At 41.9% G+C, this 57,671-nt stretch carries 47 protein-coding genes and 1 pseudogene (1 of these 48 running past the window's edge); 19 read left to right on the top strand and 29 right to left on the bottom strand.

The window, feature by feature from the left end; genetic code table 11:
• The 6 genes from FTV04_RS11745 to FTV04_RS11720 form a co-directional block, all read left to right on the top strand.
• Window positions 1-91, top strand: partial view of an alpha/beta fold hydrolase gene (locus FTV04_RS11745; protein WP_180007045.1) — the final stretch only. Its footprint begins 785 nt before the window's first position; only the last 91 of its 876 coding nucleotides appear in the window; its start codon lies off the left edge, out of view; it ends in the stop codon at window positions 89-91.
• 96 nt (window positions 92-187) lie between these two features.
• The gene (locus FTV04_RS11740; RefSeq protein ID WP_180007047.1) at window positions 188-1,555 is read left to right on the top strand and encodes a Na+/H+ antiporter family protein; all 1,368 of its coding nucleotides are present in this window, start codon (window positions 188-190) and stop codon (window positions 1,553-1,555) included.
• A 307-nt stretch (window positions 1,556-1,862) separates the two neighbouring features.
• Complete coding sequence (locus tag FTV04_RS11735; RefSeq protein WP_111885838.1) at window positions 1,863-2,474, top strand: OmpW family protein; 612 nt, start codon at window positions 1,863-1,865, stop codon at window positions 2,472-2,474.
• Between the two features lie 156 nt (window positions 2,475-2,630).
• Window positions 2,631-2,978, top strand: coding sequence for a lysozyme inhibitor LprI family protein (locus FTV04_RS11730; RefSeq protein ID WP_078189819.1), 348 nt, complete (start codon window positions 2,631-2,633; stop codon window positions 2,976-2,978).
• A gap of 117 nt (window positions 2,979-3,095) precedes the next feature.
• Window positions 3,096-5,015 (top strand): molecular chaperone HtpG, encoded by a 1,920-nt coding sequence (gene htpG, locus FTV04_RS11725; RefSeq protein ID WP_180089639.1) that lies wholly within the window; start codon window positions 3,096-3,098, stop codon window positions 5,013-5,015.
• Window positions 5,016-5,168: 153 nt separating this feature from the next.
• Complete coding sequence (locus FTV04_RS11720; protein ID WP_180089637.1) at window positions 5,169-5,444, top strand: hypothetical protein; 276 nt, start codon at window positions 5,169-5,171, stop codon at window positions 5,442-5,444.
• Between the two features lie 68 nt (window positions 5,445-5,512).
• Here the strand turns inward: FTV04_RS11720 and FTV04_RS11715 are convergent, their stop codons facing one another.
• The 5 genes from FTV04_RS11715 to FTV04_RS11695 form a co-directional block, all read right to left on the bottom strand.
• Window positions 5,513-6,673 (bottom strand): hypothetical protein, encoded by a 1,161-nt coding sequence (locus FTV04_RS11715; RefSeq protein ID WP_180089635.1) that lies wholly within the window; start codon window positions 6,671-6,673, stop codon window positions 5,513-5,515.
• A 98-nt stretch (window positions 6,674-6,771) separates the two neighbouring features.
• Window positions 6,772-8,220, bottom strand: a complete 1,449-nt coding sequence (locus FTV04_RS11710) for a hypothetical protein (protein ID WP_180089633.1) — start codon at window positions 8,218-8,220, stop codon at window positions 6,772-6,774.
• Window positions 8,221-8,231: 11 nt separating this feature from the next.
• Window positions 8,232-8,411 carry a hypothetical protein gene (locus FTV04_RS11705; protein WP_078189814.1) on the bottom strand — a complete coding sequence of 60 codons (180 nt, stop codon included), beginning with the start codon at window positions 8,409-8,411 and terminating at the stop codon, window positions 8,232-8,234.
• A 351-nt stretch (window positions 8,412-8,762) separates the two neighbouring features.
• Window positions 8,763-8,960 (bottom strand): hypothetical protein, encoded by a 198-nt coding sequence (locus tag FTV04_RS11700; RefSeq protein WP_180089631.1) that lies wholly within the window; start codon window positions 8,958-8,960, stop codon window positions 8,763-8,765.
• Window positions 8,961-9,194: 234 nt separating this feature from the next.
• Entirely contained in the window at window positions 9,195-9,443 is a 249-nt protein-coding gene (locus FTV04_RS11695; RefSeq protein ID WP_218946142.1) for a glycine zipper domain-containing protein, read from the bottom strand.
• 237 nt (window positions 9,444-9,680) lie between these two features.
• Here FTV04_RS11695 and FTV04_RS11690 point away from each other — a divergent pair, with 237 nt between their 5' ends.
• A complete protein-coding gene (locus tag FTV04_RS11690) occupies window positions 9,681-9,881 on the top strand; it encodes a dodecin family protein (protein WP_067761311.1) in 201 nt (66 codons plus the stop codon).
• A gap of 76 nt (window positions 9,882-9,957) precedes the next feature.
• Here FTV04_RS11690 and FTV04_RS11685 read toward each other — a convergent pair whose 3' ends face one another.
• The 5 genes from FTV04_RS11685 to ompR form a co-directional block, all read right to left on the bottom strand.
• Window positions 9,958-10,644, bottom strand: a complete 687-nt coding sequence (locus tag FTV04_RS11685) for a DsbA family protein (protein WP_111885832.1) — start codon at window positions 10,642-10,644, stop codon at window positions 9,958-9,960.
• Window positions 10,645-10,792: 148 nt separating this feature from the next.
• Window positions 10,793-11,212, bottom strand: coding sequence for a GNAT family acetyltransferase (locus FTV04_RS11680; RefSeq protein ID WP_180007058.1), 420 nt, complete (start codon window positions 11,210-11,212; stop codon window positions 10,793-10,795).
• 129 nt (window positions 11,213-11,341) lie between these two features.
• Window positions 11,342-12,859, bottom strand: coding sequence for an acetyl-CoA hydrolase/transferase family protein (locus FTV04_RS11675; RefSeq protein ID WP_180007250.1), 1,518 nt, complete (start codon window positions 12,857-12,859; stop codon window positions 11,342-11,344).
• 206 nt (window positions 12,860-13,065) lie between these two features.
• Window positions 13,066-14,526: an ATP-binding protein gene (locus FTV04_RS11670; RefSeq protein ID WP_111885830.1), complete on the bottom strand. Its 1,461-nt coding sequence runs from the start codon at window positions 14,524-14,526 to the stop codon at window positions 13,066-13,068.
• Window positions 14,527-14,811: 285 nt separating this feature from the next.
• Window positions 14,812-15,576 carry a two-component system response regulator OmpR gene (gene ompR, locus FTV04_RS11665; protein ID WP_078189809.1) on the bottom strand — a complete coding sequence of 255 codons (765 nt, stop codon included), beginning with the start codon at window positions 15,574-15,576 and terminating at the stop codon, window positions 14,812-14,814.
• A 335-nt stretch (window positions 15,577-15,911) separates the two neighbouring features.
• On the opposite strand from ompR, the gene FTV04_RS11660 reads away from it, so the two are divergent.
• The 3 genes from FTV04_RS11660 (at window position 15,912) to FTV04_RS11650 (ending at window position 22,742) form a co-directional block, all read left to right on the top strand.
• Window positions 15,912-18,272 carry a Tex family protein gene (locus tag FTV04_RS11660; protein WP_180089629.1) on the top strand — a complete coding sequence of 787 codons (2,361 nt, stop codon included), beginning with the start codon at window positions 15,912-15,914 and terminating at the stop codon, window positions 18,270-18,272.
• Window positions 18,273-18,361: 89 nt separating this feature from the next.
• On the top strand, window positions 18,362-20,329 hold the full coding sequence (locus FTV04_RS11655; protein ID WP_180007251.1) for a DUF2075 domain-containing protein: 1,968 nt from the start codon (window positions 18,362-18,364) through the stop codon (window positions 20,327-20,329).
• 232 nt (window positions 20,330-20,561) lie between these two features.
• Entirely contained in the window at window positions 20,562-22,742 is a 2,181-nt protein-coding gene (locus FTV04_RS11650; RefSeq protein WP_180089648.1) for a SulP family inorganic anion transporter, read from the top strand.
• Between the two features lie 70 nt (window positions 22,743-22,812).
• Here FTV04_RS11650 and FTV04_RS11645 read toward each other — a convergent pair whose 3' ends face one another.
• The 7 genes from FTV04_RS11645 to FTV04_RS11615 form a co-directional block, all read right to left on the bottom strand.
• The gene (locus tag FTV04_RS11645; RefSeq protein WP_078189807.1) at window positions 22,813-23,127 is read right to left on the bottom strand and encodes a hypothetical protein; all 315 of its coding nucleotides are present in this window, start codon (window positions 23,125-23,127) and stop codon (window positions 22,813-22,815) included.
• 72 nt (window positions 23,128-23,199) lie between these two features.
• Window positions 23,200-24,279 carry a patatin-like phospholipase family protein gene (locus FTV04_RS11640; protein ID WP_180048786.1) on the bottom strand — a complete coding sequence of 360 codons (1,080 nt, stop codon included), beginning with the start codon at window positions 24,277-24,279 and terminating at the stop codon, window positions 23,200-23,202.
• Window positions 24,280-24,385: 106 nt separating this feature from the next.
• Entirely contained in the window at window positions 24,386-24,793 is a 408-nt protein-coding gene (locus FTV04_RS11635; protein WP_180010239.1) for a hypothetical protein, read from the bottom strand.
• A 111-nt stretch (window positions 24,794-24,904) separates the two neighbouring features.
• Complete coding sequence (locus FTV04_RS11630; RefSeq protein WP_180007065.1) at window positions 24,905-26,524, bottom strand: AarF/ABC1/UbiB kinase family protein; 1,620 nt, start codon at window positions 26,522-26,524, stop codon at window positions 24,905-24,907.
• An 18-nt stretch (window positions 26,525-26,542) separates the two neighbouring features.
• A complete protein-coding gene (locus FTV04_RS11625; RefSeq protein ID WP_180002881.1) occupies window positions 26,543-27,211 on the bottom strand; it encodes an SCP2 domain-containing protein in 669 nt (222 codons plus the stop codon).
• A gap of 16 nt (window positions 27,212-27,227) precedes the next feature.
• Window positions 27,228-28,172, bottom strand: coding sequence for a bifunctional demethylmenaquinone methyltransferase/2-methoxy-6-polyprenyl-1,4-benzoquinol methylase UbiE (gene ubiE / locus FTV04_RS11620; RefSeq protein ID WP_078189802.1), 945 nt, complete (start codon window positions 28,170-28,172; stop codon window positions 27,228-27,230).
• 225 nt (window positions 28,173-28,397) lie between these two features.
• Entirely contained in the window at window positions 28,398-29,111 is a 714-nt protein-coding gene (locus FTV04_RS11615; RefSeq protein ID WP_180010241.1) for a hypothetical protein, read from the bottom strand.
• A 205-nt stretch (window positions 29,112-29,316) separates the two neighbouring features.
• Between FTV04_RS11615 and FTV04_RS11610 the strand changes: the two genes are divergently transcribed.
• Window positions 29,317-30,735, top strand: a complete 1,419-nt coding sequence (locus FTV04_RS11610; RefSeq protein WP_180089627.1) for a phosphate--AMP phosphotransferase — start codon at window positions 29,317-29,319, stop codon at window positions 30,733-30,735.
• A gap of 163 nt (window positions 30,736-30,898) precedes the next feature.
• Here FTV04_RS11610 and FTV04_RS11605 read toward each other — a convergent pair whose 3' ends face one another.
• Window positions 30,899-31,420: a hypothetical protein gene (locus FTV04_RS11605; protein WP_180024754.1), complete on the bottom strand. Its 522-nt coding sequence runs from the start codon at window positions 31,418-31,420 to the stop codon at window positions 30,899-30,901.
• Window positions 31,421-31,599: 179 nt separating this feature from the next.
• On the opposite strand from FTV04_RS11605, the gene FTV04_RS11600 reads away from it, so the two are divergent.
• From FTV04_RS11600 to FTV04_RS11575, 6 genes are all read left to right on the top strand, one after another.
• A complete protein-coding gene (locus tag FTV04_RS11600; RefSeq protein ID WP_180089625.1) occupies window positions 31,600-35,385 on the top strand; it encodes an exodeoxyribonuclease V subunit gamma in 3,786 nt (1,261 codons plus the stop codon).
• Window positions 35,382-39,152, top strand: a complete 3,771-nt coding sequence (locus FTV04_RS11595; protein ID WP_257221039.1) for a UvrD-helicase domain-containing protein — start codon at window positions 35,382-35,384, stop codon at window positions 39,150-39,152. Before FTV04_RS11600 ends, FTV04_RS11595 begins: the two co-directional genes overlap by 4 nt.
• Before the next feature lie 140 nt (window positions 39,153-39,292).
• Window positions 39,293-41,074 (top strand): exodeoxyribonuclease V subunit alpha, encoded by a 1,782-nt coding sequence (recD, locus tag FTV04_RS11590; RefSeq protein ID WP_180089643.1) that lies wholly within the window; start codon window positions 39,293-39,295, stop codon window positions 41,072-41,074.
• Between the two features lie 868 nt (window positions 41,075-41,942).
• Entirely contained in the window at window positions 41,943-42,212 is a 270-nt protein-coding gene (gene rpsO / locus FTV04_RS11585) for a 30S ribosomal protein S15 (protein WP_005007057.1), read from the top strand.
• A gap of 273 nt (window positions 42,213-42,485) precedes the next feature.
• Window positions 42,486-44,573 carry a polyribonucleotide nucleotidyltransferase gene (gene pnp, locus FTV04_RS11580; RefSeq protein WP_171262611.1) on the top strand — a complete coding sequence of 696 codons (2,088 nt, stop codon included), beginning with the start codon at window positions 42,486-42,488 and terminating at the stop codon, window positions 44,571-44,573.
• Window positions 44,574-44,710: 137 nt separating this feature from the next.
• Window positions 44,711-45,979, top strand: coding sequence for a magnesium transporter CorA family protein (locus FTV04_RS11575; protein ID WP_180089623.1), 1,269 nt, complete (start codon window positions 44,711-44,713; stop codon window positions 45,977-45,979).
• A gap of 35 nt (window positions 45,980-46,014) precedes the next feature.
• On the opposite strand, the gene FTV04_RS11570 is transcribed toward FTV04_RS11575, so the two are convergent.
• The 10 genes from FTV04_RS11570 to FTV04_RS11525 form a co-directional block, all read right to left on the bottom strand.
• Window positions 46,015-46,377 (bottom strand): DUF2147 domain-containing protein, encoded by a 363-nt coding sequence (locus FTV04_RS11570; RefSeq protein WP_180089621.1) that lies wholly within the window; start codon window positions 46,375-46,377, stop codon window positions 46,015-46,017.
• 256 nt (window positions 46,378-46,633) lie between these two features.
• Window positions 46,634-46,897 (bottom strand): YdcH family protein, encoded by a 264-nt coding sequence (locus FTV04_RS11565; protein ID WP_180002890.1) that lies wholly within the window; start codon window positions 46,895-46,897, stop codon window positions 46,634-46,636.
• A 69-nt stretch (window positions 46,898-46,966) separates the two neighbouring features.
• Window positions 46,967-47,305, bottom strand: coding sequence for a chaperone modulator CbpM (locus FTV04_RS11560; protein ID WP_078189792.1), 339 nt, complete (start codon window positions 47,303-47,305; stop codon window positions 46,967-46,969).
• Between the two features lie 10 nt (window positions 47,306-47,315).
• On the bottom strand, window positions 47,316-48,278 hold the full coding sequence (locus FTV04_RS11555) for a DnaJ C-terminal domain-containing protein (protein ID WP_180089641.1): 963 nt from the start codon (window positions 48,276-48,278) through the stop codon (window positions 47,316-47,318).
• 141 nt (window positions 48,279-48,419) lie between these two features.
• On the bottom strand, window positions 48,420-48,884 hold the full coding sequence (locus FTV04_RS11550) for a DUF2147 domain-containing protein (RefSeq protein WP_078192815.1): 465 nt from the start codon (window positions 48,882-48,884) through the stop codon (window positions 48,420-48,422).
• Window positions 48,885-49,072: 188 nt separating this feature from the next.
• Window positions 49,073-49,537 carry a DUF2147 domain-containing protein gene (locus tag FTV04_RS11545; RefSeq protein WP_180063769.1) on the bottom strand — a complete coding sequence of 155 codons (465 nt, stop codon included), beginning with the start codon at window positions 49,535-49,537 and terminating at the stop codon, window positions 49,073-49,075.
• Window positions 49,538-49,821: 284 nt separating this feature from the next.
• Window positions 49,822-50,274 carry a DUF2147 domain-containing protein gene (locus FTV04_RS11540; RefSeq protein WP_180007084.1) on the bottom strand — a complete coding sequence of 151 codons (453 nt, stop codon included), beginning with the start codon at window positions 50,272-50,274 and terminating at the stop codon, window positions 49,822-49,824.
• 247 nt (window positions 50,275-50,521) lie between these two features.
• The gene (gene hslO / locus FTV04_RS11535) at window positions 50,522-51,397 is read right to left on the bottom strand and encodes an Hsp33 family molecular chaperone HslO (protein ID WP_078189788.1); all 876 of its coding nucleotides are present in this window, start codon (window positions 51,395-51,397) and stop codon (window positions 50,522-50,524) included.
• A gap of 50 nt (window positions 51,398-51,447) precedes the next feature.
• Window positions 51,448-53,289 (bottom strand): monovalent cation:proton antiporter-2 (CPA2) family protein, encoded by a 1,842-nt coding sequence (locus FTV04_RS11530; protein ID WP_180089619.1) that lies wholly within the window; start codon window positions 53,287-53,289, stop codon window positions 51,448-51,450.
• Between the two features lie 78 nt (window positions 53,290-53,367).
• Window positions 53,368-55,590, bottom strand: coding sequence for a primosomal protein N' (locus tag FTV04_RS11525; protein WP_180089617.1), 2,223 nt, complete (start codon window positions 55,588-55,590; stop codon window positions 53,368-53,370).
• Between the two features lie 150 nt (window positions 55,591-55,740).
• Here FTV04_RS11525 and gspF point away from each other — a divergent pair, with 150 nt between their 5' ends.
• Both gspF and gspG read left to right on the top strand, forming a co-directional pair.
• Window positions 55,741-56,946: a type II secretion system inner membrane protein GspF gene (gspF, locus tag FTV04_RS11520; protein WP_180089615.1), complete on the top strand. Its 1,206-nt coding sequence runs from the start codon at window positions 55,741-55,743 to the stop codon at window positions 56,944-56,946.
• A 57-nt stretch (window positions 56,947-57,003) separates the two neighbouring features.
• Window positions 57,004-57,420 carry a type II secretion system major pseudopilin GspG gene (gspG, locus tag FTV04_RS11515; protein WP_373683025.1) on the top strand — a complete coding sequence of 139 codons (417 nt, stop codon included), beginning with the start codon at window positions 57,004-57,006 and terminating at the stop codon, window positions 57,418-57,420.
• 142 nt (window positions 57,421-57,562) lie between these two features.
• Here the strand turns inward: gspG and FTV04_RS11510 are convergent.
• Window positions 57,563-57,671: pseudogene (locus FTV04_RS11510) on the bottom strand (IS5/IS1182 family transposase); the annotation flags it as partial.

Raw genomic sequence — 57,671 nt, 5'->3', positions numbered from 1 at the left:
TGAAGTCAATGCAAATCATTGGGCCGTGCTGAGCCAACCCGAAAAAATTGCAAGTTACATCGCTCAATTTGCGCAATCACAGCAGCTTTAAGTAAATCGTTCAACAGTGGCAGTTTCATCGATAGGGGGCTAAATAGCGAGCAAATTCTGATAAAATACGGTTTTTTGTCAGACTCCCTTTTTTCTTATGTTTGCTATTCTTGCCGCAATTACAGTCATGTTTGGACTGTCGCTGGCACGCGTGCCTGTTGTATTTGCGCTGATCATTGGTGCAGTAACAGGTGGCTTGTTAGCTGGTCTTGGTATTCATGGCACCATCGAAGCGTTTAATAGTGGCTTAGGCAACGGTGCTCAAATCGCACTTGCTTATGGCGTGTTGGGGGCATTTGCTTTGGCACTTGCGCGTTCAGGTTTGCCAGATTTACTGGCTTATCAACTCATTACTAAACTCAAAGGTAACAGTAATGTGAAAGCCCAGAATCGCGTGAAATACGTAATTTTCGCTACTATCGCTTTAGCCGCCGTATGTTCACAAAACGTGATTCCAGTGCACATTGCGTTTATTCCAGTATTAATTCCACCATTACTCAGCGTATTTAATCATTTAAAACTTGACCGTCGTTTGATTGCTTGTGTTCTGACTTTTGGTCTTGTGGCGACTTATATGCTGGTACCTTTTGGTTTTGGTGCTATTTTCCTTAATGATATTTTAGGTCAAAACATCAATACCTTTGGTAAGCCATACGGTTTCAACATCAGCTATGATCAAATTCCAACTGCTATGGCAATTCCAGTATTTGGGATGTTTGTTGGCTTATTAATTGCTGTTTTTTATAGCTACCGTAAACCACGAGAGTATGCTGACGTTCAGGTTAAGGAATCACAGCACACCATCTCATCTGATGTAAAAGCAGATGAAAATGGTAAACCACAAGTCGCTAAATTTACTTTGATTATGGCTGCGGTTGCAGTGGTTGCTACGCTTTCTGTTCAAGTCATATCTGAGTCGATGATTTTGGCGGGTCTGGTTGGTGTTGCGATCTTAAGCTGTGCAGGTATTTTTAAGTGGAAAGAAGCCGATGATGTCATTATCAGTGGTATGCGCATGATGGCACTGGTTGGTTTCATTATGATTTCTGCGCAGGGCTTTGCATCTGTGATTGAGGCTACGAATCAAGTACCAATACTGGTACAAGCTTCGGTTGAATGGATTGGAAACAGCCGAGGTTTAGCTGCATTTTGGATGCTATTGATAGGGCTATTAATTACCTTAGGTATTGGTTCTTCATTCTCAACAATCCCAATTTTGGCCATTATTTATGTACCACTTTGTATTCAATTTGGTTTTAGCCCAGCGGCAACGATTGCCATTATTGGTACAGCAGCAGCTTTAGGAGATGCAGGTTCTCCGGCATCAGACTCAACTTTAGGCCCAACATCAGGCCTTAATATGGATGGTCAGCATGACCACATGAAAGACAGTGTGGTCCCGACCTTCATTCACTACAATATTCCATTAATGATCTTTGGTTGGATTGCCGCAATGGTACTCTAAAAAATTTTCAAAGATAAATAAAAAAGGCGATTATATAATCGCCTTTTTTGTTATTTAATCCTGAGGATTTTGGTTGGATTAAAATAATTCATTTTATTAATTCTGATTAAAAAGGTTGGTATATTATGAATAATAAATTAATTATAACGGTGAAAATATAAAACCAAGCATTGCACTATGATTAAAATAAATATATATAATTAATAATGACTTATATAATAATGTAAAAATTTATAAAATAATAATGTTGCATAATTTTAATACTAATGTTTAATATTAATTATTCATTCTAGAAGGTTGCTTTAAAATGTTAAAACAAGCTGCTCTTATTGCATTATTGGGTATGTCTGCTTCAGCGATGGCTGGTCAATGGCAGGTTAAAGTTGGTGCTTCTGTAATTGCTCCAACTGCAGATACTGATATTGCTAATGGTGCTTTAAATGTAAAAGCAGATCATGAGTTTGCATTTACACCGTCTGTAGAATATTTCTTTAATGACAACATTTCAGCTGAATTACTATTAGCTACACCAATTAGTCATGATGTGGATGTAACAGCTGCGGGTTCAAAAGTTGCTGGTGTTAAATTGAAACATCTTCCACCAACAATTACTGCGAAATATAACTTTAAAAATTCAACTGGCTTTACACCTTACATTGGTGTGGGTGGTACAGCATTTGTTGCTTGGGATGAAGATGGTTCAGGTGTGCTAGAAGGCACAAAGGTTAAAGTGAAAGAGTCTTATGGTTTTGCTGGCCAAGTTGGTTTTAACTACCAACCAGCTGATGCTAAAAACTGGGGCGTATTCTTTGATGCACGTTATGCTCAAATCCAGCCTGAAGTTCAAACAGTTGTCGAAACTTTTGATTTAGATATCGATCCTATGGTGTATACAATTGGTTATAGCTACAAATTCTAAGCTGTAGCTGATCTTAAAACCCTGCCTAATGGCAGGGTTTTTTATGCAGCATACTCCATTCATCAGTTGATCGAATTGAACAAATAGGCAATAGAAAATTTAGGTGGAACTGTTAGAGTCGAAATAAATCAGCAAGTTGGATGAAGAGAAAAGACGATGAAAAAAATTATTCAGGGAATGCTGGTCTTGGGCAGTGCTTATTTTATTTCGACAAGTTATGCCGCAAGTTTTGATTGTAAAAAGGCGAAAACCATTACCGAACATGCGGTTTGTGATAACCGTAGTATTAATGATGCTGATGTCAAAATGGCCACGACCTATACGATTATTCGTCATTTGGTTCCCATGGGGACACGTGGTGCAATTCAAGATCAACAAATAAAATGGTTACAACTACGCGATCAGTGCCGTGACAATGTCAGTTGTTTAAGCGATGTATATAAAATGCGACAGCAAAAACTAGATCTTTACATGGACCGTGTGTATAAGCAGGGGCCATTTTAAACATTAAAAATGAGTGCGATGCTGTGAAAATTTTTCCACTCAGCCTATTGAAAAATAGTGAAGTCCCTCCATTCATATAGCATTCAATCGTAATACATAATATGAACGGAGAGACGGATGAGCGAACAAAATTCTCAAAAACATAGCTTCCAAGCAGAAGTAGCTCAGTTACTACATTTGGTAACGCATTCTTTATATTCCAATCCAGAAATTTTCTTACGTGAGTTAGTGTCCAATGCTTCGGATGCATGTGACAAACTCCGTTTTGAAGGGATTAATCATCCTGAATATTATGAAAATGATCCAGATTTACATGTGCGTATTCATTTAAATAAAGAGCAGAAGACAATTACCATTTCGGATAATGGTATTGGTATGACACAACAAGAAGCGATTGATCATTTGGGTACGATTGCTAAGTCTGGCACTAAAGATTTTATGTCGAAGCTTACGGGTGATCAAAAGTCAGATGCACAATTGATTGGTCAATTTGGTGTGGGCTTCTATTCAGGTTTTATTGTTGCTGAAAAAATTACAGTGGAATCACGTCGTGCTGGGGTAAATGCCGCTGAAGGGGTACGTTGGGTTAGTAATGGTACAGGTGAGTTTGATGTAGAGCCAATTGATAAGGCTTCACGTGGAACCGACATCATTTTGCATTTACGCGAGGATGCTTTAGATTATTTAGATCGTTACAAAGTTAAGCAGATTATTAATAAATACTCTGATCATATTAGTTTGCCAATTGAGATGCAGAAAGAAGTTTGGCAACAAGAGGAAGCTGCCGAAGGCGAAGAAGCAAAACCTGGTCAATATGTACTGACGGATGAATGGGAAGCGATTAACTCAGCAAGTGCATTATGGACGCGTAATAAAAATGAGATCAGTGAAGAACAATATACTGAGTTTTATAAAAACCTGAGCCATGATTTTGAAGCCCCGCTTGCGTGGACACACAACCGTGTAGAGGGAAGTACTGAATATACACAGTTACTTTATATTCCATCTCGCGCACCAAGCAATATTTTCACACGTGAAGCTAAAGCAGGAATTAAGCTCTATGTGAAACGTGTATTTATCATGGATGATGCGGATAATTTGATTCCAAATTATTTACGTTTTGTTCAAGGTGTGGTGGATAGCGCAGACTTGCCGCTGAATGTGAGCCGTGAATTATTGCAAGAAAGCCGCGACGTGAAAACGATTCGCGAAGGTAACGCCCGTCGTATTTTGACCGTACTTGATGCTTTGGCAAAATCTGAAGATGCTGCAGATCAAGAAAAATTTAAAACCTTCTATGCAGAATTTGGTTCAGTCTTGAAAGAAGGACTGGGCGAAGATATGGCAAACCGAGAGCGTATTTTAAAATTATTACGTTTTGCTACTGCCAGCAACGATGACGTCGTGACGTCATTGGCGGACTATAAAGCCAATATGAAAGAAGGCCAAAAAGCCATTTATTATGTTACGGCTGATAGTTTGAATGCAGCGAAAAACTCTCCGCAACTTGAATTGTTCAAGAAAAAAGGCATCGATGTGTTGCTCATGACTGAACGTGTAGATGAGTGGGCGATGGAATTTGTATTTGAATTTGATGGCACACCATTGCAAAACGTCGCTAAAGGTGCGGTTGATTTAGGTGACTTGCAAGATGCTGAAGAGAAAAAAGCACTTGAAGCCGCAGCGGAACAATTTAAACCGGTGGTTGAAAAATTGTCAGCATCGCTCAAAGATAAAACTTCAGAGGTTCGCGTAACCACACGCTTAGTTGATTCTCCTGCATGTTTGGTGGTGGCTGAAGGTGAGTTATCACCTCAGTTGGTTCGCATGCTAAAACAAGCAGGACAAGCGGTTCCAGAGTCAAAACCAGTCTTGGAAATCAATCCATCCCATCCTTTGGTGCAAAAATTAGAAAGCTCGGCGCAGTTTGATGATTTGGCGAATGTTATTTTTGATCAGGCGTTGATTGCTGAAGGTGGTTTACCCGAAGATCCAGCCCAATATATCAAACGGATTAACAGCTTATTGCTGAAGTAACCGTGATATGAAATGAACCTCCTTCGGGAGGTTTTTTTATTTGGTTTTTCGATAGAGGGCATAAATAAAAACGTCCATGTTTTAATCTTTAAAATAAATTAAAAATAAATAATTAATCTATAATAGCGATCATTGAATAATGGGAATTGTAAGATGAAAACTTTAGTGATCGCTGTAATGGGTTCGCTGCTCTCTATGGGCCTCATGCAATCTGCTCAGGCAGATAGCGCTACGCAAAAAATGGTGCGTAATGACCGAGTGCAGGTTTCAAAGCAGATCGCACAATACGATATCAACCCTTTTGTCGATAGCCGCCGTGTGATACGAAATGATCGTGCTCAGTACAGCTTTCCTAAAGTGAAAAAAGTCGCTGAAAAGCAGTCGCGTATTGCACGTAATGATCGTGTGAGTGTGATTAAGAAAAACTGAACCTGAGTTATTTAAAAAAGCCCATCCTGTTGAGATGGGCTTTTTTATATGCTGTGTTTAAAGAGGTTTTAAAACAGGGCTTCAAGACGCACTAAAGCGCCCAAAAAGTGGCTTTTATCATCACGATGGTTATTGTGGTAATTGAGATCGCCTTGGATATAAAACCATTCGCGCAGGAAGGGTTGGCGCCATGACACAGATGGCCCCCAACTGTTTAAACGCAGTTGATCGTTATTGTAAAAACCACCTGTATATAGGCCATAGCTGAAGCGGTTGCCTTTAAAAAATTGGTGTTGGCGAAAACTGAAGTTATCCCATTTCAAATCATCATCCTGCGTATCGGCATAGGTCAGGTTGAATTGGTTCGAGATAAAGGATTGGCCTGGGCGGGCATGGGTTAATTCTAAATTGGTTCTTAGATAATTTTCACTGTCGATGCCATAGCGATAAATCTGTTCTGCTAAAAAACGAAAGTCATTGTCGAGTTGCCATTTTTTAGCTGCTTTTAAGCGGACATATAGGTCATCACCAGAACGTAAACCGAGATCAACGTCAGTTTCGAAGGGCAGTCGATCTGAAATTTCTGACCAACGTAAAGCCAGTGAACTGTTATCTTCACGGGTTTGCTTATTGTCATAATTTTTATCACTACGCCCCGCAGGGTTTTCATTGGTAATTGCAGCATTATTTTCTAATTCATTATCAAGTGAGTCATCACCAAAGACCACACTCAATTTTTTTTCTAAAGTGGGAAGCTTAATTTTACCGCGAATACGTGGCTTAATTTCGTATTCATCGTGCTTATTCCAACTGTTGTCTAAAATCACCCTAAGGGTAGCATTGGCTGGTTTATCAGGCTCACTTTGCCCAAACCAATTATCCATGCGAACGGCCGTTCGATCTGCCCAATTTCGGACTTTCTTCTGTTGTCGATCGGTCCAGCTATTATTTTCCGTTTGTTCTGTTGTCGGAACAATGGGGTGATCTGATTGTTCAGGTAAGAAGGTCGGTGTTGCATCAATCCAACGTGGAATTTGATCTAAAAAATCATAGGTCTTTGGCGTGATATACGATGAATTTTGGTCAGTTTCAGGCACATCCTGCGAATGTTCACCCTCAGTTTCATTGACGACAGCATCAGTTTCATTGGCCCAAGCAACTTGATACATCAAGCTCATTGATGCGGAAAAAAGCAAAGTCCGAATAAAGTACTGTTGTTTTTTATGCATATGTTTTGGCTCTATTTAATTATCATCTGAGTATCCTGCATCTGTAGTTTTGTTATTTTTGTCGGATAAATGCAAGCCAAACTACAAAATAAATGCAATTAATCTTCGGTCATTTGCTTAAGTGCTTGATAAAGCGAAATCACATCAATGGGTTGAGCCAATTGTTGGATCACATTTTGGATGCTTTGCCAATTTAAACCTTGCTGTCGATGGAGGATCAAATAGGGAAGGGCTTGTTCAGTACGCAAGAGTGCCATGCGTTTTTGACCGTGGATTAAACGTATTTTTTGACGTTCTTGTAATAATAACAGCGGGGTATGTAGCGTCGGTTCAGGTTCATCAAAATGAATGAATTTTTGCGTATGAACTAACTGTACCGGGATAAATGGATAATAGTCGTTTTGCGACCAAATCATTTCAGCATGCTGAGACTGTTGATAGAGCTGATCAGGTGCAGCACAGAGTTGCTCTAGACTGTCCCATGATATGACTTTAATCGCGGCAAGTTCATGTTGATGTTGTTGGCAAAACAGCTGAGAGAGTCGAATGGCTTCCATCTGCGTTTGCGCACCAAACAACAAGAGATATTTGATGAAGCGACCTTCGGTATTGATTTGCTCTGCTAAATACAGTGGCTGGTTTTTCCAATCTGTACCATCTGTTGTATGTAATAGAACATCAAGTTGCGTTGTGAGTTCAGGCTGATCTATAAACTGCAATTCATACAAGGCCAATTGCGCATCGATGTTTTGCAGCGTTTGAACGCGAGCGGTATATTGAGCGATTTGAACCTGTTCAGGAAATTCAACGCCTGCCATTGTCGAGTTGAGATGTTCCTCCGATGGCGCATGTGTTGGCTGCTCAATTAGAACAAGAGGAACGGTATCAGGTGCAGAAAGCTCCGGTTTATTTGTATTTGAGTTATCAAGCAACGTATCCGCTTTATTGATTTGCTTATCGCAATGATCTAGATCAACAGATCCGTCTTTATTTATCGCTTCAATTGGCAGTAGGTTGTCCACACTTGCTGCAACACAGCTTGGCGCTGAGATGATTTCATCCTTTAGGCGTAAGGCATGTAGACGTAGATCGGTATCACTGATTAAACATTTATATAGCTGTTGTTGTTCAATTAACCAATCATAGCATTCGCTAAAATTGCCCCATTCACTGAGTAAAGCCGTGCGCTGTTTGGCTGGAATCATCCACACTTGCCAACCTAATTCATGGTCATGCAGCAAGGCCCAACCCATCTCTGGATATTGATATAAAGCATTTTCAAGTGCAGCATCATGGTTAAAATAGCCACGAAATAACCATGAATATGGCGTTTGTTTGGAAAATTCAGTTGCAGCCATTTGTGGCTTAGTTAATGCGCGATAACTTAATATTTGCTTTTGAAAAATTGGTTCATCGCATAAGGCAAAAATTTCATGAATCCGACGTTTAGAAAGCGCCGTTTCATAAAAACTTAAAGCACGATGTTCAAGTTGATGGGTCAGTACATGGATTTCTTTTATTAATTGTACTTTCTCTTGTAAATTCATTTGTCCGCTTCCTAAAGGACTTTTTGTGCTTTTTCTAAATATTTAGCCAATACAATATTGGTTGCAAGTTCTACTAATTTATATTCAGCCGAATTCGGGTTTCGATATGTATTGGCCAATTCAATCAGGCGTTCAATATCGATGACCTGCGGTGAAATTTTTCCTTGTATCAGTGCCTGAAGTTCTTGCATAGGACAATGTAAATTTAAAAATAAAGAAGTCGATTAGTTCATTTGATTATAGAGATTTCATTAAAAAAAACATGGAAATAAATGTCAGCTTCTACAAATTAAGTGTTGAATATGACAATTAATGCGCATTTTGTTTAAAAATAATACCAAATCATCAGCTTAAAGATACGCTTTGCAAATTTTATCGCGGCATAGTTGGATCAATTTTTTTGAAGTCATCATCAGCGATTGAGCGCTTTTAGATGTTCATTTTTAATGTTAAGTAAAGAATAAAGCCCAAAGTAAAGGCACATAAAATAAAAAACCGATGGTGGGAGCCATCGGTTTTTTTATGGAAAAATCAGCTAAAAATTAAGCTTTTTTTTCTGTGTTTGTGATAACTTCAGTTGTATCAGCAGCTGGAGCTTGGCTCTCTGCATTGGCAGTTTCAGCAGTTTCAGCAGTTACAGCTTTTTTTACTGGAAAATCTGGTACGTAAACGATTTGTGCAGAAACAGTTGCAGAAAGCGCCATCACAGCAACAGCCATAGCATATTTGATTGCGTTCATTTGTGTATTCCTATCAATCATTAGTAACTCAAAAATTGAGTCAGGGAGAAAATTAATCACTTGAATTTATGTGAAAATAATATCAAAAAATAATCAATTAAAAATGATCGATTCGGCAACACAAGATAAATGGTAGGATTTAATATTCATATAAAACAGTCTATTAGAGTTATTGCTCTAGAGTTTTTAGTGGCTGAGTGACAGCGGCGTATCACTCAGATATAGATGAAAAATCTATGAATGTTTGGCACATTTCTTTTCATAGACTTTGCCTGCGATACCACCAATAATGGCACCACTAATCGTACCAAAAACAGGTAATATACTGCCTGCAACAGCTCCGATCGCAGCACCTTTGACGGTCGGAGAAAAACGTGAGAGAAAGCTATTCTTCCCTGTTTGGGACTCGTTGGTGGTTGTTTGAGGGGTTGTATTGGTAGATAGTTCGGTTTCAGCAGAAGTTGCTTGAGGTTCAATAGTCATGACATTACTCCCGAGCATGATCGTTTGAAGAATGAAGCTTTTAGCCTAATCGGTAGTGGCCTTGGCTTAAACAGAAAGCATGTAATAAATGATGGTCAGTTTGTAATCCCTCGAAGTGGAATTCACTCCTGTGTAAGACATGTAATATTTTGCTGTTTTGATGTTTAAAAAATAACCAAAATAAGTGACTTAATCATATGATGAAGATTCAAAATCATAACAATGAGGATAAATACAATGTCTGTTGCTAAAGTCGTTGAAGTAAATGCAAGTAGCACAAAAAGTTTTGAAGATGCCATCCAAACGGGAATTAATAAAGTCACTGAAACCGTAAAGAACGTTCAGGGTGCATGGATTAATGAACAAAAAGTTGTGGTGAAAGACAATAAAATTGCGGAATATCGAGTGAACTTAAAAATCAGCTTCTTGGTGGAATAAGTTTCATTTTATTGATGTTAAAAACTGATCATAAAAAATCCCCGAAGTTCGGGGATTTTTGATTGAACGCGCTGAATTATTTTTCAGGTGTTTCACAGCTTTCATCATTACAGACAGGTGTAGGAGCAAGCTCAGGGAGTTCCGCAGCTTTGTCCATCACTTTTTTAAATACATCTTTCGGTTGAGCGCCTGCTAAAGCAATGCGTTGCTCAAATACAAAGAACGGTACACCCGTAACTTTAAGTTGATCGCGTGCTACTTCTTCGTCGTATTTGACGAAATCAGCAAATTCATCTGAGTCTAATAAGTCATCGACTTCAACAGGGTTTAGACCAATACGAGATGCAACATCTTCTAAGGTTTCACGTTCACCAATGGCCAAGCCTTGCGTCATATAGCTATAGAAGAAAGCTTCTTTGGCTTCACTGCCGAGACCTTTGCTTTGTGCAAGATGAATCAAGCGGTGCGCGTTGAAAGTATTGCCTGAATTGGCTTTTTGCCAGTTAAATTCAATACCTTCAGCTTTTGCCATTTCGGCAATATTGCGCTGCATTTCCTCTACTTCTTCAATACTGCGGCCATATTTTTGAGCTAGACGTTCAGTATTAGAAATTTCTAGGCGAGCGGGCGCATCTGCATCAAGTTGATAGCTATGCCAAAACACTTCAAGTTCTACACCCGATTCTTCGGCAGCAGCTTCAAGGCGTTTTTTCGCAATATAACAAAATGGGCAAACCACGTCTGACCAGATATCTACACGCATGGGAAATCTCTTTTCTATGTTCTGGGAAAATGATGGGGGCAAATCCTAAAATTTAAAGCCAAGCAATGCAATCCATTTTTGTTTCGATGGTGCAATGTCGAATTTTTTTTATGTTGCTTCAAGGATTGACCGAAGATTTGTCGGACTATTAATCCGTGATTAAACGTTTACCCAAACAAATCACTTCAACCTCTTCATAGCCCAATTGTTCATAAAAATTTTGTACGTCAATGTTGTCTTGGCGAATCAGTAATTGAAGTTTTGGGCAACCTAAAGCAATTAAGCGTTTTTCTAATTGTTGAATGAGGGCGGTGGCAACGCCATTACGCTGAAAATGTGGATGTACAGCAAGATAATTGACCCAGCCTCGATGTCCATCATAGCCCCCCATCACAGTTGCGATCAATTGATCATCTTTGATAGCCAATAAAAATAATTGATCACGTTGCGCTAGTTTTCGAAAAATATCAATTTCAGGGTTATTCCATGGACGGGTCAGATCACACAGTTCCCAAAGTGCAATTACATCATCTAAATCAGATTCGAGATAGGGGCGGATAATAAACATAATTTTTGTTTTAGCATGTATTTTGACCAATTTAGATTAGTCGAGTTTTGCAGACTTGATAAGTCATATTGAAAAATAAAAGCCATAAAAAAAAACGCTCCGAAGAGCGTTTTCTTATTTCACTGTCAATTAAGCAGTTTTAACTTCTGGTTGAGCAGCTAACATGTGGCCGTTCTCTTCGAAGTTGATGTGCCAAGACAATGCTTCACGTAGAAGGTGAGGTGTTTGACCACCTTTCGCACATGCACGGTCGAAGTAATCATTTAGCGCATCACGGTACATAGGGTGAGCACAGTTGTCGATTACTGCACGAGCACGTTCACGTGGAGCAAGACCACGTAAGTCAGCAAGACCTTGTTCAGTAACTAAGATGTCAACGTCGTGTTCAGCATGGTCAATGTGAGAAGCAAATGGAACAACAGAAGAAATGTCGCCGCCTTTTGCAATTGATTTAGTCACGAAGATCGCCAAGTGTGCATTACGTGCGAAGTCACCTGAACCACCGATACCGTTCATCATTTTTGTACCGCAAACGTGAGTTGAGTTCACGTTACCGTAGATATCAAACTCAAGCGCAGTGTTGATACCGATGATACCTAAACGACGTACAAGTTCTGGATGGTTCGAAATTTCTTGTGGACGTAATACAAGTTTGTCTTTGTATTGTTCAAGGTTATTAAATACTTTTTCGCCATATTTAGCAGAAAGCGTAATAGAAGAACCTGAAGCAAATTTCATTTTGCCTGCGTCGATCAATTCAAATGTACAGTCTTGAAGTACTTCAGAGTACATGATCAAGTCTTCAAAGTTTGAATCTTTAAGACCAGTCAATACTGCGTTTGCAATTGAACCGATACCTGCTTGTAATGGACCAAGGTTTTTCGGTAAACGACCTTCTTCTACTTCTTTTTCAAAGAAAGCGATCAGGTGGTTTGCAATACCTTGAGTTTCATCATCAGGTGCAGTCACTGTAGATGGAGAGTCATGCAATTCGTTGTTAAATACGATACCTACGATTTTTGAAGGATCGATGTTGATTGCATGTGTACCAATACGTTCGTCAACTTGAGTCAATGGAATCGCTTGACGTGTTGGACGATACGTTGGGATATAAATATCGTGTAAGCCTTCGAATGCTGGGCTTAAGTTGGTGTTGATTTCAACAATCACTTTTTCAGCAAAAATTGCGAAGCTTGCAGAGTTACCTACAGAAGTTGTAGGGATGATGCCACCATCTTCAGTGATCGCAACAGCTTCAATAATTGCCACATCAGGCTTTTTAAGCTGAAGGTTACGCATTTGTTCAACTGTTTCAGACAAATGCTGATCGATGAACATCACTTCGCCTTTGTTGATGGCTTTACGTAATGTATTGTCTACTTGGAACGGTAAACGACGAGCAAGAACACCTGCTTCAGTCAATTTTTTGTCCAAATCGTTACCCAAGCTCGCGCCAGTAATTAGGGTAATTTTAAGAGGATTAGCATGAGCCTGTTGAACCAACGCTAAAGGTACAGCTTTCGCTTCACCTGCGCGTGTGAAACCACTCATACCTACCGTCATACCATCCTGAATGAATTCAGCAGCTTTTTCTGCGCTGATAACTTTGTCGTGAAGGGCAGCTAAACGGATGCGATCTAAAGACATCATATACTCTCGTGAAATTCTCAAAACTGATACGGATTGTACCGATCAAAAAAGCCATTTTGCATACCTGTTAGGCTAAGGTCTAATTTTTTGAAAAAATGTGGGTATAAGATTTTATTATGTTTTTTAAACTACTGAATAATAAAGTTAAAAATATCAATGGTTAAAGCTTAAACAAAACTGTTCGTTGCTTTTTTGAACGCTTGTTAAAAGCGTTCAGTTAAACTTTGCTTAATTTTTTCCAATGGGCTGTTGTTTAATATTTCATCATTTTCGAGTTTTTGCAGTGGTAAAGAAATGATCGCTTCGAGTCCACCTTCTGCTCGATTGTGAATTGAAAGTTGACCTTCGTGAATATCCACAATACGTTTTACAATGGCTAAACCGAGTCCACTGCCTTGAATGGTACGTGCATCATTACCACGTACAAAAGGTTGCATCAGGTCTTCAATTTGGTCTTCAGGAATCCCTTCGCCATTATCGGCAACGCGAATTTGAATATGGTCACCTTCATATTCGGTAGACAGTTCAATCGGCTCGGCACCATAGCGTTTTGAGTTATTGATTAAGTTCCCTATTAATCGTTTTAAGGACAGGCTACGTGCTTGAATAATCGGTAAGTCTTGAGGTTCAAAGCGAATATCTAAAGGTTTAAATTGAATCACTAATTCCTGCAATAGCGCATTTAAATCAGTATCTTGCGGAACCTCATCAGAGCCATCTCGCATATACGAAATGAACTGATTCAGAATTGCATCCATATCTTCAACATCGTAAATCAGACCTTCTTTTAGGAAGTCATCATCAGGCATCATTTCTGCGCTGAGTCGAATACGGGTCAGCGGAGTACGCAAATCGTGGGAAATACCGGCCAACATGATGCGGCGATCACGTTCAGTTTGTTCCAGCGTGTAGACCATGTGGTTAAAGGCTTGGTTTACTTCACGGATTTCTTGTGGCCCATGGTTGGTTTCTAAATAAGGTGCAGTGCCGTGTTTACTATAGTTGTTTGCCGCATCTTGTAAACGTTTTAGTGGACGGTTGAGCTGACGAACCAAGGTTAAGATAATGATGCCAGCAATCAGCGGAATACCCAATAACCAGCCTAAAATCAGCTCTGCGCTATAGTTGGCATAGGTTTTTAAAGGCTCGCGAACCCAGTTGCCATTCATTTCTGGAGTTTGAATCCAGATGCGTGGGTCAGGTTTAAATTGGAAATACACGGTCGCATTATCAATGCGCATTTCTTTGGCCAGTTTCTTTTCAATTTGATTGGTAAAGAACTCTGCAATGACTTTGTCTTTGACATTGGGGAATTCTTTCGGATCGGTCACATATTCGATCCCGACACGGTTGCGCATCCAGTCGTCGACATCCACTTCGGCATTGTTATGAAAAATCCGTAAATCAGGATTGTTAATGATTTCAAGCTCGACCGCGAGGTAACGAGCATGTTGTTGAATTTCGGGTAAATAGAGTGTGCGCCAAAAGAACCATAAGGACATAAACAGGCTAAAAAACACCACAAATAAGACCAATACGGTGGTCCGCATGGCTGCAGAGCGGGGTTTGATTTTATCGAGGAAGCGTTCCCAAGGTGTCCGTTTTTTTTCGGAGTAGGTAACGTAGTCGGTAAATTCCTGTGGGTCGATGGGTTCGAGTTTCACGCTATATCCCTAGAGTAAATTTTAGAGTGTGAGATCAATTAACCCTGTTGGATACGCGTTCAGGTCATACGCAACTGTTCGAGGCAGGAAGCATGGAATAGATTATGTTTCTGCGATGATTCTGATATGAAGCAGAAATGAGACGAGTTTTGCGTATGACAATGGTTTTGCTTACTTTTGCCGAAACAAAAGTAAGGCGAACCGCAGGTTATTGGATAAATTTAATGTTCAATGAAAAGACTCCGCCTAATGAACGGCGGAATTTTTTATTACTATTTATTTGGATTATTCAGCACCATCTGGAACAAAGACATAACCCACGCCCCAAACGGTTTGGATATAGCGTGCACGTGCTGGGTTTTCTTCAACCAAACGACGCAGGCGAGAAACCTGAACGTCAATTGAACGCTCCATAGCACCCCATTCACGACCACGAGCAAGATTCATTAACTTGTCGCGTGTCAGTGGTTCACGAGGATGTTGAACTAATGCTTTAAGTACGGCAAATTCACCCGTTGTTAATGTGACGACTTGACCTTCACGGGTTAATGTACGAGTAGACAGGTCGAGTGACCACGGACCAAAAGACACCACTTCCATTTGTTGGCTTGGTGCGCCCGGAACTTCACGCACTTGACGACGTAATACGGCACGAATACGTGCCAAAAGCTCATTCGGGTTGAATGGTTTTGGTAAATAGTCATCTGCACCGGCTTCAAGTCCAGCAATACGGTCTGAATCACTACCACGAGCGGTCAGCATAATGATTGGGGTATCGATGCTAGATTGGCGCAGACGGCGACAAATACTCAAGCCATCTTCAACAGGTAACATAAAGTCGAGCACAATCAGGGAAAAGAGTTCCCGCTGCAACAGACGATCCATCTGAGTCGCATCATGTGCGGTTTTGACCACAAAACCTTTATCTTCTAGGAAGCGTTGTAAGAGGGTGCGTAGACGCACATCATCATCGACAACCAGAATGCGTTCGACTCGGTCGGTTTCGGCTTGTACGGCATCTGTTTTTTCAGCAGGTACAACTAAACTCATGACGTGCTCCTTATTCTTTATTGTCATCGTAAACAAAAAGTCGATTTCACTTGAGTATACGATTCATTTATATAAATTTACTATGCTCTAAAGCAACAAATATTGCAGTTAAAATCAAGACATAGATACCAAATGTATACATGTTGTTCGAATCAGTTTGCTTGTCTAAGTCTCGCTAATTTGCTGTTTCATAGTCAGTTTCGTAAAAAAATGTGTATTTGAGATGAATTGGCATTAAAAACCACGAATAAATTTATAAAAACAATTGTGGATTTTATGGTCTTGGTCTTTATAATCATGGCTTTTAGAACTTATCCTTGCAGGGATCTAATACGATGACTGACTTAGTTCAGCAGTTGGCAAAAGAAATTGCCGTACGTCCAAATCAAATTGAAGCTGCCATCAAGCTCATTGATGAAGGTGCCAGTGTTCCATTTATCGCACGTTACCGTAAAGAAGTGACGCAAGGTCTGGACGATACTCAATTACGTCAGCTCGATACACGTCTGACTTACCTGCGTGATTTATTTGAGCGCCGTGAAAAGGTAATCGAATCTCTAAAAGAACAAAACAAGTTATCTGATGACTTACTTGCTCGCGTGAATGCAGCAGAAACTAAAAATGCTTTAGAAGAGATTTACGCGCCGTATCGTCCAAAACGTACCAGTAAATCATTTAAAGCAAAAGAAGCGGGTTTAGGCCCAATCGCTGAAAAAATCTTTAATGAAGCGGTAGACCCAACCGAAGCTTTAGTTGGTTTTAGTCATGAAGATTATGCTGATGTTGAAAGCCAATTAGATGCGATTCAACACATTTTAATTGATGACTGGGCACAAAATATTGCATTAACTACTGAGCTAAAAGCGACATTTGCGAAAACTGCAGTGTTGAAAAGTTTAGTTGCAAGCGATGAGAAAAAAGAAGTCGGTAAAAAATTCCGTGATTACTTTGATTTCTCTGAAAGCTTAAATAAAGTCCCTTCACACCGTTTATTGGCGATGCTCCGTGGCCGTCAAGAAAATGTCTTGGGCTTAAAAGTCGATGGTGAAGATGATGCACCATTGGCTCGTATTGATACTGAATACAATTTAGAAACAGCACAACCACAAGCACGTGCAGATTTCTTAAAACAAACTGCAAAATTATTCTGGCTCGGTAAAGTTCGTCCTGCGATTGAACATTCATTATTGACTGAAAAACGTTTGGCTGCTGAAGCTGAAGCGATGGATGTCTTTGCTGAAAACCTACGTCATTTATTACTTTCTGCTCCTGCAGGCGCACGTTGCACATTGGGTGTAGACCCTGGCATCCGTACGGGTGTGAAATTGGCTGTTGTGAATGCATCAGGTGATGTTCTTGCACATAGCACGATTTACCCATTTGCTCCGAAAGAAGACAAAGCTGGTTCAGTGGCTGAACTTGCCCGTCTATGCCGTGAGTTTAATGTTGAACTGATTGCCATTGGTAACGGTACTGCAAGCCGTGAAACTGAAGCTGTTGTGGCTGAAATGATGGCAGCAAATACAGACTTGAACTTGATTCGTGTGTCAGTATCTGAGGCAGGCGCGTCGGTTTACTCAGCATCTGAATTGGCGTCAAATGAATTGCCAGATTTAGATGTATCGATCCGCGGTGCTGTATCGATTGCACGTCGTTTACAAGATCCATTGGCTGAACTTGTGAAGATTGATCCTAAATCGATTGGTGTGGGTCAATACCAACATGATGTGAACCAAACCGGTTTGGCAAAAACGCTAGAAGCGGTTGTGGAAGACTGTGTGAACTCAGTAGGTGTTGATGTCAACACAGCATCATCTGCTATTTTGGGTTATATCGCGGGTCTAAATAAATCGATTGCACAGCAAATCGTTGAATTCCGCAAAGAAAATGGTCGTTTTGATAACCGTCAAAGTTTGAAGAAAGTACCTCGTTTAGGCGAACGTACCTTTGAACAAGCAGCAGGTTTCTTACGTATTCAAGATGGTTCTGAACCATTGGATGCATCTGCAGTTCACCCAGAGTCATATGACTTGGTGGCAAAAATTGTGGAAGCTAAAGCGACGACTGTAAAAGATATTATTGGTAATACTGAAATTATCCGTCAGGTCGATGCAGCAGCATTTGTAAATGACCAATTTGGTTTGCCAACGATTCAGGACGTTTTATCTGAACTTGAAAAACCAGGTCGTGACCCGCGTCCAGAGTTCCGTACGGCAAAATTCCGTGAAGACATCACTGAAGTGGCTCAGTTGACTGAAGGTTTACAGCTTGAAGGTGTGGTTACAAATGTGACGAACTTCGGTGCATTCGTGGATGTGGGTGTACACCAAGACGGTTTAGTGCATATTTCTGAACTTGCAAATGAATTTGTTGCAGATCCGCACAAAGTCGTGAAACCAGGTCAAATTGTTCAAGTTCGTGTCTTGAATGTCGATGTTGAGCGTAACCGTGTTAACTTGTCTATGCGTGCAGAAGGTGCTGCTGCAGCGAAATCACAACGTCAACCACGTCGTGACAATGTACAGCAAGAACAACGAGGTGAGCGTAAGCCACATGCGAAACGTCCACAGCATGCTCGTCCGCAAGGTGACCGCCCACAAGGTCATAAAAAACCTCAAGCAGCGAAACCACAAGAAAATAAAATTGGTGGTTTAGGTGCGTTGTTATTACAAGCAGGGATTAAAGGTTCGAAGTAATCTTTAACTGTTAAAAAAACCTCCCATTTGGGAGGTTTTTTTATATAAGATTAAAACAATCAAAGCTTAAATAAACTTAGAAGACCATAATGTTACGTAGTTATTATCAGGGTTCAGTGCAACAATTCATACATACAAATGAACAAGAAATTATGGGGGCTTTGGCACTACAGCATGAATTTGCATTGGAAGATTTACAAAAGAACGCTTGGTTAAAACAAATTGAGATTTTAAAACAACAGTTGGATTTTTTAGATGAGGGAGAAATCTTTTTTGAATTCTCTATTCCACGGATGGGTAAGCGCGTAGATAACATTCTTTTGATACGTAATTTAATTTTTGTTATTGAATTTAAAGTAGGTGAAAAGAGTTACCCACAATATGCTAAGACTCAGGTCATAGATTATTGTTTGGATTTGTTGAATTTTCATGAAGGTAGTCATCAGCAAAAGGTCATACCACTTTTAATTTCAACCCAAGCTCAAAGTTGTGAACAGTCATGGTCAGCGGTATCCACTTATCAAGATACTTTATGCTGTAACACCCATAATTTACGGATTGTAATCGAACAAGCGCTTTATCAATTTGCAGGTCTTACGCAACTTAATATCAAACAGTGGGTTGAGTCTCGATATAAACCAACACCCACAATTATTGAAGCAGCTCAGGCGTTATATCAAGGTCATACAGTGGATGAAATTTCTAGAAGTGATGCCGGTGCAAAAAATTTAGCGATCACTTCGAAAAAAATCGAACAAATTATTGAAGATGCAAAATTAACAAATAAAAAAACGATTTGTTTTTTAACGGGTGTACCTGGTGCAGGAAAGACATTGGCCGGTCTTAATATTGCGAACCAGCGTTTAAAAACAAATGAACAAGAACATTCTGTATTTTTATCTGGGAATGGTCCTTTAGTTGATGTTTTACGTGAAGCATTGGTTCGAAATACCGTGGAACTTGCTAAGCAACAAACAGAAAAAAAGACGCGATCTGAGGCAGAACGTGAAGCCAAAGCCTTTATACAAAATATTCATCATTTTAGAGATCATTATTTGAAGTCAAATGAGGTGCCAATCGAAAAAGTCGTTATTTTTGATGAAGCTCAAAGGGCCTGGCAAAAGGATCAGGTTTCAAACTTTATGAAACAGAAAAAAGGTATTGATAATTTTTCGATGTCTGAACCAGAGTTTCTCATTAGTGTTATGGATCGCCACGCTGATTGGTGTGTCGTTGTTTGCCTGATTGGTGGTGGGCAGGAGATTAACACTGGAGAAGCAGGTGTTTCTGAATGGCTATCAGCATTAGAACATAAATACCCGAAATGGAAGATCTACTTTTCTAACAAAATTTTGCAGGATAAAGTCTATTTAACTGATCCTAAACAACAATTCTGGGTTCAAAAAAATGGAAAAAATGAGGAAGATTTACATCTTGCTGTTTCTGTCCGGTCATTTCGCAGCGAACAAGTTTCACATTTGATTCAACATGTATTAGATGGTGATGCAAAGTCCGCGAAAGAAACTTACCATATGATGTCCCAAGATTATCCTATTCTGCTTTGTCGTGATTTTAATGTTGCTAAACAGTGGTTAAAAAGAAAGGCTAAGGGTTCAGAGCGCTTTGGGGTTATTGCTAGTTCGGGTGCCAGACGTTTAAAAGCCGAAGGTATTGATGTAAAGAATAAAATAACACCTGCAGATTGGTTTTTGAATTCAAATACAGATGTACGTTCTGCGTATTATTTGGAAGATATTGCAACTGAGTTTGATGTGCAAGGCTTGGAAATAGATTACAGTTGCGTGGCATGGGATATTAATTTTTATTTTGATCAAGATTGGCAATTTCAAGCCTTTAAAGGTAGTCGATGGCAAAATATAAGGCAAACTGAAAAGCAGAAATACCTGTTAAATGCATATCGAGTGCTACTGACTCGGGCGCGACAAGGTATGGTGTTGTATATACCATCTGTAGATGACAGTGACTGGACTCGTCCCAAGAAATATTATGATTCGACGTATAATTTTTTGAAGCAATGTGGTTTCAATACGCTATAAAAAACCTCCCATTTGGGAGGTTTTTTTATTTCTTTTAAGGCCTATCAAAGATAAATGAGCTGAATCTTAAACTTCGCAATAAAGTGTAAAAATCACACAAATCACGTATCAAAACACACTATAGAATCGTTCGATTGTCAGACAATATAAGTCACGCCATAAAGTGGTCACAAACTTTAGGTTTTACATACTTACATCTAATTATTTGATATTTATTATAAACGGTAAAATGATGACATCTAAAATTGAACGACATCGATTTCATATTCACGACTTTTTATCTGGAACAGTGGTATTTCTCGTGGCTTTACCGCTATGCCTAGGCATTGCATTGGCTTCTGGCGCACCGATTCTCTCTGGCATTATTGCCGGCATTGTCGGTGGTATTTTAGTCGGAGCATTGAGTGGCTCACATATCAGTGTTGCAGGGCCAGCAGCAGGTTTAACAGCAGTCATTTTGGTACAGCTTGAACTACTCGGCGGCAACTATGCCGCCTTTTTATTGTGTATTGTTTTTGCCGGTATCTTACAGATTGGATTTGGCATATTTCGGCTCGGTTTCTTTGCCAACTTTATTCCAAACAATGTCATATTAGGTTTATTAGCAGCCATCGGACTGATCTTGATTGGGAGTCAAATACCTTATCTATTTGGCTTGAACCAATTTTCATGGTCTGTGCTGTGGCAGTCACAGCCGCTCGAATTGCAATGGGATATCGGTGCTGTTTTGATCGGTATCGGTAGCCTTGTGCTGATGTTGCTTTGGGAGCAGAGCCCATGCAAAAAGTGGGTTCTGCCTTCAGCCTTGGTTGCTGTCGTTCTTGCTGCACTGTGCAATGCCGTGTTGGTGCTTAGTGGTTCGCCTTTGGCAGTTCATTCATCGAACCTCATCCAACTTCCAAATCTTTGGGATCAGCCACAAAATGTGATGATCTTTCCAGATTGGACCGCTTTAAATAATCCACTGATTTACACGGGTGCTATTACTTTGGCGGTTGTGGCGTCATTAGAAACCTTATTAAATTTAGAAGCAGCAGATAAATTAGATCCGCATAAACGCTCTTCACCACCTAACCGAGAGTTATGGGCGCAAGGCATCGGCAATGTCGTTTCGGGTGCTATAGGCGGAATGCCGCTGACGTCAGTAATTGTTCGTAGTTCGGTCAATGCCAGTGCTGGAGCTAAAAGTAAATGTTCTGCAATCTTTCATGGCGTGTTGCTCTTGTTTGCTGTGCTGTGTTTAGTGCCTTTGATGAACATAATTCCGCTTTCAGCATTAGCTGCAATTTTAATCCTGACAGGTTTTAAACTGACACATCCCAAATTGTTTAAACAGCTGTATTTAAAAGGGTGGAAACAATTTATTCCTTTTATCATTACCTTATTGGCGATTTTATTCACAGACTTATTGCTCGGAATCTTGATTGGTTTAGCCAGTAGTGCGGCCTTTATTTTATACGCCAATTTTAATAAAGGGCTGAAGGTGTATAAGGAGCATCATCTACATGGGGTGATTACACGGATTGAATTGCCTTCACAAGTTAGTTTTCTCAACCGTTCGGCATTAATATCTGCATTGGAACATATCCATCGCGGCGAACAAGTGGTGATTGATGCTACACATGTGAGTGATATGGATGCTGATATTTTCCAGCTTATTCAAGAGTACCAGCAGGAAAAGGCAGCACAGCGTAAAGTGCAAGTGCAGTTGATTGGTTTCAAGACACACTATGCCGATGCGCAGGAGGCGGCATTAGATATAGATATTAGTACCGCAGCTTTACAGCAACGTTTGAACCCAGAGGACGTGCTCGCTTTGCTTAAAGCAGGCAATAAACGTTTTGTACAAAATGAGCGTTTGCAACGAGATATCTATCGGCAACTGCGGGTGACCGCTGAAGAAGGGCAGCATCCGATTGCGGCAGTGTTAGGTTGTATGGATTCTCGTGCGCCGACTGAAATGATCTTTGATGTTGGAATTGGCGATTTATTTAGTTTACGCATTGCGGGGAATGTCGCGGGACAAAAAGTTTTGGGATCATTGGAATTTGCCTGCGAAGCCAAAGGTGCCAAAGTGATCGTGGTGCTTGGTCATACGGACTGTGGTGCGGTTAGCAGTGCTTGTCAGTTGCATTTAGCTGGTCAATCGATTCAGAGCCTGACGCGTATGCCACATATTCAATATGTGCTGGGGCCACTCAATGAGTCTGTATCGCGTGTTGCCGAATTGATGCAACCACAAACGCTGAGTCCGGCATTTTTAGAGCAAGTGACGCAAATGAATGTGCATTACAACATCCGCTATATTTTGCAAAATAGTGAAGTGCTACAGCAGTTGGTGCAAGAAGGTAAAGTGGCGATTGTTGGTGCAGTGTATGATGTAAAAACTGGACGGGTTAATTTCTTCGGATAAATAAAATCCGATGACATAAAAAAGGATCATCATGAACACATGATGATCCTTTTTATTGAACTAAAATACATTAGCGAATCATCGGTACGATCCAACTGGTAATGATCAGCAAAATACCGAAGTGTCCCAATTTACGGGTGACATATACCAATTTAGACGGTTTTTGTTCCAATTGTTTCGCATAGTCTTCGATACTAATGCCTTGTTTTGCATTACTAGTAAATAAAAATACCGCCAAATCGATACAAATTAAAATGGTACCGACATCTGCCACTACTTCCATTAAATCGTATTGGCCGCTGATCAAGGCGGTTGACACTTGATAAACAAGGAAAAGTGCAAAAGCGATGCAGGCATACTGCAAAACAGTTAAAAATATCCGCATAAATCTATACTAAATAAGCTCAAAATTCTGAAACAGGATTATAGCGTCCCTCGCAAGAGATTACTGTAACGCTTAGAGTGCTTGCATGACTGCTGGGAAATGTTGCTTCTCAACCATTTCCAAAAACTCATCGCCCATACGCTGACTTTCAGCCACGCATTGGTTCCACATTTTAATCCGTTGTTGGTTGTCTAAACCTTTGAGGGTAAAATCTTTGCGGTCAGGCAGTCGGCCAAGCGGCAAGCTTGCAAGGTATTCTTGTGAAGGTGATAGTAACAAGGTACGCGCTTGATTGTCTGGATTAGCCTGACGTTTAAATAATTTATCAAACCAACCGGGGGTGATGCTATCTGTGAAATGTGGATATAGTACGATGCCTTGACTTTGGAAGGGCAGGTCAATGTGATAGTCGATTAGGCCGCCATCGCGGTAACTGCCTTGTGGTGCATCAGGGATATCACGGATCGCGGCCATAACACCAGGAATAGATGCAGATGCCATAAGCCACGGCATAACACTATTTTGAGTCAATGCATGGTAATGCGTGGTAAAGCCATCATCCGCCACGGTAAATTGATGACCTGACACAGGCTGACTAATTACACGCTGCATGAAATAACGACTGTGTTTACGTGCGAGCGCTGTCGTGCCCACGATTCCTGCGACAGAGGCTAATAGCGGCAGAGCTTTATCACTTTGGAAAATATGCTGAGCTTTGACTGAAAGCACAGTGAGGTGATAATCCGGGTGATTAACCAGTGCCGCTTCTTGACCTTGAATCAAATCGATCAGCATGCCACGACACACATCGCTGACTTCTTGACGGCTCATCTTTTTATGAAAGCTCAGATTGGTATACAGCTCAGAAAGGCGTTTCGTCCCTTCAATGGCTCCCCAAGCAGCAATACTGGCAAAGCGCCAACTGCCAATCGATGAACCAATTAAAGTACGCTTTTGTTGCGCGCGTGGCAAAAAGTCAGCAAAAATCGCCTGATCTAAACCTTGAATACCAATGCCTTTCGGACCACCCGCAGCACCGGGCAGGATATCCACTTGAGCAGCGTTTAAACCCTCTTGTTCAATCAGTTGGCGGGCTAAATGGCCAGCACGGATATTGAGCGCAGGCGGTCTTTTTTGCAAAATTTGAGTCATGGTAGTCGCTTAAAATACAGTCGTAGAATTATTCTAATGCGTTTTTGCACAGACCCAATGGCTGAAACTTCCGACAAATGACTTCTCAGTCATATCAGGGCGTCTCTCAGGAATGCTGTAATAGTTGTTCGTTATGCCGATGCAATTGAAACAAACTGAGGCAGACGATTGCCCATGTCGCCATTGGAAAGACCGCCCAAGCAAATAGGTTAATGATAAAAATCACGGCCCCAGCTAATAACCAATAATTTAACCCCGCCATCAGCTTTTGCTGTGGCAAACAAAGTAGGAATAAACAGGGAAGTGCATTAAAGAGAATGATCCACCAAAATGTAGCGCTATGCTGCATCCGATACAGGGTGGTGTTGGCTGGCGGTTGCCAGTTTAGAAAAGGCATGTGCATATTTAATTGAACCAACACATCGAGCAGGGTCGAAAAACTATACAGCAAGGCCGTTGCACATGCTCGGAGAGGGTTTCGACCATACAGTACCCCTAAATAACTGTATGACATGGCGTTCAGCCTTATTTAAATTTTTGAATTTTTTGTTTTTATGGCTTTAAGCCTTTTATTGTCAAAAGGCTTAAAGGAGCTATGGATACATCAAGATCATTTAAACACAGATTATTTAAACACACGCCAAATGGCAAGTAAGCTTGAAAGTGCAATTAATACGATGGAAACATACCATGGCGCAATTATCGCGATGGAGAGGAAGATGGCCATAATACTGCCAAAAACCCAACTACGTTTTTGCTGATGTTCCATTTGCAGGCGCATGCTTTGCAGTTCATTCAGTTGTTTGGCATGCCAAGCCGACTGATTTTTTAAACCATTCAGGCTGTCGATCATCAGCGTTGGTAAATCTTGCGCACCTAAAAGTAAGTCTGGAATTTTTTGCCCGAGTTCTTTTAAGTTTTTCTGCGGATTCATTTGCGCTTTAATCCAATCGGTGAGGATTGGTTTTGCCAAACTCCAAATATCCAATTCAGGATAGAGATCAGTTCCTAAACCTTCAACATGGACCAAGGTCTTGAGCAGCAACATCAGTTGTGGCGGAATCTCTAAATGGAAACGACGCGCAATATCCATCACTTGAATCAGGATGCCGGCGAAGTCCAATTCATGCATTGGTTTAGAGACCATTGGGCCAACGGTACGACGCATTTCACGTGCTAAGGCATCTTGATCTGTACCCGGTGGAATCCAACCCGCTTGATGCACGATTTGAATCAGTTGCATAAAGTCGCTGTTCATAACCGCAAGCAGCATGCGTGCTACGGTCATTTGGTCGTGCTTTGAAAGCTCACCCATAATCGCGCAGTCCAAGGCAATAAAGCGTGGATTGCTTGGATTAATGGTTTCGACGAAGACATTCCCCGGATGCATGTCTGCATGGAAGAAGTTGTCGCGGAACACTTGGGTAAAGAAAATGGTGAGCCCTTTTTCGGCTAAATCTTTACGATCCATGCCCAAGCGATCAAAGGTCGCAATATCTGAAATTGGTACACCCGTAATACGCTCTTCGACCATGACATCACGGCTGTCCATATAGACTTCAGGCACGTACATCATGCTTGAACCGGTGAAGTAATGACGCATACGACGCGTGTTATCCGCTTCTAAAGTCAAATCCAATTCATTGAGAATAATTTGACGGTAGTCTTGAATAATTTCAGATAGATGCAGGGCACGAGCGGCTTCTAGGCGTTTTTCAAGGAACTGACCAAGCCACTCTAATATTTCAAAATCATGCAGAATTTGATTGCGAATATTCGGGCGAGCCACTTTCACTACGACTTCGCGACCATCATGCAGTGCAGCAGTATGCACTTGTGCGATAGATGCTGCGGCTAAAGGTTGCTCGTCAAAGCGTGCAAATAAGGTATTAACATCGGCTTTGAGTGATTCCTGAATGCGCATTTTGGCAACGTCATTTGAAAAAGGTTTTACACGGTCTTGTAAAAGCACCAATTGCTGTAAAACTTCAGGTGGAATCAAGTCACGACGGGTAGACAGTAATTGACCGAGTTTAATGGCCAAAGGTCCCATATCTTCTAAAGCTTGTTTTAGCTTCAGTGGATTTTTACGTTCTTTGCTTAAACGTGCTGCAGGATGTATACGAATGAGGGAAATAATATGACGGGCTTTTTCCGGTAATTCTTCCGCAGGAAACAACGTGTCGAGTCTATAGTGCGCAGCAATGCGCCAAAGGTCGAGTAAACGTGAAACGTGCGGAATCATATATGCAATTACCTAGTCTTAAGTGTTGTCTTGTAATGAGTCAATTTGGCTGTGCAGCTGCTGAATTTTTGCTTCTGCACGGTCCAGATTTTGATTCAAAATTCGGGTGTCTTGATTCAGGTCATCCATTTGCCAGCGTGGGGCAAGCAAGCCTGAATCTTCTTTTAACGCGTCTTCAGCAAAGAACAAATGGCTTTGTAAAGTACGTTTGAGATGTTTGGGTGCAAGTTGTAACTTACCAATTTCATGCGCAAGGCTTGGACCAATCCAAGGGCTTAGATGCGAAGCTAAATCAGGCTCAGCTTGCTGCATAATGCGCTGGATATCCTGCAATAAGTGATAATCACCTTGCAATGGAATATTGCCGACATCTTCAGCCAACAGCAGTTTGAGGAGCTCGACGACCGTTTTGACATGTAAGGTCGCCGTTGCTTCAGTTATGTTTGACTGCTGCTCGAAAGGGCGTTGCTCAAAGATGGATGCGGTTTCAGTATGTCCTGTTGGCGTCGGTTCTAAGCGAACTTTCTGATCGTCAAAAAACACATCCACCGACAACTGTGGTGAGTCGATCACCACACGAAGCATTTTGCCTTGCAATTCATTCAGTTGGATGCGGGTAATCGCATCCAAATCAATGACATGATGAATTAAGCGTTCAACTGCACCAAGTGCGAGAATCGACCACATAGTTCAGCCTGCAGTATTAAAGTTTGAAACCACGGTGTACAGCCACGATACCACCCGTTAAGTTGTGGTAATCACAGTTTTGGAAGCCCGCATTTTCCATCATACCTTTAAGAGTACGTTGGTCTGGGTGCATACGAATTGATTCTGCAAGGTATTTATAACTTTCAGAGTCATTCGCTACGATTTTACCCATGATCGGTAATGCAGTGAATGAGTACAAGTCATACAGTTTTGAGAATGGTTCAAATACCGGTTTAGAGAATTCTAAAATCAGTAAACGACCACCTGGCTTAAGAACGCGGTACATTGCAGCTAGTGCAGCATCTTTGTCAGTCACGTTGCGTAGACCAAATGAAATGGTCAATAGGTCAAAACTGTTGTCTGCAAAAGGTTCTAAAGTTTCAGCATTGGCCAAAACGAAATCGACATTGGTACAACCAGCATCAATGAGGCGGTCACGACCGACATTGAGCATCGATTCATTAATGTCTGAAAGCACCACATGACCTGTCGGGCCAACTTCACGGCTAAATACTTTGGCAAGGTCACCAGTACCGCCTGCAATATCTAGGACGTGCTGACCGCGACGTACACCAGACATGTTAATGGCAAAACGTTTCCATAGACGGTGAATACCAAATGACATTAAATCATTCATGATGTCGTATTTTGCAGCCACTGAGTGGAAGACTTCCGCTACTTTTTGCGCTTTATCTTCGCTGCTCACGGTTTGATAACCAAAGTGCGTGGTTGCTCCAACGTTACCAGTATTCGCGCCACGTGGCAGATTATATTTGGGTACTGAACCTGTCACAGGTGTGTCGGTCAGACGTTGTTCTAAAGATTGTTGCTGACCTTGCGCTGTCCCTTGTGGTAAAGGCTCAGTTAAGAATGGACTCACTTTGTCTGTATTTTGTGCCGACTCAGGTGTAGGGGCAGGCGTTTGATTCTCGTTAGACATTAGAGTCACTCCTAACTTATAAATAGGGTTAATGTTGCTTTGCAAGCATGATGACAGATTCTCTGTTGTTATACAGCAGTCATTTGCATTTGTTGTGAATAATATACAGAAAAAATAAGGGTCTGCTGTAATTGCTTTGCAAATCCCCTATAAAAAATCTGAATTCAGTCTTGCAAGCCCAGTTTGTTTTATATCAAACATGGGCTTTGTGGGATGTGAGTTTTGTTAAGCCGCAGGCTGAAACGGGTTCGGGTCACCGGCATGTACACGGTCAATGATTTGGCGTTCTACAGCGGTAAATTCGCGGACAAATTTTTCTGCTGACTTGAGCGGTTTCATCGCCAAGAAGCCATCTTGCATAAAGTCGTACATCACTTCGAAGTTGTATTTGTTTGCTGCGCCCTTACACATTTTAAAGGCGGTATAGACCATAAACGAGCGCATATATTTATCTAAATTACGACCTAAATCGTCTAACAGTTGCAGCTGCAACATGCGGTCTTTACCTTGATCGAGCTTGAGATAGGTCTGACGCATCATTTCATCGGTCAGGGTTGGATTATTTGGATAATCTTGCAGTAATTGCATGGCTACTTGTTCATCGAGCTGTACGGCCAATATCGCAAGTTGTACGCCCGAAGTGCCAGTCTTAATGGCATTATCTGGAATTAGTTTTTCTGCTTTATGCGCATAGCGGGTGAGACGTGCAATTTGTGCAGCTAATGCATCAAAATCAGGACCGCCATATAAACGGTTAATAAAATATTCAGACATCAGTACATTGTGTTTTTCAGCAAATTGCACAGCATGCGTACGTTGCATGCGCTGTTTTTGCCACTGTTGGACATCTTGTAAACGCTGTAAAATTTCTGGCTTTTTGTGGTAATTCAACTGGTAATACAGTTCAAGTAAATCATCTAATACCGCAAGTTTGGACATTGAGTGTCTCAATTATTTTTTAGATGTTTGAATCTTAGTGGGTGTTGGAGCTTAGGGCTATGACAAAGTGACGAAATTACAGGTCAATCTGAGTCAGTTTGTTGCAGAAACGGTCATATTTTGCATTTCAGCACATACATGAAAGCATTGTTGTGTGATGAACGGCATGGTTATACTCAAAACAGAATAAAACCAAGGGTCCGCCATGAGCTTAAAAGAAACAGAATTTCAATTGATGGATGAAGAACAACTCTCGGTTGAGCTGATTGAAGCGCAGTATCAACTGAAAAATACCAGCCGTCAGCCCAATGCCAAAAGCATGTTGATTTTAGTGAGTGGAATCGAGCTTGCGGGTAAGGGGGAGGCCGTCAAACAGCTCCGTGAATGGGTCGATCCACGTTACTTAAGGGTGAAAGCGGATGCCCCGATCATATTTAATCCAAAACAAACCTTTTGGCAGTCTTATGCACGGTTTATTCCTGCCGAAGGGCAAATTATGGTGATGTTTGGAAACTGGTATAGTGATTTGCTCAGTACCGCCATGCATGTGTCGAAGCCTTTGGATGAAACCTTATTTGATGAATATGTCGAGAACATGCGGGCTTATGAACGAGACCTAAAAAATAATCATGTCGATGTGATTAAGGTCTGGTTCGATTTATCTTGGAAATCTTTACAAAAACGTTTGGATGAAATGGACCCGAGTGAAGCGCGTTGGCATAAATTGCATGGTTTAGATTGGCGCAATAAAAAACAATATGACAACTTGCAACGTTTACGTCAGCGTTTTAGTCATGACTGGATCATTATCGACTGTGAAGATGAGCAAGTCCGTGATCAGCAATTTGCACAGTATATTTTACGCACTTTAAAACATTGTCCAACACATGAAACTAAAGCGGTAGGGCGTTGGAAACAAGCCAAAACACCACAGGCGTTATTGGAACCCAGCACTGCCGTCGCTGATGAAGCCGATTATAAAAAAGAATTAAAAAAATTAAGCCGTAAGGTGGCTGAAGCTTTACGTTTTGATTCATGCAACGTGGTGATCGTGTTTGAAGGGATGGATGCCGCAGGGAAAGGCGGAGCAATTAAACGTATTGTTAAAAAGTTAGACCCACGCGAATATGAAATTCATACCATAGCAGCACCTGAAAAATATGAACTACGCCGTCCTTACTTATGGCGCTTTTGGAATAAAATTGTCCCTGAAGAGAAAATCACGATTTTTGATCGCAGTTGGTATGGTCGTGTTTTGGTTGAGCGGATTGAAGGATTTGCTAATACCGTTGAATGGCAGAGGGCATACGATGAAATTAATCGCTTTGAAAAGGATCTATATAACAGTCAAACGGTTGTCATCAAGTTCTGGTTAGCCATTGGAAAGGATGAGCAAGCTGCAAGGTTTAAAGCTCGAGAAGAAACCGCACATAAGCGTTTTAAAATTACTCCAGATGACTGGCGGAATCGTGACCGTTGGGATGATTATCTCAAAGCTGCCGCAGATATGTTGCAACGCACGGATACAGAATATGCGCCGTGGCATGTGATTGCGACCAATGATAAGCATAGTGCTCGTTTACAAGTGCTAAAAACGATTTTAGCGCAGTTGAAAGCAGATTGATTTTATGATGAAAGCAGATTGATTTTATGAAAAAAGCCACGCAATTCGTGGCTTTTTTCTTCATTTTCAAAACTCGCTCATTTTCAGATTTACTTCATCTTTAGATCTATGGTTTAAATCACTTTGATTCTTAAATCTTGTTGATGCGCTATACATCGTTTCGTTAACCATTGTTAGGCGTTGGGACAGGTTGGTTCGGAAATTTCTGTTGAATACGCTTCGCCAATTGGTAGCTTTCTTCTACATGGGTTTCAGCGACTTTTTTCATCACAATATAACCCAAACTGGCTGCCACCAATTGTCCACCTAATGGAATAAATTTAGTGACTTGTTTGGTAATATATTTTGCTGCAATGTTATTCAGCGATTTTTTCATGGCGGTTCGTGCAACCACTAAACCAGAAAATTCGACACCACGTTTACGCAGTTCCGTCCAATGAATTTGTTTGGTTTTTGGATCATACACACTAATTTGATCTGGCGCTAAACCAAAACGCGCATTAATTTCTGGAATGAGCTGTGACAAAATTCCGACGTCAATCACCACATCCAAAAATGGCACAGGAATAATAGCTGCACCTGCTGAAAAATAAGCACGTTTTTTGACGAGCTCTAAGCATTCAGCGCGAATAATGTCCAGATTTAAGTTAGGGTCGATGGAATCAGGAATGTTATCAATTTTCATAAGCAGATACCCTTGATACTGGATTGGTTTTTTTCTCATAAAGTATCATTAAGATACTTGTTTAAAAGCATTTTTTGCAATCTATTCTCTTGTCAAAGTCGCATAGACAGCCCAAGATGTATAGTAAATAATCATTGTTGTTTTGTAGTAGTTGGTCACGCAGGCTGTAAAGGTAATCCATGGCAATACATGTAATTCAAAGTCAACGAATCGAAGTTTTGGTGGATTGTCTAATCGAAAAATTGAAATCGAATCAATCGACCAATGCTTTGTCCGTCTTGCAAGAACGACATATCGTGGTGCCCGATCAAGCCATTGCTGCATGGTTAGAAAAACAAATTGCTGAAAAAATCAGTATTAGTGCCAATATTAAGCATCATCGTAAAATTTTAGGGTTGCAGTGGAAAGCCTACGATTGGGCCTTGCCGAATAAACAAGACCGAGAGCGGATTAAAGGTATCAATATGCCGCCGTTGATTATGCAATGGCGTATTTATAATGCTTTAGCGGTTTTTATTGCAGCTGATCAGTTTGATGCAGCACAGATTCCGACAGATGTTCAGCCCTTAGTTCAGCGTATTTTTGACAGCACAGCACAGCTCTCAGATCGAAAAAAACGTGAGCAAAAGCGGCAAGAAATGTTGTACTGGATCGCTGCTCAAGTCACTCGGCTTTTTACCAACTACATGGCCTTTCGTGGCAGTTGTATTCATACCCCAGATGAAGGTGTTGAGCACTGGGTTTGTCCACATTGCGATACTGACTGGCTAAAAGCGTGGAGTTATAACCAGCCGTTAAATATTATGCAACTTACAGGTCTGAAACCTGAACAAGCCGATGAATATCTACCGACTCAGGCTCGACAACTGGAGCATTGGCAGCGTTGGCTGTGGCATCAAGTATTCCAAAAAGACTTTAATGACCGTCAGGAAATAGACAATAAATTTTGGTTTGCCTTGGCGCATGCTGAGCAAAATCGGCAGCAGCAATTTGATTTGGATGCTGAGGATGATGAGCGCGATGATGATGAGCGTCACCAAACCTATAACGGTTTGCCTGAACAGATTTTCGTCTTTACGACCTTAGAATTACCCCCTGCACAACTGAAATTTTTATATCGCTTGGCAGCGTATACCGAAGTGCATCTGTTGTATTTCAACCCATCGCGTGAGTATTGGGCAGACATGGTCGATCCCGTATGGAAAGATCGTTATAACTTGAAATTACAACAGCGTTATATTGAGCGAAATCCCAATGTCGGCACGGCACAAATTCAGGCCTATCTGAGTACGACCAATGCGGAATTTCGTGAATCTCAGCATTCATTACTGACGCGTTTAGGTAAACGTGCGCGGGATAACTTTGCATTATTGGTGAATATGTCTGGTGGCGAAGGCTGGGAAGATATTTTTCCAGACACCGAGCCGACAACACTGCTCGCTCAAATTCAATATGACATCATGACCTTAGAAGAACCCGAGCAGCATCAATATGCACTCGCGGGGGCAGATGAATCGATTCAATTTCATGTCTGTCATTCTAGCCTGCGTCAGTTAGAGGTTTTACGTGAACAGTTGGTGCATTGGTTGGCCGATGGCACGGAACAAGAGCCACGCCATCCGAGTGATATCTTGGTCTTGGTGCCAAACTTAAAAGAACTGGAACCGCATATTCGGACGGTCTTTTCGACGACTCGAGGCATGGGTCGCAGTGCTGTGGATTTACCTTATATCCCAGTCAAAATTGCAGGGGTGGTCAGTCAAGATATTCAAAATGCATGGCAAGCCTTTGTTGGACGCATTGAAATTAGTCAAGGTCGTTTTACCGCAGAAGATTTTCATGATTGGCTGAATTTGAATGCGGTGCAAGAACTGTATCAGCTCGACCATGTGCAAATGGAACGTATGATGGAACTGCTGATTCAAGCCGGTTTCCGTCGTGGTTTAGACGAACAGCACATGTTGGCTTATTTGTCCGAGCAAGACCGAGATTATCGTTATACCTTTAAATTTGCATTAGACCGTTTGGCTTTAGGGATTGCGATTCCACAACATGCCGTATTTGAGGACACCTTAAGTTTTGCAGGGGTGTTGAGTAGTGATTTTGAGTTGGTGCAAACTTTAATTCAGATCTACCGAGATATCAGTGCGCGTCGAGATTGGCTCAATCCAAATCTCAGCGCACAGACGGTCAAAGCATGGTTGCAACAATTAGACGCAGATTTGAAGCCTTTTGTGGAGGCCAGTGGTCGTGCATTTGAAACCATTCGCAGTGTGATGCGTGCGATGACGCAACGTCTGCACAATGCTCAAAGTGATAAAGTTGAGTCGCTCCCCAATAGCTTTAATTTGCCATTATCTTTGCTGCTCAAAGAAATACAACAAGGCATCGATAGCTCTGCCGATCAGATCGAACCGACAGGATCCGTGACCTTTGCGGACATGGGGAAAATCCGCCAAGTCCCATTTTCATTGGTGGTGTTGATGAACATGGATAGTGGTAAGTTTCCACGTCGTGATCAGCAAGTGCCTTTTGATTTGATGGATGTGTTTAAACCGGTTTTGGGTGATCGCTCTCGTTTGGAAGATGATAAAGGTGCATTTCTAGATGCCTTGTTATTTGCCCGACAGTCCTTGTGGATTTTCTATAATGGCTTTGATGTCAATGATGGTGAAAGTCGGGAGCCATCCTCTGTGATATATGAATTTAGCCAGTTCCTCGCACGGATGATTCAGCCGCAGCAATTGAACCAACCCCATGATGCCATGCTGGATTTGGATGGCTTACGCATTCCACAGCAGCTCGAGCCGCTATACCATATTTATCCTTTGCAGCCTTTTGACCCGATGGGTTTTCAGCAGTCGAAAAACTTACGATATAAAGATCAATGGTTTGCTGTGGCGGAACATATTTTAGATCAGTCTGGTCAACGCCAATCGTGGATTAACCGTGATTATCCTGTGCATGATGAACAAGAAGTACGGGTTTTGGATGGTCAGGAATGGATTAAAGATGTGGTGTTTCCAGCTCGTGCATATTTGAAAACGCTTGGCGTGGCCAGTGTCTATACCGGTGACCAATTACCACAGCAAGAGCCTTTATTGCTCGACCGTTTACAGCAATATCATGTCCGTGACTTATTGCAAAAGCATTATGTGCAACCTGCCTCTCGTGTCCACCAAGCTGAGGATCAGAACTCTACGACTCCAACTGAACCGGATATGGCCTTGTTCCAAGATGTACTGCCTGTGGGACATAGTCAAATAGCGACTTGGAAGCTCAGTTTGCAAGAGCAGGCACAGTTATTAGAGCGTTTGGATGGACGCCGTGTAACCGCGACCACCTTACAAAACTTACAGCTTGAACCGCATTTGATACTGAGTATCACCGTGCCTGAAGACTCTCAGAGTATGCATTGGTTAAGCTGTATGGCGTCTGGGGCAAAGCCTAAGCGTCAGACGCAAACCTGGCTCGAATATCTATTGTGGTTGAGCTATTTAGACTTAGGCGATGAGGGCGCGACGTATCGTCGTGAAGTGATTTGTAATGATAAAAGCATAGTCTGTTGTGGATTAAGCTCTGCACAAGCCAAGCTGCAGCTCAGTGAATGGGTGGCGATGTGGAAACATGCACAAAAACGTCCTGTGGTGCTGCCTGCTGCCTTAATTCGCCAAGAAAAATGCACTTGGGTGGAAAATGAAACAGGCCAACTCATGCCTGATAATTTTGCAAAGCTTCAAGAGGAATGGCTGAAAAATCATAGTTTTGGTGGAGTGGAGTTGGAGTCGAATGAAGCCAATAGCCACCATCGTGATTGGAGCTTTATTTTACAGCAACAAGCGGCAGATGAACTTCTGGCATTGTCCTGTCGTTATTATGCAGAACGTTTATATCATGTGATGGATACCGAGGCGGATGACGGCCTAAAAAAACTCAATGTCATCAAGCCTGAGGTGAAAAAATGAATATGCCACAGCAAACGATGAATATGTCCACCAACCCGATTGCAGACATGAGCTTTACAGGACTCCATTGGATAGAGGCTTCTGCGGGTACAGGGAAAACCTATACGCTATCCAGTCTGATGGTGCGGATTTTTCTCGATCGTTATATGCCGAATCAGGTCATTGCCACTACCTTTACACGTAAGGCTACAGCGGAACTCAAAGCGCGGGTACGACTGCGGATTGAAGAAACCCGTGACTTTATTTATAGCCTGTTGGCGGCACCTCAAGATGAGTTGGCCGAACTTCAGCAGAGTTTGAATGACCCTTTGTATCAGCAGGTGTTGAAAGATCATGGGCATCATTTAGATTATGCCTACAATCGGCTGAACGTGGTCTTACAACAATATGAAGAACTCTTTGTCGGAACTTTAGACAGCTTTAGTCAAAAGTTATTACGTGAATTTGCCTTTGAAAGTGGTCGTATCGAACAGGTGCAAATCAGTGAAGATGAAGATCTACATATTGAACGTATTATTCATGATTTATTAAGAGATTGGATTCAGCAGCAGCCTGCGCATTTGATTGAATATTTGCTGTTGAATCATCAGTTGAAAGGCCCTGAATATTATCTGGGCGTGGTAAAGGAAAGTCTAAACTTCCCATCGGTGGATTTACGTGTCCCTGAATTACCCGAAAATGCTTTGGCACATTTTGAGGCGATGTGTCATCAGCTTGCGCAAATGCTGCCTGCTGCTCGAGTAGAACTTGCAGCGTGTTTTGATGCCGCAAGTCATTATAAAAACTTGGTGGACGCTCGACGTTTTAATAAAGGGGCATTCTTTGTCACCTTTAACACACGCATTCCCGAGTTTTTACAGCACTTTGAAGCTGCGGGTAGCCAAGGGGTATTGACTCAGTCCGACGTGTTACAACCGACAATGAAAGCCATTCGTTCATTGTTTTATGATCCGAATAAAACTGAATTCAAGCCACGTGTATTTAAAGACAAAGTCGTTGAAGAGCAGCCAGATGTCTCAAAAGAATTTTATCAACATGCTTTTGTGCAACAACTCCGAGCGGTGCTCAATGCTTATGAACATATCAATCAAGCAGAACAATTTCTAAACTTTTATTTGGCACAGGAAGTCAAAAAGCGTTTACCTCAAGTGTTGTCCCACGCTGGCGAAACCACCTTTTCACAACAAATTAGGACCTTATCGGAAGCCTTACAGCAAAGCTCAGCAGCAGGGAAAGACAGTTTTGCCGCTCATGTTTTGGCACGATATCCGCTGATTTTAGTCGATGAATTTCAAGACACCAACCAAGATCAAGATGACATGCTATCCAGTATTTGGCGGGTCAAGGAGCGCTTACATCAGGGCTGTATGATTATGGTCGGCGACCCGAAACAGGCGATTTATGGATTCCGTGGCGGTGACATGCTGACCTATCGTAAAGCGCGTCATGATATTCAAAGCAAGGGTGGACGTTGTTATACCTTGAACAAAAACCATCGTTCAGTCAAAAACTTGGTTGAAGTGGTGGATGCCTTGTTTCATCGGCAAATGGACTTTGGTGAGCAAGTTGAATACACCCCGATTCAAGCAGGTGAGCGTGAGCATCCGCCGTTGATTGATCATGATCAAGTCAATCCACAACCTCTGCGTTGGTTGGCTTTGGATGAAACGCTGAATGAAGCTGAGCAAGTGGCTTGGCAGATTCAGTCATTGCTCAACCAAGCTCAGCAAGGACATTTATATTTTCAAGACAACAATACCCAGCGAGCACTGACAGCAAACGATATTGCGGTCTTGGGGCAAAACCATTTCGACTTAGAGCAAGTGCAACAATGTTTATTGCAGCTCGGCGTTCCTTGTTATAAAGCATCTCGGGACAGTGTCTATAAAAGTTCCGTCGCACAAGATGTAGCCGCTTTGCTGACCGCGATTTTGAATCCCTATCAAGAAGCCAAGGTGAAACGTGCGCTGCTGAGCCGTTTATTGGGTTTTGATCTGAAACAATTGGTCGCACTCGAACAGCAAGCGGATGGACTCAGCGACATCATCGAAAAACTCGAACAGATTCGACAAATTTGGAATGAGCAAGGATTCCGCAGCGCGTGGAATAGCTGCATGACGGTCTTTCAGGTGTGGACGCGTTTGGTGGCTGGGCAAAGTCGAGATAATGAACGCACAGTGGTGAATTTACGCCATATCGCAGAATTATTAAGTCAGCAAAGTGAACACTACACCGGTGCGCATAAGCTCTATCAATGGTTTATTCGCCAAATCAATTTAGGCATCAATAATGAAAGCACCCAAGAGCGAAAATTGACTGGGCAATTGGGGGTGCAACTGATGACGATTCATGCATCCAAAGGCTTAGAGTTTGGTTGTGTATTTTTATTGGGAGCAAATGCAGGCTTAAGTGAAAAAGGCAATTTGAATTTTTCCCTTAAAGACAATCAGCAAAAAAGCCTTGGGTTAGAACGTGTGATTGCCGTGAAGTCTTCGGACTTACCCGAAGATGATATTCAACAAAATGATGCGCGCAATGAAGCAGAGCATCATCGCTTGTGGTACGTGGCGTTGACCCGTGCCAGTTATCGTGTCTATGCCGTGCTACGTCATCATGAAGTAGAAAAGAAACAAATGGCAGAAGCGCGTTCAGGACTGACTTTTTGGCGTGGAAGCGAACCTGATCTGTTCCAACATGCAGAAAGTGTGGATGCTGATGTTTTGCGTGCAGCACCACCAATTTTGACTCAGACTCAGGTTGAAACTGTTGTATTAGACGCGGAAGAAATTCCCAACAGCCATTTTTATCCACGGGAAACCACCAGTTTTACCGCGCTCACGCGTACGGCACATAAGACACATATACAACGTGACCAACTGGCAGCGGCAATGAACGAACAGGAAGACAGTGCTGCCGATGAAGTTGAACAGCTTGAAATCGTTGAAGCAGAAACGGCAGAGAAAATAAGCTGGATTAAACGGCATTTTCCAAAGGGAACCAAGCCCGGAAGTTTCTTGCATAAATTGATGGAAAAAGTTCGATTTAGCACCCCAGAAGAGAAGTTGGCCAAAGCCATCGCATCACGTTTTCATAGTGATGTTGAGTTTGATTCGCCGCAAATGTTGCAAAACTTAATGAAACAGTTCGGGCAAACGGCAAACCCTGAGCAAGATGAAGCTGAACTGATTGAAGAAATGCGGGAATGGTACAGTCAAATTATTCATACACCATTGCATGATGGTTTTAGCTTGCATCAGTTAAACGATGGCGAATATCGTTCGGAAATGGATTTTCATTTGAGTATGGCAGATCGTGCATTGGCGATACGTAAAATACGCATGCTATTTGAAAGCCTAAAAGAGCCAGATTTACAAATACAAGATTTGAATGATGTGTTTACAGCACGCTATCTGACGGGGTCGATTGACTTGGTGTATTTTGATGGTCAGCGCTATCACATTGCCGATTATAAAAGTAATTTCTTAGGCGATCAGACCGCACATTATGATCATGCCTATATTCGAGAAAGTATGAGTCATTCCAGTTACTGGTTGCAGGCTGCATTATATTTGGTGGCCCTGCATCGTTATTTGAAAGCCGTGATGAAAGACTATGATATGACGCAGCATTTGGGTGGGGCGAGTTATCTGTATCTTCGTGGTATGGATGGACAGTCCGATCGTGGGGTATATCACTGGAAGCCGGCGGATACATTCATTCAAAACCTCGATGCAATATTGAGCGAAAAGGTTGTGGCTAAAACGTGAAAAAGCACGAAAAAGATAAAAATATTCACGCTGAAACAATAAGTTGCTTTGTGGATAAGTTTGAGGATAACTGTGTGGAAAATGATCAAAAAGCCTTGTCAGCACAGCCTTTGCACGCGGGACAAGAAAACACTGTAGAAATGCAGGTTTTAGTTACCCAAAATCCCCAAGAAACTGCTGATTTAGATGCGGTTTTGCCGGATTGGATTGACTATTTAATCCAACATTATTTACCCAATCAGGCCAGTCATCCTGCTGCAAATCAGTTAATTCAACAATTGATGCAAGCCGTGGAAAAAGGCGACAGTTGTATTTTGGCCGAAGATGTACAGATTCAATGTTTGGCTCAGATGGTTCAGCTTGAGCAAGCTGAAAAAACGCCGGTTGCGCCTTTTGTATTTGATTCACAGCGACTGTATCTCTATCGCTATTGGGCATTAGAAAATGCTTTGGCGAAGCAAGTCGCACGTTTAAAGCAGCAAACTGAGCAAGATCTTAATCAAACGCAGACGCTTAATATTGAAAAAGATTTACTGACCGATCCCCATCAGATCCAAGCACTGCACATGGTGTGTCAGCACAATTTTAATATCATTACCGGTGGGCCTGGGACAGGTAAAACTTATACCTTGGCTCGGATTATTGCCGTGTTGAATGAGCAAAATCCAAATTTAAGAATTGCGATGGCAGCGCCGACAGGAAAAGCGGCGCAGCGAATGGAAGAAGCCTTACAAGCAGCGTTTAAAGATCCTGCATTGCAGCATTATTCGATTATTCACAAACATTTGAAACCCGTAACTTTGCATCGTCTATTGGGTTTAGGGACGCGCGCTATCCCGCGGTTTAATGAGCGCCAACGCTTACCCTATGACGTCATTGTGGTCGATGAAGCCTCCATGTTGGATTTAAGTTTGGCGCAGATGCTATTCGCGGCAATCCCTCAACACAGCAAGCTGATTCTCTTAGGGGATGCAGAACAGTTGGCTTCGGTCGATGTTGGCGCTGTTTTGGCCAACCTTCAGGATGTTGATGCCTTACAAGCCCACCGTACCCATTTACAGACCAGCCGCCGTTTTGTACAGGGTGCAGCCATTGGTGAGTTTGCTCGTTTTATTCAACAACAAGAACAACAGCAAACAACCACAGAAGTTCTGGCGAAATTCGAACATCAGGTGGTATCTGCATCCGAACTTCAGCCGATTCAGCTGACACCGAATATGAGCGATGTGATTCAGTTGCAATATCTCCCCGAAGCCACGAACAGTGCGGCACATTGGGCAAAATATTATGATCAACTGATGTATGGTTTTCAGCCCTATGTGGCATGGTTAAAACAATGGCCAGAGCAACCCGCTGAATATGCAAATTGGTCAGCCCAATTGATTCGCTATTTTGATGATTATCGGATTCTATCGGCCATTCGACATGGAAAATTAGGCTTACACGAACTCAACCAGCAGATTGAACTTCGGGTCTTAAATACCTTGGGTGTGTTGAAACAAGGGGATTGGTATGTCGGTCGTCCAGTCATGATGACCTATAACGATTATCAACTTGGACTATCAAATGGTGATATCGGGATTTGCTTAAAACGACCGATGACGGAAAAGTCGCAGTTTGAGGTTTATTTTCCAAGTTTGGATAAATGGGTGGTGGCAACACGGTTACCTAAAAGTATAGAAACCGCCTATGCCTTGACCATACATAAGTCTCAAGGTTCTGAATTTACCCATACGGCGGTAGTTTTGGAAAATCATGCTACCGAAATGATGAGTAAAGAGCTGATTTATACCGCCATCACTCGTGCCAAAAAAGTGGTGAGTTTGCTTGTTGCAAAAGATGCATTGGCAAAAGCGCTTATAAAAAGAACAGCGCGAGTTAGTGGTCTGTTAGAAAAAATTAACAATCACCTACCTTTGTAAAGCCTAGGCAAAATGTACCGTATTTTGTAAGAAATGGCTTACATCGATTCAGGAGATTTGCGCATAGAGCTTTTTAGAGCTTTTTGAGAAGATGACTTCACAGAAAAAGAACTCAACACGGATGGTTGAGTAAAATCGCAAAAGTATAAGAATAACGTCAAAAGACAGCGAACTTACAGTGAAGTAAGGAAATAGGAAACTTACAGCCGCTAAGCCTTGTAGTTTTGGGAGAGACTACAGGGCTTTTTTATGTCTGGAAAATAAGAAATGCCTATACGCTGTAACAGAAAAGAAATAGAGCTTAACTGATGTACGAAAAAGCTTACATATAGATACGAAAAATACGACTTTTATCTAATAGCCGTTGTGGCAAAATCTACCACATAAGGAAGTGCAAGTTAAAACATGGAATGTTTGACATAAGGACGCGGAAAAGCGCCACATAAAACAATAAATAATAAAACAATAACTAAAAAAGAAGAAACTACAGCGCAAAAAAGCCCGAGCCTAGCTCGGGCTTTTTTTTAATCATTCCACTTTGAGTTTTGCATGCTAAACATCGAGTGGCAAAATATATCAAAAAATCAGTTTAAAATTCATTCAATGACATCGCATTCAACATGTTAGAAATATGCGGTTTTGTGTCGCATAAAGTATCGAAACATATAAAAAATTTATAATGGAATCGATGTGAAAAAAAAGGCGCTATTATCGTCATGAAAACCTGACGAAGTCGGCCATCTCTTTTTGCAATTGGGACGATTTTCCCTTAATATAATGCACTTGCTGTAGTGATGCACGGCAGTCAGCTGATTTATCAGTTGATTCGTATCAAAAGTTAACTTTATAAGCATCTCGGAGAAATCGAATGGCTTTAACAAACGCAGATCGCGCAGAGATCGTTGCAAAATTCGCTCGCGCTGAAAACGACACTGGTTCACCAGAAGTTCAAGTAGCTCTTTTAACTGCTCAAATCAATGATTTACAAGGTCACTTCAAAGAGCACAAACACGACCACCATAGCCGTCGCGGTCTTATCCGTATGGTTAACCAACGTCGTAAGCTTCTTGACTACCTTAAAGGTAAAGACGCTACTCGTTACAGCGCATTGATTGCTGCTTTAGGTTTACGTCGTTAATTCGATTTAAACTTTTATTTTCGGACTATTGCATGCTTAGTGCTGTATTACTGAAAACTAAAGTCTATCCAACCTTGGTTGGATAATGGGGAAGGGGCGTTGATTCGCTCCTTCTTTGTGTCTCAAATTAGTATTTTTAATTAATGTTTTTAATATCTAGTGAGGTCGGCTTCTAAGCTTTGTCATTTATGTTGCAGCGTTTGGGGCGTTGAGTGAATGCCAAACCTTAGGGGTCTCCACTAGAATAAAATCAGGAAAAAATAAAACATGTCGATGTTTAATATTATTCGTAAAGAATTCCAATACGGTCAGCATCAAGTTGTCCTAGAAACAGGTCGTGTTGCGCGTCAAGCGAACACTGTAATCATCACTATGGGTGGTGTACAAGTTCTTGTTGCCGTTGTTGCTCAACCAACAGCTAAAGCAGGTCAAGACTTCTTCCCATTGACTGTTAACTACCAAGAAAAACAATATGCTGCAGGTCGTATCCCGGGCGGTTACGGTAAACGTGAAGGCCGCGCGTCTGAAGCTGAAACTCTTATTTCACGCTTAATCGACCGTCCAATCCGTCCGTTGTTCCCAGAAGGTTACTACAACGAAATCCAAGTGACTGCGACTGTGATTTCTTCTGACAAAACGATGGATGCTGACATTGCTGCAATGTTAGGTACATCTGCTGCACTTGCAATTGCGGGTACGCCTTTCCGTGGTCCAATCGGTGGTGCGCGCGTTGGTTTAATCAACGGTGAATACATCCTTAACCCGAACCACGAACAGCTTAAAGAATCTGACCTTGACCTTGTGGTTGCAGGTACAGAATCTGCAGTATTGATGGTTGAATCAGAAGCGAAAGAACTTTCTGAAGACCAAATGCTTGGCGCTGTATTGTTCGGTCATGACGAAATGCAAATCGCGATCCAAGCGATTAAAGAATTTGCTGCGGCTGCTGGTGCAACAGAGTCTACTTGGACTGCACCTGCGAAAAACGAAGACCTTCGTGCAAAATTAAAAGAAGCGTTTGAAGCGAAAATCTCTGAAGCATACACAATCGCTGTTAAACACGATCGTTATGCAGCACTTGATGCGCTTCAAGCTGAAGCTGTTGCTCAATTTGTTCCAGAAGAAGACGTTGACGGTATCGCTGACGACTTAGCTGAATTATTCGAAGACCTGAAATACCGTACAGTACGTGACAACATCTTGTCAGGTAAACCACGTATTGATGGCCGTGATACTAAAACAGTTCGTGCGCTTGACGTACAAGTTGGCGTGTTAGACCGTGCTCACGGTTCTGCATTATTCACACGTGGTGAAACTCAGGCGTTGGTAACAACAACTTTGGGTAATACACGTGATGCGTTAATGGTAGATACATTAGCGGGTACGAAAACTGACAACTTCATGTTGCACTACAACTTCCCTGCATACTCTGTAGGTGAAACTGGTCGTGAATCTGGTCCTAAACGTCGTGAAATCGGTCACGGTCGTTTAGCGCGTCGTGGTGTACAAGCTGTACTTCCAGCAGCTGACCGCTTCCCGTACGTGATCCGTATCGTATCGGACATCACTGAATCTAACGGTTCATCTTCAATGGCTTCTGTATGTGGTGCTTCTCTATCACTTATGGACGCAGGTGTTCCACTTAAAGCGCCAGTTGCGGGTATCGCAATGGGTCTAGTCAAAGAAGGCGAGCGTTTCGCAGTTCTTTCTGACATCTTGGGTGACGAAGACCACCTTGGCGACATGGACTTTAAAGTAGCAGGTTCTGCAAACGGTATTACTGCACTTCAAATGGACATCAAGATCGAAGGTATTACTGAAGAGATCATGGAAGTTGCATTGAACCAAGCGTATGCAGGTCGTATGCACATCTTAAATGCAATGAACCAAGTAATTTCACGCGCTCGTCCTGAAATCTCTATGCACGCGCCTACATTCCAAGTGATCAACATCAACCCTGATAAGATCCGTGATGTGATTGGTAAAGGTGGCGCAACGATTCGTGCGATCACTGAAGAAACTAAAGCAGCAATCGATATCGAAGATAACGGTACAGTTCGCGTATTTGGTGAAACTAAAGCGGCTGCTTCAGCTGCTGTTGCGAAAATCCAAGCGCTTACTGCTGAAATCGAACCAGGTACAATCTACACTGGTAAAGTGATTCGTATCGTTGAATTTGGTGCGTTTGTAAACATCCTTCCAGGTACTGATGGCTTACTTCATATCTCTCAAATTTCTAACGAACGCATTGCGAACGTTTCAGACGTATTATCTGAAGGTCAAGAGATCAAAGTACAAGTTGCTGATGTCGACAACCGCGGTCGTATCAAATTAACCATGAAAGACATCGAACAAGCTTAATGGTTTGTTGATTCACAGGGTTTCGGCTCTGTGAATGGATTCTAAAAAGCCTTGAGTGCAGTCAGAGTATGAACTTTGACTTGCTCAAGGCTTTTTTATGGCATCATGCAAAAAGTAAACACAATAATAAATGAGATATGCAAACCTATTATTTTTTTCAGCATCCAACAGCCGCGCATATCTATGTGCAAGACCAAGTGCAATGTGAGCATCATCCTGAACTTGAGCCTGAGTTTATTTGGATTGATTGTACCCGTGAAGATGTCGTCAACCGCCCAGAGCAGTGGCAGAGTGATATTTTTCAGGCATCAGACTTGCGGGTCAATGAATACCATCTGCGGGATATTTTAAATTTAGAGCATCCGTGTGCTTTTGACACACTTGATGATTACGATTTATTAATTTTTAGAAAAATGGTCACACCCGATGACCAAATTGCTGCAGGTGCAGAAGCTCTTGAAAAGCATGAGCGGGTCTTTGGTTTGGCGACCACCCCGATCAGTTTTTTGATCACGCCCCAAGTGCTGATCACGGTGCGCGAAAAAGGCAACAAAGCCATTGAAAGTTATATCCAACGGATTGAAACTTTAATTTCTCGTCCGATTGATGAACAAAATAAACCACGAAAATTAGCCATTACACCCTTAGATTTGGCATTGCGCTTACTGAATAATATGGTAGATGGATACTTGGATTTACGTGTTCCTTTGACCCGCCGTGTCGAGTTTTGGCAGCAAGAGTTGCTGCAAGGGCATCGGCGTTTTACCAAGTGGCATCAGCTGCTGCAGGAAAATATGGCCTTTCAGCAAGTGGAAAATTTGTGTGAAGAGCAAATTGAAGCCTTGCAAGAACTGCGTGATGAAGTTGTAGATAATTACCCGCATTTGAAAGGCAAAAAGCGCAGTGAAAAGCAGGATATCATGCTGGTTCGCGTAGATGATTTAACCAGCCATATCGAACGCATTCAAAAACATACCACACGATTACGCAGTGCCGTGCAGGCCGCCATTGATCTGCATTTTTCAGCCGTTGCCAACCAAACCAATGAAAATATGCGTATTTTAGCGATTATTACGGCAATTTTCGCACCATTAACCTTATTAACCGGCATATACGGCATGAACTTTGAGTTCATTCCTGGACTTAAGTCACCAACCGGTTTTTGGATCATGCTCGGAATCATGCTGATGACCACGATTTTACTGCTGTATTATTTTTATCGACGGCATTTGGTCGGGCGCGGTGAAAAAAGCGTGATTGATATGTTGGCACAGCAGCACGGCGATCAACACATGAATCTGTTTTGGTTTATGGATTATGAACCAATCAAACAGACGGTGAAGGGCACAGTCAAAGGTACGGTTAAAACCATGAAAGAAATTGAGAAGCTGACGAAACTCAAATAGTTCGCGTCAGTTTCTCTGATGGGGGGGTTTAGTTGCTAATCATTACGAATCCATGTGGTGCTACGTCCGAGTGCGGACACGCCAATATAGCCGCGCATGGTTAAACGTTTGCCATTCGCACTCAGCTTGGCTTTGCCTTTATAGACATTGCCCGAGAGGGGATCCAGCACGGTTCCATTGCTATATTCATTTGGATGTTGTGGGTCTGGTTTAAATCCTTTGATAACTTCGAGACTCACCAAGGGTGCATATTTGAGTTTGCCTTTGCGTTTTAAGCACACTTCGACCAAGGGCTTGTACGGCATTGGGCGTATTGCAGTAAGTGTTCCACTATACGTCCCGTCGGCATTTTTGACGATGGTCACATCACCGCGTGAATATCCTGTTTGGTCATCCATGGTTTTTCAAATACTCGTTTATCACTGGCATGTAATAGACTACTGAAACTGAGTAATGCCACCCAATAGGACATGATGCATGTGCATGATGAATCCTTTGTCATGATGTAATTGTTTTACATTTTGTTTTTTAAAGAATCTGCAGTACAACGCGATTTGACCGATCCTTATGGTCTTAGCAATTCAATTGCTTAGCCTCGTGGGTTGTACTGCGAACGACATGCATCATGAAAATTCCCCTATACGAGTCGATATCTCAAGATATATCATCATTTTCATTACTTTTCAGTAAGCGATAAATTTCATCTTTTAGCTTTAATTTCTTACGCTTAATGGTCTCAATATCCGTGTTGTAGTGATTAACAGGATCTAATTCCAATTGAATGATTTCGCGATCCAACTCATCATGTTCTTCAAAGATCCGCGCAAAATGCGGATTTTCATCACGTAACTGAGTGACCAAATCACGGTACTCAGGAAACATGTTTTTGACTTTTTTATTGCAATCTCGTGTTTTCATGGTTGTCGATCATTTCCTCTACAAGAAAAAAGAAAAACGCCCTGCAGGACAGAGCGTTCACGAATACATTTAGTGCGAATGAAGCTGTTGGTGTTTCACTTGGCGACGTAGTTGTTGGACTTCATCAATCAGGTCGAGCATCATGGCGACCGCAGTAAAACTGGCATCGAAATCTCGTTGAAGCCGATAGGCACGCCGTGCGCGAGATATATCATCGCCAAAAAATTGATGAATCCTGTCTTCTGAACGGCTAGGCAGAATATCGTATTCGAGTAGTTGCAGAACCCATTCTGGACTTTGCCCACAGGCAGAGGCAAAGTGTTGTAGATCAAAACTACTTTTTTCGTCTACGATTTCAGTCTGTTTACATCCGTCACAGACAATTTCACGATAATGAATTGTTGTCATGGTGCTCTCCTTAAGACTGTCGTGGATTAAATGACGGAAAAGCTTGAGCAAAAGCCGCATAAGCTTGTTGCTCTTGTTCTGTTTGTGCAGCTGGTATCACTATATTTAAAACCAGGTAAAGCTGTCCGGGTGTTTTGTTTGGTATCCCTTTGTCCTTTAATCGTAGCTGCTGTCCAGTACGCGCATTTTTAGGAATCTGTAGCTCTAATGTTTTGCCATCAGGACTGGTAAATGCAATTTTTTGACCCAATGCTGCTTCCCAAGGACTGATATTCAGTTGTTGGAAAATATCAGCACCTTCTACACGGGTTTGCTCGGTTTGTTTATACAAAATTTCAATGTATAAATCACCAGCAGCTCCACCGTTATAGCCAGCTTGCCCTTGGCCGGAGAGTCGAATTTGTTGACCTGATTTCATACCTGCAGGAATTTTGACTTGCAGGGTTTTACGTTGGACTTCAGGTTCACCATGGGCGTTGAGGCTTGGAATCTGTAAGGTGATATTCTGCGTTGCACCATGAAATGCGATTTCTAAATCCACTTCTAAACTGGCGTGTTGGTCTTCACCACGGAAGCTCTTGGTTTGGCGGTTTGCACGTTGATACTGATAGTCACCGCCACCAAAGCCTTGCCCAAAACGACCAAACAAGTCTTCAAATCCACTAAAGTCCGCATGCTGACCATCACTCGTCGATTGGCGATAAAACTGAGATTGGTCAAAACCACCTTGGTTGCCAGCATTAAACCCAGCAAATCCTTGAGGATGATCGAGTTCAAAATCGTATTGTTTTTTCTTTTCGGCATCACTCAAGGTGTCGTATGCAACATTAATCGCTTGCATACGCGCTTCAGCATCAGCCTCTTTACTGACGTCAGGGTGATATTTACGCGCCAATTTTCGATAGGCTTTTTTAATTTGATCTGCCGAAGCATCTCGGGCGATCCCTAAAGTTTGATAGTGATTGTCTGGCATACTCTCTGTATAAATATTGATCATGTTTAAATCAATATAGAAGGGTTCATCAAACTGTCATAGGGGCAAACTGCAGCTTATTGTTTCAAAACATGACAATAAAAAAGCCTCACGAGGAGGCTTTTAAAAACACATTTAAAATTAATATTTTATCCAAGTGACACTACGACCAATCACAGATACACCAACATACCCACGTATAGTTAAATGTTTTCCTGAAGCACTAAGTCTTGCTTTGCCTTTATAGATTTTTCCACCAATCGGGTCCAGAACTTTACCGTTTTGGAATTCACGTGGATTTTTTGGATCTTGTTTAAAGTCCCAAATAAATGGCAAGCCGATAAAAGGTTTATTTTTCAATTCACCTGGGCAGTTCGAGCAGACGCCCATTTTTTCAGTGCCAGGGACATTGCGTGTGGTGACAATGATGCCTTCATAGCTTCCATCGGCTTTTTTGCGAATTTCAACGTCTGCACGCGAATATCCTGTACGGTCATCGACGGTTTTCCACTTCCCCACTAGCGGATCGGTTTCCGCAGCGATTGATAATCCTGACAAAGTGCTAAGTAGTATTCCGGCAAATAATTGTTGATATATTTTTTTCATTTCATCCCCTGAAAATTCAGAATTGTGTTTTTAGAGTAAGTTGCCTAATTTATATATAAAGACCTACAAAATCAATGTGATAGTTTGTGATGTATTTGGCATATTTTTTTAAAACGCTGCTTTAATATGGAGTTTTTACTCTAATTTTTAAGTTAAAAAAGGCCTTTAATGATTTAAAGGCCTCGTGCTTAGTTTTTGACCCAAGTGACATTGCGTCCAATTGCAGAGCCTTCAGTACGACCATTGATGATCAAATGCTTGCCATTATTCATCAAACGAGCGCGTGCATTGTAGTGCTTGCCAGATTTGGGATCGAGCATTACACCACCCACAAATTCATTGGGCTTTTCTGGATCAGCGCTTAGGCCGGATAAGGTGGTTAAACCGACCATCGGTTTATTTTTCTGAGCACCGGTACATTGCGTGCACGTCGAGACATTTGCTGTTCCGGGGATGCTTCGGCTTTGAATAATAGTAGCTGAATACAGGTCATGTTTATCTTTACGAATCACCACATCGGCAAGGGAATAACCTGTTCGATCATCAATGGTTTTCCATGTCCCCACTAAGGGGTCAATCGCTGCCAAAGCAGATGATATACTGCATATTGAGAACATACCGAACAGGATAGAAAAGAGGAATTTAACAGTCATACAGTTACCCACATTACATAAAAAGCAGATGCCAGAAAATTAAAGGCATAAAAATATTATGGTTTTAATGTAGCCTGAAATAATATGAATGTTCTAGTGATATTTTAAGAAATGGTATTTATTTTTTGAGCCAAAACATGATCTTGTTGGCGCTAAATAAGGTTTATGCTGAACGTCTACGCACTAGTAAAATAGTCGGAATTCATCTCAAAGTAGATTATTATCGGCATGATGAACTCGTCTGGAGTTGAGTTCATCATGCCAATGAAAGCCAAATGGCGACTTTAGTTGACGCGGATCCAAGATACCGTCCGGCCGAGAAGCGTGGTTCCAACATAACCTCGAAGTGTCAGGACATTGCCGCGCGCATTCAATTGCCCTTTACCTTGATAAGTATTGCCTGAAAGTGGGTCGATCACCTTGCCATCGGTGTACGCATTCTCTTTTGTATTATGTTTAAAGCCAGAGAAGATCGGTAAACCAATTAAGGGTGCATTTTTGAGTTTACCTTCACATTTTTCACAAATCGTGGTGACAGGGCGGTTGGGGATGGCATGCACTTTGGTGATTTTACCGCTATAGCTACCGTCTTTTAATTTAGTGATTTGGACTTCAGCACGAGCATAGCCTGTTTTGTCATCTATGGTTTTCCATGTCCCGACGAGGTCTGCTGCATGTGCTGTCATTGGGCCAAAGTAGAACATGGCTAAAGCAATAGCGAGTGTTTTGAGTTTCATAATTTATCCAGTTTTTTTTACATTATTTTTCAATTAAAAATAAAGCTTTGTTGGTTTTTTTGACTTTATTTCTGGCGCGATTCTACTCGAAAAAAAATTGATCGCAAATACAGCTGATCATGTTGATGCTTTATAGTTCGAAACTATTCGGCGAAGCGGAATAAAGTAGCTGGTTTGGATTTTATCGGGACAATAAAAAAGCACCCCGAGGGATGCTTAGATTTAGGCTTTCAATCATCACTATGCCTTAGCTGAGGTGTTGACCAAAAAGGGATAGAGCTTCTTCTGCGGTAAAGGTATATTTTGTATTACAGAATTGGCAGTCCATTTCAATTGGGTTTTGAAACTCTAGGGTTTCACGAACTGCAGCAACACCAATTTGTTCAAGTGCTGTCGCACAGCGTTCTTTTGAACACGTGCAGCCAAATTTTAAGGCTTCAGTTTCAGGTAGACGAACTTCTTCTTCGTTATATAAACGATATAAAATTTCATTTGCGGATAAAGACGTTAACTCTTCTGCTTTTAAAGTCTCAGTCAGCATGGTTAAACGTGGCCATAGATCTTCATCGACACGGCGCTGTTCTTCTTCGCTGTTACGTGGTAATAACTGAATCAGTAAACCACCTGAACGACTGTTGCTGCTCGCCAAGACAATACGTGTTGGGATCTGTGCAGAGAGATCATAATATTGCATCAAGCAACCCGCTAAAGTCGGTTTGTCTAAAGGTACAATCCCTTGATAACGCTCACCAAATTCAGGCTCGATATTAATGAAAAGTACTGGGTTTACCAAGGCTTTCAGTACCGTGCTGCTGTCTTCAGCGGTTTGAAAGTGCGGGTCTTCTTCATAATCTGCAAGTGCGCGAACTTCACCGAGATGATTACATTCCGCCATTGCCCATTTAAAAGTGCCTGCAGCCTGAATTTGTAAGCTAATACGACCTTTAATTTTTAAGGTGCTGGCCAACAAGGCAGTCGCGCTGAGCATTTCACCCAAGAGAATTTGTACAGCAGGTGCATAGTCACGCTGTGCAAGAATCGTTTGTAGGGCTTCTTCAAGATGAACCACTTCTCCACGAACAGGGCTATCTTCAATAAAAAAGCGTTGGCGTAAATCTGACATAAAATTCTCCATAACCCTGCTTTAATGGTGACGATATTGTAAAACACAAGTCATTCATTATCATCTCTTGTGACATCAATACGATGACGTTGTAAGCTGCGTTGTAAATCAACACCTGTAGGTTTTTCACGGGCTTGCGCATCGCTTTCAAACAAATGTTCCAGTTCAGCTAAAGCGTTACGATGCGTTTCATAAATTTTTTGTTCATCGGTATAGATTTGCTGCTGTTGAGTCAGCAGTTTTTCATCATAATCACGGAACAATTCGATACTTTTATAGGCATCTTCATCGCTGATGCCTAAGTCGCACAGCATGTGATAGGCCATTCCTAAAGACGATAAATAGGTTTCACGCCAAATATGCTCAATCCCCAAATCACGCAGCAGATGTACCTGATGACGGTCACGCGCACGGACCAATAATTTTAACTGAGGGTAATTCAGGCGAATATGACGCGCCACGTTCATCGAGTCTTCAATATCATCTATGGCAAGGACGAACACTTTGGCATGTTCAATGCCCGCAGCGCGTAAAATATCTGGTTGTGTGGCATCGCCATAATATAGATGACCACCATAATTACGTACGAAATCGACTTTGTCTAAGTTGCTATCAATGGCGGTAAAAGACAAATGCTGTAAATGCGCCACACGAGCAATGATTTGTCCAAAACGTCCAAAGCCCGCAATAATCACAGGATTATGTTCATCCGGAATGTCGTCATATTCGGGGATGGTTTTTGGATTAAAACGTGGCAAAATTTGTGATTGTATTAACCAGTACAACATAGGGGTCAACACCATCGACAAAGTGACGATGAGGGTTAATGGCTCCAAAATGGCTTGCTGTACGACATTTTCACTTTTCGCCACACTAAAGACCACAAAGGCAAATTCACCGCCTTGAGCCAAACAGGTCGCCAGTAAAATACTGTTGCGCCATGAATTTTTAAGATAACGCGCAATCGCCGTAAGTGACGCAATTTTGATGAGCATCAGTGCCAATGCACCACCGATAATGAACCATGGCATTTCAACGAATAATGACAGTTCTGTGGTCATGCCCACGGTCATAAAGAACAAACCAAGTAAAAGCCCTTTAAACGGAGCAATACTGGCTTCGAGTTCATGGCGGAATTCCGAGTCTGCCAATAGCACGCCGGTCAGAAATGCTCCGAGTGTGGTACTGATGCCGAGTACATCCATCAACACCACGACACCCAGCACAATAAATAAGCCAACAGCAGTGATCAGTTCATGCGCGCCACTTTTCGCAACGAAACGGAAAAAAGGCCGCATTAAGTATCGACTAAATAAAAATAAGCCTGAAAAAGTTGCAATGATTGCAGCGAAATAGGCGATTCCGTGATGTGATGATTCTGTTCCTGCGAGCAGGGGGATGACTGCAATCAGGGGAATTGCGGCCATATCTTGAAACAGCAAAATCGAAAAGGATTGTTGCCCATAGGTGGTGTTTAATTGCTGTTTTTCACTCAGCATCTGCAAGACAAAGGCAGTAGAGGAGAGTGCCAGAGCGAAACCGATAACGATACTGGCTGCAATGCCTTGTTGTAAGGCAAAAAAACTGCCTAGCGCTAAAAGCAGACCGGTCAGACCGACTTGTAAACTGCCCATGCCGAAAATAGAACTACGCATACTCCATAGCCGCTGTGGACGCAGTTCGAGGCCGATCAGGAACATCAGTAAGATCACGCCAAACTCAGCGAGCTCTTGGATCGCTTCGGGATCACTGGCAATGTTAAAGACATCGGGGCCGAGCAAAATACCAGTGAACAGATATCCCAAAACCGTTGCAATACCAAAGCGCTTGAGCAAAGGGACAAGCAATAAGGATGCGCCAAGGAAAATTGTGATCTGTAACAGTAGTGACATTTACTCGTCCTAGAGTTGTATTTTTGGTCGAAAGTTGCAATTCAGTATGACTGATTTTTCAGACTGAATTGTACGCGTTTAACTGAGTTCCTGTGGGTCTATATCGAGGCTCAATTTCATATTTGATGGCTTGTTATGCAAGATGTTTTGCCACCAATAACGCAGATAATAATGTAAGCGCGCACGATCTGTAGACAGTAAAACCATGTGGGATTGATAACGTCCGGCTTTGCGCTCCATCGGGGCAGGAATCGGCCCCCAAATGTCAATAATTCCAGCAGAGTCCTGACGCAGCAATTGGGCATGTTGCTGTAAAAATTCAGTATTGAGTTCTTGGTTTTTGGACTCACAGCGCACCAATGCGGCATAGCGAAACGGTGGCATTTGTGCCATTTCCCGTTCTTTCATGGTTTCTTTGGCAAATTTTCGATAGTCCTCATTGACCAAGATATTCAAAAGCGGATGGTCGGGTCTTAGGGTTTGTAAAAACACATCGCCTTTACGTTCACCACGGCCGGCACGCCCAGTGACTTGTACAATGAGCTGTGCAGTACGCTCGATGGCACGGAAGTCCACACTCAGTAGACCTGAATCGATATCTAAAATCGCCACCAAGGTGACGTAAGGGAAATGATGTCCTTTGGCCAGCATTTGTGTACCGAGTAAAATGGCAGGTTCGCTTTTTTGAATCTTGTCATAGATTTTTTGCCAACTGCCGACTCGACTGGTGGAATCACGATCGACCCGTATAACGTCATGCTGCGGAAATAGCTCATTTAGGCTTTCTTCAACCTTCGCTGTACCCATACCCACGGATTTCAGTTCTTGGTGATTACACTGTGGACAATGCTCTGGCATACGGTGAATGGTGCCGCAGTGGTGACAATGTAGGTGTTGATAGGGTGTGCGGTGTACCGTGAAATTGGCATCACAGTGCGGACATTTGGCCTGCCATGCACAGCTTTCACAAATTAAAACCGGGGCATATCCACGACGGTTTAAGAACACTAACACTTGTTCTTTTTTTTCAAGGCGCTTACGGATTTCACCAATTAATAATTGGCTGATTCCATGCTGTTTCTGTGCCACTTTCAGATCAAGGATGTGCATTTTCGGCATGACTGCAGTGCCCGCACGTTGGTTCAATTCCAGTACGGTCATTTTGCCTTGTTTCGCCAGTGCATAGCACTCGATACTAGGCGTGGCAGAACCTAAAATGACAGGGCATTGTTCCAGATGCCCACGGTAAAGTGCGACATCCCGAGCGTGATAGCGAAAGCCTTCTTGTTGTTTAAAGGACAGATCATGCTCTTCATCAATCACAATCAAACCCAAATTAGGCAGTGGCGTATAAAGCGCAGAACGCGTGCCTAAGATAATAGATGCCTTACCTGTTTGCGCCGCTTGCCAAGCTTGCATACGTTTTGAATCGTTTAAACCCGAATGTAGTAGAGCAATATTGCAATGAAAACGTGATTGGAAACGGCTGATGGTCTGTGGGGTAAGTCCAATTTCAGGCACTAAAACCAAGACCTGTTTGCCTTGCTTTAGAACCTCTTGCATGATTTGTAAATAGACTTCGGTTTTACCACTGCCGGTGAGACCATCAAGTAAAAATGCCTGATATTGATTCCGCGCTTTTAACACCCGATCAATGGCTTTCTTTTGCTCCGGATTCGCTGTGAGCGGCATTTGCGCCATGCTCATGGGCATCGGGCTAAAGTCTTGTTCTGCTAACACACATTCGCAGATGCCTTTTTTCTCTAAGGCTTTGAGTGTCGCAGTTTCCACACCTGCCAAATTAAGTAAATTTTCCCCAGTTCCAGTTGGGTGTAATTTTAAAATTTTATAGGCTTCTTGCTGTCGTTCCGAGCGCTTAATTTTGTCATCGGCATGGTGGTCGAGGAGATTCCATGTTCGTGCCAATAAATTATAGGGTTTCCCTTGGCGTAACAGCGTTGGAAGGGCACTTTGCATGACTTCACCAATTGGAAATTGGTAATACTGTGCAGACCATGTCAATAAATTTAAAACTTTCTCATCTAAAATGGCGCGATCATCAAGTAGTTCAGTAATGGCCTTGAGTTTAAAGCTTGAATCGAGTGGTGCATCGGGTGCAATTTTTTCCACGATGATACCGGTCAAATTTTGCCGACCAAAAGATACAGCAACGCGTGCACCTACTTCAGCTTTTTGGTATTGCTCTTGGCTTAAGCTGTAATCGAAGCAGTCGTATAAATATACCGGAACGGCGACTCGAACGCGGTAAATAGGTGTTGCAATGCTCGCTGAATTTGCCATAAAACGTGGATAAGTTCCTGATTAAATTTCGTCGTGATCGTAAAGGAGTTGTGTTAGAGTGAGCTCATATTTTATATCTAAGAATATGAATGATTTTGATGGTCAGACGCAACTGCGCTGATAGAAATTTTGGAAAATTAGAGCATTACAATGCCTGCATATCAGTTTACTGCCATAGACGCTTCAGGGAAGCAGCAGAAGGGTGTACTTGAGGGTGATTCTGCGCGTCAAATTCGTCAACAGCTCAGAGATCAGTCACTCATTCCAGTTGCTGTCGATCCGATAGAGCAAAAAGACAAACACGCGCAGCAGCGCTGGTTTCAAAAAGGGCTGAATGCCTATGACTTGGCTTTATTGACTCGCCAACTTTCAGTTTTGGTTGCCGCTGCGATTCCATTAGAAGAAGCGATTCGTGCTGTGGGAAAACAAAATGAAAAAGCCCATGTGCAAAACCTGTTGATGTCGGTGCGTTCTAAAGTTTTGGAAGGGCATTCTTTAGCCAACGCACTACAACAAGCGGGACGCTTTCCTGAACTGTATATTGCCACGATTGCAGCAGGTGAGCGTTCAGGTCATCTCGATCTTATTCTCGACCAACTTGCCGATTACACCGAAAACCGCTTTGCCATGCAAAAAAAAGTGCAGGGTGCGATGATTTATCCCATCATCCTGATGTTAATGTCTTTCGGTATTGTGATGGGACTCATGACCTATGTGGTCCCAGATATTGTCAAAACCTTTGACCAAAGCAAAGATGCCTTGCCGTGGATAACGATCGCTTTAATGAAAGCCAGTGATTTTATTCGAATGGCCTGGCCATTTTTATTGGTCGGTAGCGTAGTCTCGATTTTTCTCTTGGTTCGATTCCTCAGAACAGCGGCGGGACATTATGCCTTTGACCGATTGACCTTGAAATTACCGTTATTTTCCAAACTGTCTAAAGGCATTAATGCCGCTCGTTTTGCCAGTACCTTGTCGATTTTAACCAAGTCTGGCGTGCCATTGGTCGATGCTTTAAAAATTGGTGCAGCGGTCAGTAATAATTGGGTGATTCGAGATTCGGTCAACCTTGCGGCAGAGAAAGTAACAGAAGGTGGTAATTTAGCAACACAGCTTGAGCGAAGTGGTTATTTCCCACCGATGATGGTACAAATGATCAAAAGTGGTGAAAGTTCAGGCGAATTAGACCGGATGCTCGAACGTGCGTCTACGATGCAAGACCGAGAAGTGACGACTTTAATTTCAACTTTATTGGCGTTGCTTGAACCGCTGATGTTGGTATTTATGGCGAGCATTGTACTGGTGATCGTGATTGCTGTGATGCTGCCAATCGTGAATATGAATAATATGATTTAAGACATTCGAACAATGATGTGAACAGAGATTTGTAACATGCAAGTGAAGACAAAAAATATGAAGCAACAAGGTTTTACTTTAATTGAAGTGATGGTGGTCATTGTCATTTTAGGTGTTTTGGCTGCGCTGATTGTACCGAACGTGATGGGCCGTGGTGAAAAAGCCAAAGTTGATACCACAGCAATTACTTTAAAAAGTGTCGCTGGCTCATTAGATCAATACAAAATGGATAATGGTAAATTCCCTTCAATGCAAGACGGTGGATTAAATGCTTTGGTCACTAAACCTGAGTCTGCTAAAAACTGGTTGCCGGGTGGCTATATCAAAGGTGGCTATCCAAAAGACAGTTGGGACAATGACATTCAATATGTGATTCCAGGTTCTGAAGGCCGTCCTTATGATCTTTATTCATTTGGTGCGGATGGTCAGTCTGGCGGTGAAGAAAATGATGCCGATATTTACTATAAACACTAACTGAGAATAATTATAAATTCAGTTTTAATGGAATTAATCACTTTACTTAATAGGATGTTTCAATATTGAGTGAAGTGATAATAAATCTTAATTATAAAATTAATATTAAGTTGTTGAATTTACTTTAGATTTCTTTCATAAGTCATTTTTCACTCAGCTCCAAGTTATAAATTCCAGCAATTAGATTGAATCTTAATGCTAGTCTTTTGCCTCGATTGCGATATCGCTCAGCAAGAATTTTGAAGGTTTTC

The sequence above is a fragment of the Acinetobacter sp. YH12219 genome (genome assembly GCF_013417875.1).
GTDB classification, from domain to species: Bacteria; Pseudomonadota; Gammaproteobacteria; order Pseudomonadales; family Moraxellaceae; genus Acinetobacter; species Acinetobacter amyesii.
This window is presented reverse-complemented; position numbering and strand designations above follow the sequence as displayed.

Excerpts from the sequence above, each read along its gene's own strand:
- FTV04_RS11650 (WP_180089648.1), top strand. The coding sequence starts at position 20,562 with ATGACATCTAAAATTGAACGACATCGATTTCATATTCACGACTTTTTA.
- FTV04_RS11730 (WP_078189819.1), top strand. The coding sequence starts at position 2,631 with ATGAAAAAAATTATTCAGGGAATGCTGGTCTTGGGCAGTGCTTATTTT.
- htpG (WP_180089639.1), top strand. The coding sequence starts at position 3,096 with ATGAGCGAACAAAATTCTCAAAAACATAGCTTCCAAGCAGAAGTAGCT.
- hslO (WP_078189788.1), bottom strand. The coding sequence starts at position 51,397 with ATGTCAGATTTACGCCAACGCTTTTTTATTGAAGATAGCCCTGTTCGT.
- FTV04_RS11525 (WP_180089617.1), bottom strand. The coding sequence starts at position 55,590 with ATGGCAAATTCAGCGAGCATTGCAACACCTATTTACCGCGTTCGAGTC.
- FTV04_RS11630 (WP_180007065.1), bottom strand. The coding sequence starts at position 26,524 with ATGATTCCGCACGTTTCACGTTTACTCGACCTTTGGCGCATTGCTGCG.
- FTV04_RS11540 (WP_180007084.1), bottom strand. The coding sequence starts at position 50,274 with ATGAAACTCAAAACACTCGCTATTGCTTTAGCCATGTTCTACTTTGGC.
- pnp (WP_171262611.1), top strand. The coding sequence starts at position 42,486 with ATGTTTAATATTATTCGTAAAGAATTCCAATACGGTCAGCATCAAGTT.
- FTV04_RS11710 (WP_180089633.1), bottom strand. The coding sequence starts at position 8,220 with ATGAATTTACAAGAGAAAGTACAATTAATAAAAGAAATCCATGTACTG.
- FTV04_RS11610 (WP_180089627.1), top strand. The coding sequence starts at position 29,317 with ATGAGCTTAAAAGAAACAGAATTTCAATTGATGGATGAAGAACAACTC.
- FTV04_RS11680 (WP_180007058.1), bottom strand. The coding sequence starts at position 11,212 with ATGTTTATTATCCGCCCCTATCTCGAATCTGATTTAGATGATGTAATT.
- ompR (WP_078189809.1), bottom strand. The coding sequence starts at position 15,576 with ATGAGTTTAGTTGTACCTGCTGAAAAAACAGATGCCGTACAAGCCGAA.
- FTV04_RS11570 (WP_180089621.1), bottom strand. The coding sequence starts at position 46,377 with ATGGATGACCAAACAGGATATTCACGCGGTGATGTGACCATCGTCAAA.
- FTV04_RS11685 (WP_111885832.1), bottom strand. The coding sequence starts at position 10,644 with ATGCGTGTAGATATCTGGTCAGACGTGGTTTGCCCATTTTGTTATATT.
- FTV04_RS11715 (WP_180089635.1), bottom strand. The coding sequence starts at position 6,673 with ATGCATAAAAAACAACAGTACTTTATTCGGACTTTGCTTTTTTCCGCA.
- gspG (WP_373683025.1), top strand. The coding sequence starts at position 57,004 with ATGAAGCAACAAGGTTTTACTTTAATTGAAGTGATGGTGGTCATTGTC.
- rpsO (WP_005007057.1), top strand. The coding sequence starts at position 41,943 with ATGGCTTTAACAAACGCAGATCGCGCAGAGATCGTTGCAAAATTCGCT.
- FTV04_RS11655 (WP_180007251.1), top strand. The coding sequence starts at position 18,362 with ATGTTACGTAGTTATTATCAGGGTTCAGTGCAACAATTCATACATACA.
- FTV04_RS11600 (WP_180089625.1), top strand. The coding sequence starts at position 31,600 with ATGGCAATACATGTAATTCAAAGTCAACGAATCGAAGTTTTGGTGGAT.
- FTV04_RS11545 (WP_180063769.1), bottom strand. The coding sequence starts at position 49,537 with ATGACTGTTAAATTCCTCTTTTCTATCCTGTTCGGTATGTTCTCAATA.
- gspF (WP_180089615.1), top strand. The coding sequence starts at position 55,741 with ATGCCTGCATATCAGTTTACTGCCATAGACGCTTCAGGGAAGCAGCAG.
- FTV04_RS11550 (WP_078192815.1), bottom strand. The coding sequence starts at position 48,884 with ATGAAAAAAATATATCAACAATTATTTGCCGGAATACTACTTAGCACT.
- recD (WP_180089643.1), top strand. The coding sequence starts at position 39,293 with ATGCAGGTTTTAGTTACCCAAAATCCCCAAGAAACTGCTGATTTAGAT.
- FTV04_RS11560 (WP_078189792.1), bottom strand. The coding sequence starts at position 47,305 with ATGACAACAATTCATTATCGTGAAATTGTCTGTGACGGATGTAAACAG.
- FTV04_RS11705 (WP_078189814.1), bottom strand. The coding sequence starts at position 8,411 with ATGCAAGAACTTCAGGCACTGATACAAGGAAAAATTTCACCGCAGGTC.
- FTV04_RS11700 (WP_180089631.1), bottom strand. The coding sequence starts at position 8,960 with ATGAACGCAATCAAATATGCTATGGCTGTTGCTGTGATGGCGCTTTCT.
- FTV04_RS11575 (WP_180089623.1), top strand. The coding sequence starts at position 44,711 with ATGCAAACCTATTATTTTTTTCAGCATCCAACAGCCGCGCATATCTAT.
- FTV04_RS11595 (WP_257221039.1), top strand. The coding sequence starts at position 35,382 with ATGAATATGCCACAGCAAACGATGAATATGTCCACCAACCCGATTGCA.
- FTV04_RS11660 (WP_180089629.1), top strand. The coding sequence starts at position 15,912 with ATGACTGACTTAGTTCAGCAGTTGGCAAAAGAAATTGCCGTACGTCCA.
- FTV04_RS11645 (WP_078189807.1), bottom strand. The coding sequence starts at position 23,127 with ATGCGGATATTTTTAACTGTTTTGCAGTATGCCTGCATCGCTTTTGCA.
- FTV04_RS11635 (WP_180010239.1), bottom strand. The coding sequence starts at position 24,793 with ATGTCATACAGTTATTTAGGGGTACTGTATGGTCGAAACCCTCTCCGA.
- FTV04_RS11695 (WP_218946142.1), bottom strand. The coding sequence starts at position 9,443 with ATGACTATTGAACCTCAAGCAACTTCTGCTGAAACCGAACTATCTACC.
- ubiE (WP_078189802.1), bottom strand. The coding sequence starts at position 28,172 with ATGTCTAACGAGAATCAAACGCCTGCCCCTACACCTGAGTCGGCACAA.
- FTV04_RS11690 (WP_067761311.1), top strand. The coding sequence starts at position 9,681 with ATGTCTGTTGCTAAAGTCGTTGAAGTAAATGCAAGTAGCACAAAAAGT.
- FTV04_RS11555 (WP_180089641.1), bottom strand. The coding sequence starts at position 48,278 with ATGCCAGACAATCACTATCAAACTTTAGGGATCGCCCGAGATGCTTCG.
- FTV04_RS11615 (WP_180010241.1), bottom strand. The coding sequence starts at position 29,111 with ATGTCCAAACTTGCGGTATTAGATGATTTACTTGAACTGTATTACCAG.
- FTV04_RS11625 (WP_180002881.1), bottom strand. The coding sequence starts at position 27,211 with ATGTGGTCGATTCTCGCACTTGGTGCAGTTGAACGCTTAATTCATCAT.
- FTV04_RS11720 (WP_180089637.1), top strand. The coding sequence starts at position 5,169 with ATGAAAACTTTAGTGATCGCTGTAATGGGTTCGCTGCTCTCTATGGGC.
- FTV04_RS11565 (WP_180002890.1), bottom strand. The coding sequence starts at position 46,897 with ATGAAAACACGAGATTGCAATAAAAAAGTCAAAAACATGTTTCCTGAG.
- FTV04_RS11605 (WP_180024754.1), bottom strand. The coding sequence starts at position 31,420 with ATGAAAATTGATAACATTCCTGATTCCATCGACCCTAACTTAAATCTG.
- FTV04_RS11740 (WP_180007047.1), top strand. The coding sequence starts at position 188 with ATGTTTGCTATTCTTGCCGCAATTACAGTCATGTTTGGACTGTCGCTG.
- FTV04_RS11675 (WP_180007250.1), bottom strand. The coding sequence starts at position 12,859 with ATGTCTTTAGATCGCATCCGTTTAGCTGCCCTTCACGACAAAGTTATC.
- FTV04_RS11735 (WP_111885838.1), top strand. The coding sequence starts at position 1,863 with ATGTTAAAACAAGCTGCTCTTATTGCATTATTGGGTATGTCTGCTTCA.
- FTV04_RS11640 (WP_180048786.1), bottom strand. The coding sequence starts at position 24,279 with ATGACTCAAATTTTGCAAAAAAGACCGCCTGCGCTCAATATCCGTGCT.
- FTV04_RS11530 (WP_180089619.1), bottom strand. The coding sequence starts at position 53,289 with ATGTCACTACTGTTACAGATCACAATTTTCCTTGGCGCATCCTTATTG.